General features: G+C 71.9%; 52 protein-coding genes, 2 pseudogenes and 1 riboswitch (2 of these 55 cut by a window edge). Of the genes and pseudogenes, 33 read left to right on the forward strand and 21 right to left on the reverse strand.

Annotated features, from left to right (window positions below; all coding sequences use genetic code 11):
* Window positions 1–641, forward strand: partial view of a succinic semialdehyde dehydrogenase gene (locus tag ACFY0F_RS10655; RefSeq protein WP_388791658.1) — the final stretch only. The gene continues 988 nt to the left of window position 1, outside the view; the window shows 641 of its 1,629 coding nt (coding positions 989–1,629); the start codon falls outside the window, past its left edge; its stop codon occupies window positions 639–641.
* Between the two features lie 51 nt (window positions 642–692).
* The gene (locus ACFY0F_RS10660) at window positions 693–2,495 is read left to right on the forward strand and encodes a GMC family oxidoreductase N-terminal domain-containing protein (protein WP_388791660.1); all 1,803 of its coding nucleotides are present in this window, start codon (window positions 693–695) and stop codon (window positions 2,493–2,495) included.
* Window positions 2,496–2,600: 105 nt separating this feature from the next.
* Here the strand turns inward: ACFY0F_RS10660 and ACFY0F_RS10665 are convergent, their stop codons facing one another.
* Together ACFY0F_RS10665 and ACFY0F_RS10670 are read right to left on the reverse strand one after the other, a co-directional pair.
* Window positions 2,601–3,644 (reverse strand): LPXTG cell wall anchor domain-containing protein, encoded by a 1,044-nt coding sequence (locus ACFY0F_RS10665; RefSeq protein WP_388791662.1) that lies wholly within the window; start codon window positions 3,642–3,644, stop codon window positions 2,601–2,603.
* A gap of 324 nt (window positions 3,645–3,968) precedes the next feature.
* Window positions 3,969–4,238 (reverse strand): chorismate mutase, encoded by a 270-nt coding sequence (locus ACFY0F_RS10670; protein WP_388791664.1) that lies wholly within the window; start codon window positions 4,236–4,238, stop codon window positions 3,969–3,971.
* A gap of 316 nt (window positions 4,239–4,554) precedes the next feature.
* Between ACFY0F_RS10670 and guaA the strand changes: the two genes are divergently transcribed.
* Complete coding sequence (gene guaA / locus ACFY0F_RS10675) at window positions 4,555–6,132, forward strand: glutamine-hydrolyzing GMP synthase (protein WP_388791666.1); 1,578 nt, start codon at window positions 4,555–4,557, stop codon at window positions 6,130–6,132.
* A gap of 13 nt (window positions 6,133–6,145) precedes the next feature.
* On the opposite strand, the gene ACFY0F_RS10680 is transcribed toward guaA, so the two are convergent.
* Window positions 6,146–6,619: a pyridoxamine 5'-phosphate oxidase family protein gene (locus ACFY0F_RS10680; protein ID WP_388791668.1), complete on the reverse strand. Its 474-nt coding sequence runs from the start codon at window positions 6,617–6,619 to the stop codon at window positions 6,146–6,148.
* A gap of 77 nt (window positions 6,620–6,696) precedes the next feature.
* On the reverse strand, window positions 6,697–7,323 hold the full coding sequence (locus ACFY0F_RS10685) for a hypothetical protein (RefSeq protein WP_388791670.1): 627 nt from the start codon (window positions 7,321–7,323) through the stop codon (window positions 6,697–6,699).
* Window positions 7,324–7,501: 178 nt separating this feature from the next.
* On the opposite strand from ACFY0F_RS10685, the gene ACFY0F_RS10690 reads away from it, so the two are divergent.
* The 3 genes from ACFY0F_RS10690 (at window position 7,502) to ACFY0F_RS10700 (ending at window position 10,426) form a co-directional block, all read left to right on the forward strand.
* Window positions 7,502–8,296: a class II aldolase/adducin family protein gene (locus ACFY0F_RS10690; protein ID WP_388791672.1), complete on the forward strand. Its 795-nt coding sequence runs from the start codon at window positions 7,502–7,504 to the stop codon at window positions 8,294–8,296.
* 192 nt (window positions 8,297–8,488) lie between these two features.
* Window positions 8,489–9,766 carry an IPT/TIG domain-containing protein gene (locus ACFY0F_RS10695; RefSeq protein WP_388791674.1) on the forward strand — a complete coding sequence of 426 codons (1,278 nt, stop codon included), beginning with the start codon at window positions 8,489–8,491 and terminating at the stop codon, window positions 9,764–9,766.
* A 126-nt stretch (window positions 9,767–9,892) separates the two neighbouring features.
* Entirely contained in the window at window positions 9,893–10,426 is a 534-nt protein-coding gene (locus ACFY0F_RS10700; protein ID WP_388791676.1) for a DoxX family protein, read from the forward strand.
* Here ACFY0F_RS10700 and ACFY0F_RS10705 read toward each other — a convergent pair.
* Both ACFY0F_RS10705 and ACFY0F_RS10710 read right to left on the reverse strand, forming a co-directional pair.
* Window positions 10,423–10,659 (reverse strand): hypothetical protein, encoded by a 237-nt coding sequence (locus ACFY0F_RS10705; RefSeq protein WP_388791678.1) that lies wholly within the window; start codon window positions 10,657–10,659, stop codon window positions 10,423–10,425. The genes ACFY0F_RS10700 and ACFY0F_RS10705 overlap by 4 nt on opposite strands.
* The gene (locus ACFY0F_RS10710; protein WP_388791680.1) at window positions 10,646–12,019 is read right to left on the reverse strand and encodes a PspC domain-containing protein; all 1,374 of its coding nucleotides are present in this window, start codon (window positions 12,017–12,019) and stop codon (window positions 10,646–10,648) included. Before ACFY0F_RS10710 ends, ACFY0F_RS10705 begins: the two co-directional genes overlap by 14 nt.
* A gap of 178 nt (window positions 12,020–12,197) precedes the next feature.
* Here ACFY0F_RS10710 and ACFY0F_RS10715 point away from each other — a divergent pair, with 178 nt between their 5' ends.
* From ACFY0F_RS10715 to ACFY0F_RS10725, 3 genes are all read left to right on the forward strand, one after another.
* A complete protein-coding gene (locus ACFY0F_RS10715; RefSeq protein WP_388791682.1) occupies window positions 12,198–13,490 on the forward strand; it encodes a PspC domain-containing protein in 1,293 nt (430 codons plus the stop codon).
* Entirely contained in the window at window positions 13,487–14,197 is a 711-nt protein-coding gene (locus ACFY0F_RS10720; protein ID WP_388791684.1) for a LuxR C-terminal-related transcriptional regulator, read from the forward strand. Before ACFY0F_RS10715 ends, ACFY0F_RS10720 begins: the two co-directional genes overlap by 4 nt.
* 63 nt (window positions 14,198–14,260) lie before the next feature.
* Entirely contained in the window at window positions 14,261–14,386 is a 126-nt protein-coding gene (locus tag ACFY0F_RS10725) for a hypothetical protein (protein ID WP_388791686.1), read from the forward strand.
* A 61-nt stretch (window positions 14,387–14,447) separates the two neighbouring features.
* On the opposite strand, the gene ACFY0F_RS10730 is transcribed toward ACFY0F_RS10725, so the two are convergent.
* On the reverse strand, window positions 14,448–14,843 hold the full coding sequence (locus ACFY0F_RS10730) for a winged helix-turn-helix transcriptional regulator (RefSeq protein ID WP_388791688.1): 396 nt from the start codon (window positions 14,841–14,843) through the stop codon (window positions 14,448–14,450).
* 144 nt (window positions 14,844–14,987) lie between these two features.
* Between ACFY0F_RS10730 and ACFY0F_RS10735 the strand changes: the two genes are divergently transcribed.
* Window positions 14,988–15,860: an SDR family oxidoreductase gene (locus tag ACFY0F_RS10735; protein WP_388791690.1), complete on the forward strand. Its 873-nt coding sequence runs from the start codon at window positions 14,988–14,990 to the stop codon at window positions 15,858–15,860.
* 28 nt (window positions 15,861–15,888) lie between these two features.
* On the opposite strand, the pseudogene ACFY0F_RS10740 reads toward ACFY0F_RS10735, so the two are convergent.
* Together ACFY0F_RS10740 and ACFY0F_RS10745 are read right to left on the reverse strand one after the other, a co-directional pair.
* Window positions 15,889–15,999, reverse strand: a pseudogene (locus ACFY0F_RS10740) (transposase); the annotation flags it as partial.
* Between the two features lie 18 nt (window positions 16,000–16,017).
* Window positions 16,018–16,593, reverse strand: coding sequence for a CGNR zinc finger domain-containing protein (locus tag ACFY0F_RS10745; protein ID WP_388791692.1), 576 nt, complete (start codon window positions 16,591–16,593; stop codon window positions 16,018–16,020).
* 142 nt (window positions 16,594–16,735) lie between these two features.
* Between ACFY0F_RS10745 and ACFY0F_RS10750 the strand changes: the two genes are divergently transcribed.
* On the forward strand, window positions 16,736–17,902 hold the full coding sequence (locus ACFY0F_RS10750) for an epoxide hydrolase family protein (protein ID WP_388791694.1): 1,167 nt from the start codon (window positions 16,736–16,738) through the stop codon (window positions 17,900–17,902).
* Between the two features lie 16 nt (window positions 17,903–17,918).
* Here the strand turns inward: ACFY0F_RS10750 and ACFY0F_RS10755 are convergent, their stop codons facing one another.
* On the reverse strand, window positions 17,919–18,827 hold the full coding sequence (locus ACFY0F_RS10755) for a hypothetical protein (RefSeq protein ID WP_388791696.1): 909 nt from the start codon (window positions 18,825–18,827) through the stop codon (window positions 17,919–17,921).
* A 331-nt stretch (window positions 18,828–19,158) separates the two neighbouring features.
* Here ACFY0F_RS10755 and ACFY0F_RS10760 point away from each other — a divergent pair.
* A pseudogene (locus ACFY0F_RS10760) lies at window positions 19,159–19,383 on the forward strand (sensor domain-containing protein); the annotation flags it as partial.
* 11 nt (window positions 19,384–19,394) lie between these two features.
* On the forward strand, window positions 19,395–20,012 hold the full coding sequence (locus tag ACFY0F_RS10765) for a LuxR C-terminal-related transcriptional regulator (protein ID WP_388791698.1): 618 nt from the start codon (window positions 19,395–19,397) through the stop codon (window positions 20,010–20,012).
* Between the two features lie 4 nt (window positions 20,013–20,016).
* Here ACFY0F_RS10765 and ACFY0F_RS10770 read toward each other — a convergent pair whose 3' ends face one another.
* Window positions 20,017–20,190: a hypothetical protein gene (locus ACFY0F_RS10770; protein ID WP_388791700.1), complete on the reverse strand. Its 174-nt coding sequence runs from the start codon at window positions 20,188–20,190 to the stop codon at window positions 20,017–20,019.
* 82 nt (window positions 20,191–20,272) lie between these two features.
* On the opposite strand from ACFY0F_RS10770, the gene ACFY0F_RS10775 reads away from it, so the two are divergent.
* Window positions 20,273–20,461, forward strand: coding sequence for a DUF397 domain-containing protein (locus ACFY0F_RS10775; protein ID WP_388791702.1), 189 nt, complete (start codon window positions 20,273–20,275; stop codon window positions 20,459–20,461).
* Here ACFY0F_RS10775 and ACFY0F_RS10780 read toward each other — a convergent pair.
* Window positions 20,445–21,464, reverse strand: coding sequence for an NlpC/P60 family protein (locus ACFY0F_RS10780; protein ID WP_388791704.1), 1,020 nt, complete (start codon window positions 21,462–21,464; stop codon window positions 20,445–20,447). The genes ACFY0F_RS10775 and ACFY0F_RS10780 overlap by 17 nt on opposite strands.
* A 368-nt stretch (window positions 21,465–21,832) precedes the next feature.
* On the opposite strand from ACFY0F_RS10780, the gene ACFY0F_RS10785 reads away from it, so the two are divergent.
* Entirely contained in the window at window positions 21,833–22,186 is a 354-nt protein-coding gene (locus tag ACFY0F_RS10785; RefSeq protein ID WP_388791706.1) for a hypothetical protein, read from the forward strand.
* On the opposite strand, the gene ACFY0F_RS10790 is transcribed toward ACFY0F_RS10785, so the two are convergent.
* Together ACFY0F_RS10790 and ACFY0F_RS10795 are read right to left on the reverse strand one after the other, a co-directional pair.
* Window positions 22,164–23,126 carry a tellurite resistance/C4-dicarboxylate transporter family protein gene (locus ACFY0F_RS10790; RefSeq protein WP_388791708.1) on the reverse strand — a complete coding sequence of 321 codons (963 nt, stop codon included), beginning with the start codon at window positions 23,124–23,126 and terminating at the stop codon, window positions 22,164–22,166. The two genes, ACFY0F_RS10785 and ACFY0F_RS10790, sit on opposite strands and share 23 nt — an antisense overlap.
* 26 nt (window positions 23,127–23,152) lie before the next feature.
* Window positions 23,153–24,334 carry an NlpC/P60 family protein gene (locus tag ACFY0F_RS10795; protein WP_388791710.1) on the reverse strand — a complete coding sequence of 394 codons (1,182 nt, stop codon included), beginning with the start codon at window positions 24,332–24,334 and terminating at the stop codon, window positions 23,153–23,155.
* Between the two features lie 7 nt (window positions 24,335–24,341).
* Window positions 24,342–24,503, reverse strand: a riboswitch (cyclic di-AMP (ydaO/yuaA leader).
* Between the two features lie 244 nt (window positions 24,504–24,747).
* On the opposite strand from ACFY0F_RS10795, the gene pcrA reads away from it, so the two are divergent.
* Complete coding sequence (gene pcrA, locus ACFY0F_RS10800; protein WP_388791712.1) at window positions 24,748–27,228, forward strand: DNA helicase PcrA; 2,481 nt, start codon at window positions 24,748–24,750, stop codon at window positions 27,226–27,228.
* 36 nt (window positions 27,229–27,264) lie between these two features.
* Here the strand turns inward: pcrA and ACFY0F_RS10805 are convergent, their stop codons facing one another.
* Window positions 27,265–28,785 carry a peptidoglycan DD-metalloendopeptidase family protein gene (locus tag ACFY0F_RS10805; protein WP_388791714.1) on the reverse strand — a complete coding sequence of 507 codons (1,521 nt, stop codon included), beginning with the start codon at window positions 28,783–28,785 and terminating at the stop codon, window positions 27,265–27,267.
* 287 nt (window positions 28,786–29,072) lie between these two features.
* Complete coding sequence (locus ACFY0F_RS10810; protein ID WP_388791716.1) at window positions 29,073–29,936, reverse strand: esterase/lipase family protein; 864 nt, start codon at window positions 29,934–29,936, stop codon at window positions 29,073–29,075.
* 296 nt (window positions 29,937–30,232) lie between these two features.
* On the opposite strand from ACFY0F_RS10810, the gene ACFY0F_RS10815 reads away from it, so the two are divergent.
* A complete protein-coding gene (locus tag ACFY0F_RS10815) occupies window positions 30,233–30,649 on the forward strand; it encodes a cobalamin B12-binding domain-containing protein (RefSeq protein WP_388791718.1) in 417 nt (138 codons plus the stop codon).
* Here ACFY0F_RS10815 and ACFY0F_RS10820 read toward each other — a convergent pair.
* Window positions 30,631–32,262, reverse strand: coding sequence for a DUF5691 domain-containing protein (locus ACFY0F_RS10820; RefSeq protein WP_388791720.1), 1,632 nt, complete (start codon window positions 32,260–32,262; stop codon window positions 30,631–30,633). The genes ACFY0F_RS10815 and ACFY0F_RS10820 overlap by 19 nt on opposite strands.
* A 139-nt stretch (window positions 32,263–32,401) precedes the next feature.
* A complete protein-coding gene (locus ACFY0F_RS10825) occupies window positions 32,402–33,769 on the reverse strand; it encodes an SWIM zinc finger family protein (RefSeq protein ID WP_388791722.1) in 1,368 nt (455 codons plus the stop codon).
* Between the two features lie 132 nt (window positions 33,770–33,901).
* Between ACFY0F_RS10825 and ACFY0F_RS10830 the strand changes: the two genes are divergently transcribed.
* The 7 genes from ACFY0F_RS10830 (at window position 33,902) to sucD (ending at window position 43,546) form a co-directional block, all read left to right on the forward strand.
* Entirely contained in the window at window positions 33,902–35,032 is a 1,131-nt protein-coding gene (locus ACFY0F_RS10830; protein ID WP_388791724.1) for an AAA family ATPase, read from the forward strand.
* Window positions 35,029–37,377: a DUF5682 family protein gene (locus tag ACFY0F_RS10835; protein WP_388791726.1), complete on the forward strand. Its 2,349-nt coding sequence runs from the start codon at window positions 35,029–35,031 to the stop codon at window positions 37,375–37,377. The genes ACFY0F_RS10830 and ACFY0F_RS10835 overlap by 4 nt, the downstream gene beginning before the upstream one ends.
* On the forward strand, window positions 37,374–38,579 hold the full coding sequence (locus ACFY0F_RS10840) for a VWA domain-containing protein (RefSeq protein ID WP_388791728.1): 1,206 nt from the start codon (window positions 37,374–37,376) through the stop codon (window positions 38,577–38,579). The genes ACFY0F_RS10835 and ACFY0F_RS10840 overlap by 4 nt, the downstream gene beginning before the upstream one ends.
* A 96-nt stretch (window positions 38,580–38,675) precedes the next feature.
* Window positions 38,676–39,554 (forward strand): hypothetical protein, encoded by an 879-nt coding sequence (locus ACFY0F_RS10845; RefSeq protein WP_388791730.1) that lies wholly within the window; start codon window positions 38,676–38,678, stop codon window positions 39,552–39,554.
* A gap of 156 nt (window positions 39,555–39,710) precedes the next feature.
* Entirely contained in the window at window positions 39,711–41,033 is a 1,323-nt protein-coding gene (locus ACFY0F_RS10850; RefSeq protein WP_388791732.1) for a hypothetical protein, read from the forward strand.
* A 418-nt stretch (window positions 41,034–41,451) separates the two neighbouring features.
* On the forward strand, window positions 41,452–42,633 hold the full coding sequence (gene sucC, locus ACFY0F_RS10855) for an ADP-forming succinate--CoA ligase subunit beta (RefSeq protein ID WP_388791734.1): 1,182 nt from the start codon (window positions 41,452–41,454) through the stop codon (window positions 42,631–42,633).
* Window positions 42,634–42,661: 28 nt separating this feature from the next.
* Entirely contained in the window at window positions 42,662–43,546 is an 885-nt protein-coding gene (gene sucD / locus ACFY0F_RS10860; protein ID WP_388791736.1) for a succinate--CoA ligase subunit alpha, read from the forward strand.
* A gap of 66 nt (window positions 43,547–43,612) precedes the next feature.
* Here sucD and ACFY0F_RS10865 read toward each other — a convergent pair whose 3' ends face one another.
* A complete protein-coding gene (locus ACFY0F_RS10865; protein WP_388791738.1) occupies window positions 43,613–44,431 on the reverse strand; it encodes an RNA polymerase sigma factor in 819 nt (272 codons plus the stop codon).
* Window positions 44,432–44,544: 113 nt separating this feature from the next.
* Here ACFY0F_RS10865 and ACFY0F_RS10870 point away from each other — a divergent pair, with 113 nt between their 5' ends.
* Entirely contained in the window at window positions 44,545–46,101 is a 1,557-nt protein-coding gene (locus ACFY0F_RS10870) for a DUF6350 family protein (protein WP_388792397.1), read from the forward strand.
* An 18-nt stretch (window positions 46,102–46,119) separates the two neighbouring features.
* Here the strand turns inward: ACFY0F_RS10870 and ACFY0F_RS10875 are convergent, their stop codons facing one another.
* The gene (locus ACFY0F_RS10875) at window positions 46,120–46,932 is read right to left on the reverse strand and encodes a hypothetical protein (protein ID WP_388791740.1); all 813 of its coding nucleotides are present in this window, start codon (window positions 46,930–46,932) and stop codon (window positions 46,120–46,122) included.
* 280 nt (window positions 46,933–47,212) lie between these two features.
* On the opposite strand from ACFY0F_RS10875, the gene purN reads away from it, so the two are divergent.
* A complete protein-coding gene (gene purN / locus ACFY0F_RS10880; protein ID WP_388791742.1) occupies window positions 47,213–47,842 on the forward strand; it encodes a phosphoribosylglycinamide formyltransferase in 630 nt (209 codons plus the stop codon).
* Complete coding sequence (gene purH / locus ACFY0F_RS10885; RefSeq protein ID WP_388791744.1) at window positions 47,839–49,404, forward strand: bifunctional phosphoribosylaminoimidazolecarboxamide formyltransferase/IMP cyclohydrolase; 1,566 nt, start codon at window positions 47,839–47,841, stop codon at window positions 49,402–49,404. Before purN ends, purH begins: the two co-directional genes overlap by 4 nt.
* A gap of 85 nt (window positions 49,405–49,489) precedes the next feature.
* On the opposite strand, the gene ACFY0F_RS10890 is transcribed toward purH, so the two are convergent.
* Window positions 49,490–50,101: a hypothetical protein gene (locus ACFY0F_RS10890; protein WP_388791746.1), complete on the reverse strand. Its 612-nt coding sequence runs from the start codon at window positions 50,099–50,101 to the stop codon at window positions 49,490–49,492.
* Between the two features lie 271 nt (window positions 50,102–50,372).
* On the opposite strand from ACFY0F_RS10890, the gene ACFY0F_RS10895 reads away from it, so the two are divergent.
* From ACFY0F_RS10895 to ACFY0F_RS10920, 6 genes are all read left to right on the forward strand, one after another.
* Entirely contained in the window at window positions 50,373–51,227 is an 855-nt protein-coding gene (locus tag ACFY0F_RS10895; RefSeq protein WP_388791748.1) for a bifunctional methylenetetrahydrofolate dehydrogenase/methenyltetrahydrofolate cyclohydrolase, read from the forward strand.
* 121 nt (window positions 51,228–51,348) lie between these two features.
* Window positions 51,349–51,771, forward strand: a complete 423-nt coding sequence (locus tag ACFY0F_RS10900; protein ID WP_388792399.1) for a DUF3017 domain-containing protein — start codon at window positions 51,349–51,351, stop codon at window positions 51,769–51,771.
* A gap of 185 nt (window positions 51,772–51,956) precedes the next feature.
* The gene (locus ACFY0F_RS10905; protein WP_388791750.1) at window positions 51,957–53,093 is read left to right on the forward strand and encodes a DUF2690 domain-containing protein; all 1,137 of its coding nucleotides are present in this window, start codon (window positions 51,957–51,959) and stop codon (window positions 53,091–53,093) included.
* 335 nt (window positions 53,094–53,428) lie between these two features.
* Window positions 53,429–54,418 carry a malate dehydrogenase gene (locus ACFY0F_RS10910; RefSeq protein WP_388791752.1) on the forward strand — a complete coding sequence of 330 codons (990 nt, stop codon included), beginning with the start codon at window positions 53,429–53,431 and terminating at the stop codon, window positions 54,416–54,418.
* 185 nt (window positions 54,419–54,603) lie between these two features.
* Window positions 54,604–55,023 carry a YciI family protein gene (locus ACFY0F_RS10915; protein WP_388791754.1) on the forward strand — a complete coding sequence of 140 codons (420 nt, stop codon included), beginning with the start codon at window positions 54,604–54,606 and terminating at the stop codon, window positions 55,021–55,023.
* On the forward strand, window positions 55,020–55,556 hold the start of the coding sequence (locus tag ACFY0F_RS10920) for an RNA polymerase sigma factor (protein WP_388791756.1). The gene runs 609 nt beyond the window's last position; only the first 537 of its 1,146 coding nucleotides appear in the window; it begins with the start codon at window positions 55,020–55,022; the stop codon falls past the right edge of the window. The genes ACFY0F_RS10915 and ACFY0F_RS10920 overlap by 4 nt, the downstream gene beginning before the upstream one ends.

Consider the following 55,556-nt stretch of genomic DNA (forward strand, 5'->3'; position numbering starts at 1 on the left):
TGGAGCGCTTCGCCGCCCGCACCAGGGCCATGCGGCTGGGCAAGTCCCTCGCCTACGGCGCCGACATGGGCTCACTGGTCGGCGACCGGCAACTGGAAGCCGTCACCCGGCACGTCGAGGACGCCGTCGCCAAGGGCGCCAAGGTGGTCGCCGGCGGGGTCGCCCGCCCGGACATCGGCCCGTACTTCTACGAGCCGACGATCCTCGACGGTGTGACCGAGCCGATGGCGGTGTGCACGGAGGAGACCTTCGGCCCGGTCGTCTCCATATACCGCTTCAGGACGGAGGACGAGGCGGTGGAACTCGCCAACTCCACGCCGTACGGCCTCAACTCGTCGGTGTGGACGAAGGACGGCCGCCGTGGCCGCGAGGTCGCCGCCCGGCTGCGCACCGGCACCGTCAACGTCAACGAGGGCTACGCCCCCGCCTACGGCAGCGTCCAGTCCCCGATGGGCGGCATGAAGGACTCCGGCCTCGGCCGCCGCCACGGCTCCGAGGGCATCCTCAAGTACACCGAGGCCCAGACGATCGCCCAGCAGCGGCTGCTGCCCATGGCGCCTTCGCTGGGCATGGACGACGAGAAGTACGCGGCGTTCATGAGCACCAGCCTGAAGCTGATGAAGGCGTTCCGCTTCCGCTAGACGGCGGCCGTCAGCCGGCCGCCGGCACCCCGTTCTCAACGAGGAGAGCACGTGTCGCAGGAGAAGTCTGTCCAGACCCGGGACGAGGACGGGTACGACTACGACGTCATCGTCGTCGGATCGGGGTTCGGCGGGTCCGTGACCGCCCTCCGCCTCACCGAGAAGGGCTACCGCGTCGGTGTCCTGGAGGCCGGCCGCCGCTTCACCCGGGAGTCCCTGCCCAGGAACTCCTGGGACCTGAAGAACTACCTCTGGGCGCCCCGGCTCGGCATGTACGGCATCCAGCGCATCCATCTGCTGGGCAACGTCATGGTGCTGGCGGGCGCGGGCGTCGGCGGCGGCTCCCTCAACTACGCCAACACCCTCTACGTACCGCCGAAGGCCTTCTTCGACGATCCCCAGTGGCGGGACATCACCGACTGGCAGGAGGAGCTGAAGCCGTACTACGACCAGGCGCGGCGCATGCTCGGCGTGCGGCTCAACCCGACGATGACCCCCTCCGACGTGCATCTGAAGGCGGCGGCGCAGCGGATGGGCGTCGGCGACACCTTCCATCCGGCGCCGGTCGGGGTGTTCTTCGGGGACGGCGAGGACGCCGACGGGACGGCGAAGGCCAAGCCGGGGGAGCGGGTCGCCGACCCCTACTTCGGCGGTGCCGGACCGGACCGCCGGGCCTGCACCGAGTGCGGCGAGTGCATGACGGGCTGCCGGCACGGTGCGAAGAACACCCTGAACGAGAACTACCTCCACCTCGCCGAGAAGGCGGGCGCGGTCGTGCACCCCATGACCACGGTCATGTCCGTCACCGAAGACTCACGCGGCGGATACGCGGTCGCGACCCTGCCCACGGACCGGAAGAAGAAGGGCAGGGGACGCACCTTCACGGCCCGGCGGGTCGTCATCGCGGCCGGGACCTACGGCACCCAGACGCTGCTGCACCGTATGAAGGCCCACGGCCAACTGCCGTACCTCTCCGACCGGCTGGGCGAACTGACCCGCACCAACTCCGAGGCGCTGGTCGGCGCGCAGACCGACGACCGGCGCTACCGCAGGGCGCACGGCAAGCCCAAGGCCGACTTCACCCAGGGCGTGGCGATCACGTCCTCCGTCCACCCGGACGAGAACACGCACATCGAGCCGGTCCGCTACGGCAAGGGATCCAACGCGATGGGCGGCCTGTCCATCCTCCAGGTGCCCTACGCGGAGGGCACCTCCCGCGCCCTGGCCTGGCTGTCGAACGCGGCCCGGCACCCGCTGCTGGTCGTCCGTTCCCTCTCCAACCGGCGCTGGTCGGAGCGGACCATCATCGGCCTGGTGATGCAGTCGCTGGACAACTCCCTGACGACGTACCTGAAGCCGGACGGCGTCGGCAAGGGCCTGCTGACCGCCCGCCAGGGCCACGGCGCACCCAACCCCAAGCAGATCAAGGCCGCGTCGCAGGCCGCCTCGGCCCTCGCCGCCGAGATCAACGGCTTCGCGGGCAGCAACGTCGGCGAGCTGATGGGCACCCCGCTCACCGCGCACTTCCTCGGCGGCTGCCCGATCGGCGACTCCCGCGAGACGGGCGTGATCGACCCGTACCACCGGCTGTACGGCCACCCCGGTATCTCGGTCGTCGACGGCGCGGCGGTCTCCGCCAACCTGGGCGTGAACCCCTCGCTCACGATCACCGCGCAGGCCGAGCGGGCGATGTCGTACTGGCCCAACAAGGGCGAGGCGGACCCGCGTCCCGCGCAGGGCGAGCCGTACGAGCGCCTGAAGCCGGTCGAGCCGGTCACTCCCGCGGTCCCGGCCGACGCCTTCGGGGCCCTGCGGCTGCCGTTCCTGGGTGTCCCGGCGGTGCCGAAGAAGTAGCCCGCGACCGACGACCGAAGAGGGGCCCGCGACCGAAGAGAGGGACCCGCACCCCCCTCCGAGTGCGGGTCCCTCTCTCCTTACCGGGCTCGCCGGTCGTCCTTGCTACGCGCCGGCCGAGGCCTTGCGCCGCCGCACCGCGAACACGACCCCCGCACCGGCGACCACGGCGACACCGCCGACGACACCGATGACCGGGAGCGCGGAGCTGGAGCCGGTGGAAGCGAGGCTGCCGGTGGGCGGCAGTTCCTTGGCGCCGCCCTGCGGCTCCTTGCCGCCGGTGGGCTTGTCGTCCTTGCCCGGCTTGGGCTTGGCCTTGCCGGGGTCGTTGTTGTCGCTGCCGGGAGCGAGGACGGTGAACTCGTAGTAGGCGAAGGAGCTGTGGACGCACTCCTTCTCCGCGTCCACGTAGCCGCCGAGGCCGAGCGCGTAGCCGTCACCGGCAGGTGCCTTCGAGCTGATGTTGACGCGCAGCTTGATGGCCACCGTCTCCTTGGCACCGAGGTCGGTCTGGCCGAAGAAGAAGCCGTTGCCGACCTCGTCGGCCAGCGACTCCCACGCCTTGGTCGCGGGGTCGAAGTACTCGAGCTGCGCGTAGGTGCTCAGCCAGTCCTTCTCGTTGTCGCTTTCGGAGTCGTTGTCGACCGCGGCGAGCCACTGGACCTCGCCGAGCGCCACGTCGCTGTGGTTGGCGGCGGTGAGGGTGAAGTCGTGCCAGCCGCTGCCCGCGACGATCTTGCCCGGAAGTCCGGAGACGTCCAGCGACAGCTGCGAGTCGGCGTCCACACCGTCGTCGCCGACGGGGCACTCGCTGGGCCACTCCGAGGGAGAGCCGGTCGCGTCGGTCGGTGTCGCCGCCACGGTGGGCTTGGTGGTGTCGGTCGGGGTCACCGTGTCCGTCGGACTGGTCGTGTCGGTCGGCGTCACCGTGTCCGTCGGGGTGACGGTGTCGGACGGGGTGTCGGTCGGAGTCGCGGTGTCAGAGGGTGTGTCGGTCGGCGTGTCGGTCGGCGTGTCGGTCGTCGTCACGCTTTCGGTGGGGGCCGACGACGTCGACTCCTCCGCGAACGCGGTCGGCGCGGACAGCAGGGCGATCGGCGCTATGGCGGCCGTCGCGGCCGCTGCGGCCATGGCACGGCGAAGCTTCATGAAGACCTCAAGAGGTGCTGCGCACTGCGGCACCGCAGTACGACGTCGGGGTGAGGCCTCCGCGTGTGGGGCACGGATGTGGCCGTTGTTTCCGCAGGTGTGACCTGTGAAAGCTGTGAATGGTTGTGGCCACTCACCGGAGTTTTATGTGGCCTGCGTCACACATCGTGGTCATGGGGCGCGTCGGCCGGCCCCGGGTGCCCCCGGGGCCGGCCGATCTCCTGGGTGACCGGGCTGCTGTCCCCTGCCGTCCGGTCGCTCGCCCGGACCAACGAAGCCGCGGGCCGGCCCGTCACGCGCCGGACGGGTGAGGAGCGACGGGACTCAGACGCGGCCCCGGCACAGTTCGAGCAGCGTCATGGCCAGGGACGTACCGGGCTTGCCCAGGGCGTCCCGGTAGCGGCCGAGGATCTCCATCTCCCGGGACAGGTGCACGCGCCGTCCACCGGAGGCGATGCGGGTCTCCTGCACGACGGCGGACACGGCCATCCGCTCCTGGATGAGGCCGATGATCCGGTCGTCGAGCGCGTCGATGCGCTCCCGGGCGTCGGTGATGGTCTGCTCTGCGGCGGTCGCGGCTGTCGTCGCGGTCATGGCGGGGCTCCTGACGGGATGCGGTGCCCCGAGGCGACAGGACCGGGAAAACACAGGCGCCCCGGGCCTGTCGGCCCGGGGCGCCTGGGAAGTCGCTTGGCGGTTCGCTCAAGCAGCACGACCATGGCAGCCGGCGGGCCGGTTGCCATAGGTAAAGAGGAAGGTCGTCTGCGTGAGCATGGGGCCAGTATGCCACGGGGCCCGGCACCGTCCAGCCCGCCGGGCGCGGCAGTCCGAGAGAGACGGCGAGGCCGCCCACGGCCACCCCGGTAGAATCGGCAAGTACAGCCCCCGCCCAACCGCCGGAAGGCACCTCGTGTCATCAGCGAACCCCGCAGCCGCTCCCGACACCGTCCTGGTCGTCGACTTCGGCGCGCAGTACGCCCAGCTCATCGCCCGTCGCGTCCGCGAGGCGCGGGTCTACAGCGAGATCGTGCCGAGCACCATGCCGGTCCAGGAGATCCTCGCCAAGAACCCCGCGGCGATCATCCTCTCCGGCGGCCCCTCGTCGGTGTACGAGGAGGGCGCTCCCCGTCTCGACCGTGAGCTGTTCGAGGCGGGCGTCCCCGTCTTCGGCATGTGTTACGGCTTCCAGCTGATGGCGCAGACCCTCGGCGGCACGGTCGACAACACCGGCGCCCGCGAGTACGGCCGTACGGACCTGCACGTCTCCAAGGCGGCCTCCACCCTCTTCGAGGGCACCCCGGCCGAGCAGGCCGTGTGGATGTCGCACGGCGACGCCTGCTCCGCCGCCCCCGAGGGCTTCACCGTCACGGCTTCCACGGACGTCGTCCCGGTCGCCGCCTTCGAGAACGACGAGAAGAAGCTGTACGGCGTCCAGTACCACCCCGAGGTCATGCACTCCACGCACGGCCAGCAGGTGCTGGAGCACTTCCTCTACCGGGGCGCGGGCCTGAAGCCGGACTGGACCACCGGCAACGTCATCGAGGAGCAGGTCGCCGCGATCCGCGAGCAGGTCGGCGACCGGCGCGCGATCTGCGGCCTGTCCGGCGGCGTCGACTCCGCGGTGGCCGCCGCCCTCGTGCAGAAGGCCATCGGCTCCCAGCTGACCTGCGTCTACGTCGATCACGGCCTGATGCGCAAGGGCGAGACCGAGCAGGTCGAGAAGGACTTCGTCGCGGCCACCGGCGTCCAGCTCAAGGTCGTCGACGCCGAGGAACGCTTCCTCACCGCGCTCAAGGGCGTCTCCGACCCCGAGGAGAAGCGGAAGATCATCGGCCGCGAGTTCATCCGGGTCTTCGAGCAGGCCCAGGCCGAGATCATCGCGGACCAGGGCCCGGCGGTCGAGTTCCTCGTGCAGGGCACCCTCTACCCCGACGTCGTCGAGTCCGGCGGCGGCACCGGCACCGCCAACATCAAGTCCCACCACAACGTCGGCGGCCTCCCCGAGGACCTCGAGTTCAAGCTCATCGAGCCGCTGCGCAAGCTCTTCAAGGACGAGGTCCGGATGGTCGGCCAGGAGCTCGGCCTGCCGGAGGAGATCGTCCAGCGGCAGCCGTTCCCCGGCCCGGGCCTCGGCATCCGCATCGTCGGCGAGGTCACCAAGGAGCGCCTGGACCTGCTCCGCGACGCCGACGCCATCGCCCGTGAGGAACTGACCGCGGCCGGCCTCGACCGGGACATCTGGCAGTGCCCGGTCGTCCTGCTCGCGGACGTCCGCAGCGTCGGCGTCCAGGGTGACGGCCGTACCTACGGTCACCCGATCGTGCTGCGCCCGGTCTCCTCCGAGGACGCCATGACCGCCGACTGGTCGCGGCTGCCGTACGACGTACTGGCCCGGATCTCGACCCGGATCACCAACGAGGTCCGGGACGTCAACCGCGTCGTCCTCGACGTGACCTCGAAGCCGCCGGGCACCATCGAGTGGGAGTAGCCGGCGGGAGTGATCACTTGCGCTTGACGACGCGCAAGGGCTCACCGGGTTTCCAGACCTGCACGACCAGATACGTGTCGTCCTCGACGTAGGTCCGCACGACCTCCGTCGGCTCGGTGCGGAAGAGGTGGAACGGCTGCGGCGGTTCCACCTCTTTCACGTACGCACCCTTGACCCGCGGGTCGTCCACCTCGACCGCCCGCCCACTGATCCGTACGTCACCCGGGCCGGGGTCCGCGCCCGGCCCCGGGTTCGACTGCAGCGCGAAACGCGGATCGCGGCGCAGGTCGAGCGCCTTGAGCGAGTCCGGCATCATGCCGAGCCACAGCTCGCCGTGCAGAAGACGCACCTCCAGGCCGCTGGTGCGGGGCGAGCCGTCCCGGCGCAGGGTGACCAGAACGTGGTGGGTGAAGGCGCCGAAGCGCTCCTCGACGAGCCCGGCGAGCTCGGGTTCCGCGGTGGCGAAGGCCGCCCAGTTCACTGTCATACGGCGAGTGTGGCGCTGATACCCGACACCTGCTGTCGGGTATCAGGGGGGCAATGACAATGCTCTCTTGGTTGGTCTCACACCCCGTACGGCACCGGCCGCACGAACCGTTCACGCCCCGCCTCGTCCGGTTGCGGTGTGCACCCGGCCGCCGTGAGCCGCTCGGCCAGCTTCGCGCGTCGCATCGCGTTGAGGCGCAGGGCGCCCAGCAGGAACGCCGGTATCAGGACGGTGAGCGTGAGCAGGACGGCGTACTTGCCGGTGACCACCGCCACCAGCAGGAACAGCAGCGGGAACGCCCAGGCCATGGTCATCAGCTGCTTGCGGTTGGCGGCGGCGCCGAGGGCGTCGTACTTGATGAGCGTGGTGATCAGGTCGACGTCCGCCTGCGCCTGAGGCACCGGAGTCAGCGAGCCCAGGTACATGCCGGGAACGGGGCGGCCCGGACCCGGGTCGGGGAAGGCCGCCCGGTTCGCCGCCGCGCGCTGCTGCGCCCACGGGCTCGGGTCACGGACCAGGTACACGTGCACGATCTTGTGCTTGCCGACCAGACGGATGTCCGCGTAACGGAAGCCGTAGCACTCGGCGATGTACGCGAGTGCCCCGAACGTCTGCCACTCCGCGAAGGGATGGATCAACTCGACGGTGTCCTGGGACGCGATCTGCCGCATGAGGGCGCTGATGTGCCGGTCGGCGACGGCCATGGGAGCCTCCGGATGGCTCGAAGGTGATGCTGAACTTCAGATTCCGCACACCAGACCCGTGAACCACCGCGAGGGTTGCGTTCCTCTTGAGTGCGTCATCTTTACAGAACTCCCCTGCCCTTTTGACCTGACCGACGGTAACTTCCGCCCCGTAAGCAAACCCAGTGCTGGAGGACCAATGCACGGGCCCACCCCACCTCTGCCGCTGCCCACCGACCAGCTGCGGTTCGCGATGCCGCCCATGCACGACTCGGTCGAGGACGAACGCCGGCACCGCAAGGAACGGCTCGCGGGCGCGCTGCGCCTCTTCGGGCGGTCCGGATTCGAGGACGGGGTCTCCGGGCACATCACCGCACGCGACCCGGAGTTCACCGACTGCTTCTGGGTGAACCCGTTCGGTCTGCCGTTCAAGCACGTCACCGTCAGCGACCTCGTACTGGCCAACCAGGACGGGCAGGTCATAGAGGGCCGCTACCACGTCAACCAGGCCGCCTTCACCGTCCACGCCCAGGTGCACGCCGCCCGCCCGGACGTCGTCGCGGTCGCCCACTGCCACTCGGTGCACGGCCGGGCCCTGTCCGCCCTCGGCGACCTGCTCGACCCGATCACCCAGGAGAGCTGCGCCTTCTACGAGGACCACGCCCTGTACAACGCGTACACGGGCGTCGCGGTCGACGCCGAGGAGGGCCGGCGTATCGCGACCGCCCTGGGCAGCCGCAAGGCGCTCGTACTGCGCAACCACGGACTGCTGACCGTCGGCGACTCGGTGGACGCGGCGGCCTGGTGGTTCCTCTCCATGGAGCGGTCCTGCCAGGTGCAGCTGATGGCGAAGGCGGCGGGCCGTCCGCTTCTCATCGACCACAAGCTCGCGGTGGCCACCCGTGAGCAACTCGGCGGCGACCTCGTCGCCTGGATCAACTACCAGCCCCTGTGGCAGGACATCAGCCGCAGCGAACCCGACCTTCTCGACTAGGACCCGGCAGCCGGACGACCGGGTCAACACCGTAGGGCCGGCTTCACCCGGCATGACCACGCAAGCCGGTCGCGGACGGCGCCGACTAGGGCACAATTCGCTTTTGTCACCGGGGAGTTCCACGGCGACGGCCGGGCCCGCGAAGGGCGGTGCCGGCCGGGCCGGGGGTCGTGGGGAAGGCGGACGTCGGGCGTGGCGGTGCAGCAGGCTGGGCAGGGCACGGACACGGGCGTGCACGCGGGCGGCTGCGCCTGCGGGGACTGTCCGCACGGGGCGCGCGAAGGGCACCGGCGGGCCGTCGCCGCCTTCCTGCTGAAACGCGACGAGTTCGCGGCCGGGCAGGGACTGCCGCCGGCGGTGGCCCACTCCGCCTCGGCGTCCCGGCAGTGGGTCTCCGAGGAACTGACGCAGTCCGCCGAGGCGGTCGCCGAGCGCGGCCGGGCGGAGGGCGGGGTCTGGCTGGCCCGGCTCTGGGTGCGCACCGCCTGCGCGGTGTGGACGGCCGTCGTGCTGCTGTTGCTGACCCAGTCGCTGACCGCGATCGGCGTGGGCTGGACGAGCTCCCGCACCGCCGGACTGCTCGCCGCGCTGGTGACGGCCGGCGCGCTGACCGCCGCGTCCTGGTTCCACCGGGCCCGCGGCGGGGTGCTGGCCCCGGTCATCGGCGAGGACCACCGGATGTCCACCTCCCGTACCGTGGCGGCCGTCTGGGTGCTGTTCCTGGCCTACGCCGTACTGGTCCTGGCCGGCCGGCTGGCCGCCGCCTCCGGACACGCCGAACGCGACATGCTGATCTCCGGCCTCGGCCTCGCGCGGGGAGCGGGCGTGGTGACCGTGCTCGCCGTGGTGTGCGTGATCGCGATGCTGGTCCGGCGGGTGGTCGGCACACGGGTCGCGGCGCAGCGGCTGCAGAAGGTACGTGCCCACCGGCCGCGCGCGGCCGATCTGCTCACCGACGACGCCGGGCGAGGCAACTTCGCCGACATCCAGTACGTCGTCATCAACGCCGTCGCCCTGCTGTTCACCGCCGTACGGCTCGCCCGCCGCCCCGACCAGCTGCCCGACCTGCCGTGGGGGCTGGCGGTCGTGGTGCTGGTGTCGGCGGCGACCTACCTGGCCGGCAAATACGCGGAAGGCGGCCGTCCGGTCATCCACTCCGTGGTCCGCGCCCGTGAGGCCGGCGACCTGGACGGCCCGATCCGCACCGGCGACGACATCGAGATCCGCGGCACCGGCTTCGTCCCACCCGGCGCCCAGAGCGCCGACCGTCTCTCCCGGATGGTGGTCCGCATCGGCGCGGTCAATGTCCACGTCCCCCTCGTCCCGGTCTCCGGCGGCTTCAGCAACCCCACGGACACCGTGCTGACCGTCCCCGTTCCGGCCGAGGTCGAGCCCGGCTCGGTGGAGGTCCAGATCGTGACGGCCGCCGGGGTGGCGACCAACCGGTGCGTGGTCGAGGTGGCCGAATGACAGGGCCCGGCCGCTCCGACTCCTGAGAAATCGGCAAAACGTGGCAGGCGGGATGAACTGCGTCGACCTGTCGTACGTATCGTCCTAGTGAGGGCTCGGCACGGCGGGCGAGAGGCGGCTAGGGTGATGACTCACGGCATGCGAACGGACACGCGGAGCTCCTATCGTGAGGGCGGTGGCCGGGACTGGCGGGATGCCGCCACCTATTACGCACTCCTTCCGCTGCGGGTCTTCCTCGGCGTCACGTTCATCTACGCCGGCCTCGACAAACTCACCAACAGTGCCTTCATGAAGTCCGGCGGTGCCGGCTCCATCGGCGACACCATGCGCTCCGTCCGCGACTCCTCGGCCATCCCGGCCCTGGTCGACCTGGCCCTGAAGAATCCCGTCGGCTTCGGCTGCGGCATCGCCCTCGGTGAACTGGCCGTCGGCATCGGCACCCTGATCGGCCTGCTCACCCGTCTCGCCGCACTCGGCGGCGCGCTGATCTCGCTCAGCCTGTGGCTGACGATGAGCTGGGCCTCCGACCCGTACTACTACGGCAATGACCTCGCCTACCTGATGGCCTGGCTGCCCCTCGTCCTTGCCGGCGCCCCGTACCTCTCCCTGGACGCGCTCCTGCGCGCGAGGCGACGACAGCGCACCGAGGACTTCCGCTAGAGGATCTCGCTCCCGGGGATCTCCGCCGTGTCCGGAGTGCCGCCGCGGCCGCGTATCGCCCGCGTCAGGACGGACACCGCGCCCGCCAGGAACAGTCCGACCACGATGACGGGTATGCCCGCGAACCACGGGGTGTCCCAGGCTCCGCCAGCGTCACCGGCGTACATCACGCCCACGACGGTGAGGAAGAGTCCCGCGACCAGCTTCCCCGGCTCGACCTCATGACGCAGCACGGGTGACCTCCACCTGTCCCACGCCCACGTGGACGTCGATGTCGAGTGTGCCGGTGTTCTTGCCGCCTGCCTTCGGCGGCAGCGTCACTTCCTTGTGCCTGCCCGGCTTCACGTCCACGTCCTTCCTGTCGTCCCCCGGCAACCGGATGTCGCCCACACCCACATCGATGCTCATCCTCACGGTCGCGTCCGTGGGGGCGATCACCTTCAGTTGTCCTGCGCCGACGTCGGCCTCCGTCTTCACCGTCCGCTCCTTGCCCGGGCGCACCCGGCGCAGGTCCAGGGTGCCCCTGCCCGTGCCGAGGTCGTAGCCGGGCCGCACGTCGCTCGCGGTGGCCGGCGTCCATGACGTGCGTATCCAGTGCGTGGTGATGTTCCTGGGCAGCGCCGCCGCGCCGACCAGCAAGGCCGCAGTCACGATCGCCAGGAAAACCGAGCCGGCTCCCGTGCGCCCCAGGAACGCGCTGACCGCGATACCGAGACCGGTGACGGCCAGCGCGCAGGCCAGCCCGGTCTGCAGGCTGACGGCGAGCGGGTGGTCCTGCCATGTCGCGCCGGTACCCAGGCCCCCGGCCAGCAGCGCCAGCAGGAAGACCCAGCCGCCGATCCAGCGGGGGCCGCGCGGCCTGGCGGGCGCGGTGCGCCCGTCACGTATGCCTTCATAGGCGCTCCAGGTGTTGCCGCGGCCGATGTTGACCGCCGCCGCGACGTCCCGGTCGCGCGCGTCACCGGGCCCCCACAGATAGCCGGTGCCGCCGACGTGCGTGCCGTCCTTGACGATCGGGTCGCGCCACCACGACGGATAGGAGGCGGCGACGGGCGGGGCCTGGGCCTCCGGAGGGGCGTCGGCGACGGCCTGCGCGGCCAGCGGATCGGGGTCGATGGCGTCGCGCCGCTGCGACCAGTACCCGGCACCTGCGAGAAGGAGGGAGAGGACCGCCGCGAAGGTGAGCACCCCGCCGTTCTTCAGCATGGTCAGGAAGACCCCGCACCCGACCAGCGCGAACAGCACGGCGGCCAGGGCCTGCCCGTCCACGCGGCCGGTCAGGAGCTTGCGGACCTCGTTCTCCCCGTCGTCCTCGTAGGGCACGAAGAGCCAGGCGAAACCGTAGAAGATGAGCCCGATCCCGCCGGACGCGGCCAGCACCGCCAGCGTGATCCGGAAGATCACGGGGTCCATGCCGGTGTGCCGCCCGAGTCCCGCGCACACGCCCGCGATCATCTTGTGCCGCCGGTCCCGGCGGAACCGGCCGGGGGCCTCGGTCGCGGCGGGCGCGGCATCCGTCGGCCCGGTGCCCCGGCTGGGGCGCGGGCCGGGGCCGGGTCCCGGACCCGTCGCGGCGTGGTGGTGATCCGTCATGTGTCCATGGTGACGGCCGGGGCGCCGCGGCGGCAGTCGGTACGACCCTGGACGAACCCTGAGATCGGCCCTGAGACGCCGCCCGGGACCTGTTCGACGTCCGGTTTTCCGAAGATCAGGGCTGTCTCGGGGCTGGACCCTGATGCCCCGCTGCTTGGGCCGTGTGACCATCGTTGGCATGCCGGAAGCCGCAGCAGTGCCACTCGACGACCCGCGGCCCCTGCGCAAGCTCTACCGCAGCAGCGACGGCCGCTGGCTCGGTGGTGTGGCGCGGGGCCTCGCCGGGCACCTCGGGCTGCCCGTGATCTGGGTGCGGCTCGTCTTCGCGGGCCTGTTCCTGGCCGACGGCCTCGGCGCGCTGCTGTACGCGGCGTTCTGGTTCTTCGTCCCGCTCGGCGTCGGCGGTGTCGGCGGCCAGAAGCCGCCGTCCCTGGTCAGTTCGGAGACGGCGCCGGACGGCCGCCGCAGGCTCGTCACCCGCAGACCGGACCGGGGGCAGATCGTCGCCCTGCTGCTCATGGTCGTCGTGGCCGTGGTCTTCGTCGGCAGCGTCAACCTCGGCAGCGCCGCCCAGGCGTATCTCATCCCCGCGGTCCTCGTCGGCGCGGGCGTCGCCCTCGTCTGGCGGCAGGCCGACAACGCCCGCCGGGCCCGCTGGGTCGAGGTCGGCAGACGGCGCCGCACCCTCACCCTCCTGCGCGCGGTCGCGGGCGTCCTGCTCGTCACCGCCGGCGTCTCCGGCATGTTCGTGCTGCAGGGCTCCGCCGCCCACCTCGGCTCCGTACTGCAGGCCGCCCTCGCGGTCCTCGTCGGCATAACCCTGCTCGCCGGCCCCTACCTCGTCCGCATGACCCAGGACCTCTCCGAGGAGCGGCTGATGCGCATCCGCGCGCAGGAGCGCGCCGAGGTCGCCGCGCACGTCCACGACTCGGTGCTGCACACCCTGACCCTGATCCAGCGCAACGCGGAGAACGTGGGCGAGGTGCGCCGCCTGGCCCGCGCCCAGGAGCGCGACCTGCGCGCCTGGCTGTACAAGCCCGAGGGCAACGGCAAGGACGAGGCCGACGAACCGGCGACCCTCGCCGAGGCGGTGAAGCGCAACGCCGCCGAGGTGGAGGACAAGCACGGCGTCCCCATCGAGGTCGTCGTGGTCGGCGACTGCCCGCTCGACGAACGGATCGGCGCCCAGATGCAGGCCGGGCGTGAAGCGATGGTGAACGCCGCCAAGTACGGTGGCGAGGGCGGCGCCGTGCAGGTCTACGCGGAAGTCGAGGGCAGGACGGTGTTCGTGTCCGTCCGTGACCGCGGCCCGGGCTTCGACCTCGATTCGATACCCGCCGACCGCATGGGTGTCAGAGAATCGATCATCGGCCGCATGGAGCGCAACGGCGGCACGGCCCGGCTGCGGGCGGTGCCGGACGGCGGCACGGAGGTCGAGCTGGAGATGGAGAGGGCGGAGAACACGTCATGAGCGACGCGACCGAGGCGAACGACACAGCGGGGGCGGCGGCGGGGGAGCGCCGGGTGCGCGTGGTCCTCGTCGACGACCACCGTATGTTCCGTACGGGCGTCCAGGCCGAGATCGGCCGGACCGAGGAGACCGGCGTCGAGGTCGTCGGCGAGGCCGCCGACGTCGACCAGGCGGTCACCGTGATCACGGCGACCCGGCCCGAGGTGGTCCTCCTCGACGTCCACCTCCCCGGCGGCGGCGGGGTCGAAGTGCTGCGCCGCTGCGCCCCGTTGATGGCCGACGCCGAGCGGCCGGTCCGCTTCCTCGCCCTGTCCGTCTCGGACGCGGCGGAGGACGTGATCGGCGTGATCCGCGGCGGCGCCCGCGGGTACGTCACCAAGACGATCACCGGCACGGACCTCGTCGACTCCGTCTTCCGGGTCCAGGACGGCGACGCGGTCTTCTCCCCCCGGCTGGCCGGCTTCGTCCTCGACGCCTTCGCCTCCACCGACGCCCCGCCGGTCGACGAGGACCTCGACCGCCTCACCCAGCGCGAACGGGAGGTCCTGCGCCTCATCGCCCGCGGCTACGCCTACAAGGAGATCGCCAAGCAGCTGTTCATCTCCGTCAAGACGGTCGAGTCCCATGTGTCGGCCGTCCTGAGGAAGCTCCAGCTGTCCAACCGTCATGAGCTGACGCGTTGGGCTACGGCGCGTCGGCTGGTGTGAGCGTCCGGTAGGCATGCCGACGATCACACCGTTACGCTGCGGCCGACGGGAGGAGGGCTCGTCATGCTGCTGCGTTTTCGTACGGCGAACGTACGGTCACTGCGCGACGAGCAGGAGCTGTCCTTCGTCGTTCCACCCGGCGAGGGACCCGACGCTGCGCGAACGGTCCGGCTCTCTGACGGCAAGTAGCTGGGGATCTATCCGGTGATCGGGGTCTTCGGTGCCAACGCAGACCGTCGGTCGCCGCCGATTACCGGGTGCGGCCGTCGTACTCTTCGCGGGCGGTGATGACTTCTTCGATGTGCAGCACGGACCATTCCGTGAGCGCCTTCAGCGGTTCCCGCAGCGTCTGGCCGAGCGCGGTCAGCTCGTACTCCACGTGCGGCGGCACCTCTGGGTAGACGGTCCGGCTGATCAGCCCGTCGCGTTCGAGGGTGCGCAGCGTCTGGGTGAGCATCTTCTCGCTCACGCCCGCCAGAGCCTGCCGGAGCCGGCTGAACCGGGAGGGCCCGTTCCGGCCGAGTTCTCCGAGCACGAGGACCGCCCACTTGCTGCCGATCTGGTCGAGCAGGTCCCGCGACGGGCAGCCGCGGTCGTACGGATCGAACGAAGGTATGGGCCCGGTCACGTTCTCGACAGCAGCCATACGGTTCACCTCAATGCTTTCACTCTGGTAAGTACCGTACCAAGAAGTGGCTACTTCCTGGCAGAGAGTGTCCAGGTCATTCTGGGTTCCATCCCGCCGCGGATGGACCGCAGCAAGCGTGCGAGGCACGCGCGGAAGGAAGGAATGACCAACATGCCGATCGTCGTCACTGGAGCCACCGGCCAGCTGGGCAGGCTCACCATCGAGGCGCTGCTGCGGCGCGGCATCCCGGCCGCGGACATCATCGCGACCGGCCGTGACATCGCAAGGATCAAGGACCTGGCCGACCGAGGCATCACAGTACGCCGTGCCGACTTCTCGGACACTGACAGCCTGGCCGAGGCATTCACGGGGGCGGACAGGCTGCTGCTGATCTCGGCCTCGGTCCCCGTGGGCGAGCGGGTCGCCAACCACCGCCGCGTGATCGACGCCGCGGCGTCCGCAGGTGTGTCGCTGGTGGCGTACACGAGCACGACGCACGCGGACACGGCCACCACCGTCATCGGCGCCACGCACGGCGAGACCGAGAAGTATCTGCGGGACCGCAAAATCCCCAGCGTGCTGCTGCGCAACGGCTGGTACCTGGAGAACTACACCAGCCAACTGCCGCAGATCCTGCAGAACGGCGCCGTCGTCGGCGCCGCGGGCGAGGGGCGGATCAGTGCAGCGTCCCGCGCCGACTACGCCGAGGCCGCAGCGGTCGTCCTCACTGCTGAAGGCCACATCGGCGCCGTGTACGAGCTCGGCGGCGACGAATCCTTCACCCTGACCGAGCTCGCCGCCGCGATCTCCGCTGCGGCCGGAAAGCAGGTCACCTACGCTGACCTCCCGGTGACCGACTTCGCTCAGGTACTGGCCGCCGCGGGCCTGCCCGCCGAGCTGGCGGAGGTCCTCGCCGACGCTGACCGCGGCATGAACCGCGGCGAGATGTACACCGACTCCGGCGACTTGCGCCGCCTGATCGGCCGCCCGCCCGTGACCCTGGCCGAGGCACTCGCGGTCGCCCTGCAGCACTGAGGTCGAACTCGTGAGGTGGCCGGGTTGCTCAGGTGGCTCTGATTGTCAGGCCGGTCTCGGCGAGGCAGCCGTCCATGAGTTCGCTGCGGTACTGGATGTGCCGTAGGTCGCACCGGATGCGCTGGACTAGGTGTTCGGGGTGCTGAAGGCGACGCGATTACTTTGCTGATCTGGCGTTTTCGCGATGGTTGGCATGGAAGCGCGCCTTCTTCTGACGGTTCCCGCACGTGTTCATGTCGCACCATCTGCGGGTGCGGCTCTGACTGGTGTCGAAGAAGGCGGCTTGGCAGGTTGGCGATGCGCAGAGGGCCAGTTTTCCGTCTCGTTCGCCCGCGAGGATGCTGATCGCGTCGGCGGCGATGACGCCCAGGGCATCCTCCACGGCGGAAGCCGAGCTGAGCCGCCATTGCCGAGTGCCCTCGGGCGTCAGGATGGCCGCGGCCCGACCCTGAGCGCTGCAGTCATTGATGACCTGGACAGCGGGCTCAGGGAGGGGGTCTTGGCGCGCGGCCGCTGTCGCGGCGGCGTGGATCGATTCCCTCAGCTCCCAAGCGCGTTCGAGCTGGGCGGGGGTGCAGGACTCCACGGCGAGGCCGCTCACCGCCAGCCAGTCGACGAGTCGGTTCGGCGTGGGGATGCGCTCCACGGCGTCGCCATGACGCTCTGACCGGGTCCCCGTGAAGCTGGTCGCCAGCACCTTGCCGAGACGGAAGTCAGGGAACCGAGCACTCATGGAACCACCTTAGCCGGTTGTAAGCCGACAGTGGTGCGTGTTAGAACCGTCTTAGCCGGTTCCACCGACGACCAGGAGGTCTCATGTCCACGCACTGGTGCGTCACCGACGCTGCGGCCGCTCATCCCGGCGGGGGCATTTCATGAACCGTCAGCCCAACGACGTGCAGGCTTTTGAGGCGCACGCAACCGACACCGACCTCGACGACCTGCGCGCGCGACTGGCCGCAGCACGACTGCCGGAAGCCGAGACGGTCCACCGCGCCGCGCCTGACCCTCGCCGATGGGAACAGGGCGTTCCTCTTGCCGACCTCGAGGAGGTCGTGCACTACTGGCGCACCGGGTACGACTGGCGGTCGTTCGAAGCGCGCCTCAACCGGATCGGCCAGTACCGCACGACCGTTGACGGTCTGGGAATCCACTTCCTGCACCGCCGATCCGCGCGTGCGGATGCCACTCCTCTGATCTTGACGCACGGCTGGCCGGGCAGCATCGCCGAGTTCATCGATGTAGTGGACGACCTGGCGGATCCGAAGGATGCGGACGCGCCGGCGTTCCACGTCGTGGTCCCGTCGCTGCCGGGCTTCGGCTTCAGCGACAAGCCGGTCACCACCGGGTGGGGAATCGAAAAGATCGCGGCCGCCTGGGTGGAGCTGATGGGGAGGCTCGGCTACGGCAAGTTCCTGGCCCACGGCGGCGACTGGGGCGGTGTGATCACCACGGTCCTCGGCGGCAGGTTCCCTGAGCACGTGCTCGGCATCCACACAACGACCGCGCAGGCACCGCCCGGGCTGACAACCGACGGGCTGACGGCGGCCGAGCGCAAATGGACCGAGGAAACCCGCGACTTCTGGCGCCACCACGCGGCGTACGCGAAGCAGCAGGCGACCCGGCCGCAGACCATCGGATACTCGCTCGTCGACTCACCGGTCGGGCTGCTTGCCTGGATCCTCGACAAGTTCGCGGAGTGGACGGACACCGAGGACAGCCCGTTCGAGACGATTTCCACAGACCGCGTTCTCGACGACGTCACCCTGTACTGGCTGACGCGGACCGGCGCATCGTCAGCCCGCATCTACTACGAAAGCCACAACTCGCTCGACCCCGAACTCCGGGTCGACGTCCCGTCGGCGATCAGTGTGTACCCCCGCGACATCGAGAAGTGTCCCCGCGCCTGGGCACAGGAGCGGTTCCGGCGGATCGTCCGATGGAGGGCGCCTGAAGCCGGGGGACATTTCCCGTCGCTGGAGGTCCCCGAGTATTTCGTCAAGGACCTGCAAGAGGGCCTCGCGGCAGTGCTGGCCGGCTGACTGGTGGGCGACGCAGTCAGCGTGGGCGGAAGAGGTAGGCGAGGTTGAGGACCACCAGTCCGGCCCAGGAGATGAGCAGTGCGGTGGTCCCGCCGGGAGCGAAGGTTGTTGCGACGGTGCCGAGGATCAGCGAGAGCAACAGGACCCTGAGATCCGCCCTTCGGTCGCGGGCCACAGCTCGCTGAAGAGGGCCGGGCTCCGCCAGCCGTTCGGCGCACACCTCGTCGAACGACGCGGCGACGCGATCGTCGATCCGGTCCCCGAACCGTTCCACGAACAGGTCCACGATCGCGTTCTCGCTGTGGCCTTCAGGGCGCTCGGCGGGCTCGGGGTGCTCCGTCGGTTTCGGGGGGCGCTCGGTCATCGTGGTCTCCTCCAGAGGTGTGGGCGGGGGCGTGGTGGCAGCACCCGCAGTGACATCGGGTCGGCGATGGTGGGGCGGACGATCGCGGCCGGGGAAGCCGGGGCGGCACGAAGCGGTGGCCAGCACGACGCACACGGCCGCCATCGGTAGTTCGGCGACGGCGGCCATCGCGATCGCTGCGGCGAGTTCGGCTCCGGGGGCAGAGGTGACGATGTCGAACCAGGCGTCGACGATCAGCAATGCGGCGGTCGCCGCCGCGGCGAGCGCGCGCCGAGGGTTCCGGCGCAGCAGCAGTACCCCGGTGGCGGTGAGGCCCAGGGCCTCCAGCGCATCCAGCCCCACCCATGCGGCCGACCAGTGCGGGACGCGGGGAGTGGCGGGCAGCGCGGCCCCCAGCACCAGCAGCCAGGGCAGCATCGCGAGACCGCACCCGATCAACGCGATGCCGGGCCACCGCGTGCCCCTGTCAACGGCGAGCGGTGTATGAAAAGGACGCGTCCGCGACGGGGAGCCGTGGGCGCGTCCGTAGCGCCGCAGACCGCCGACTTCGACGAGGGCCATGGGGTCGCGTCTCCTCTCTGATGCGGGCTCATGTGCCTGACCTGGCCCAGCCTTCCGGTGGTGGGCGCGCGCGTCGGTAACGCGAAGGTCCGACTTGGGGGTGGTGCTGGCTTCACCATCGATCCGGATGGCCGGTGCATGGCATGTCCGTCACCTGGCGATCTACCGTCGAGCCATGAGGAACTCCCGGACGCTGCGACGCGCTCTTCTTCGAGCGCGACGGGACACCGGCTTCGTGGCAGCCGGGATTCCGCTGCACCTTGCCCTGGTGCCCTTATGGAGCTGGGGCGTGACCTCCGTCATGGAGGCGAACGACTGGGGCGTGGTCCCGATGCCGTTCGTGCTGTTCCTCGTCGGCGTCCCGACGCTCACCGTCGTGCAACGACACCGTTATCGAGCGTTCCTCGGTGTGGACGTCCCCCGGCTGACGCCGACACCGACGCCGCAACGACGGTGGCCGAAGCGTGCCCTGCGGTGGCTGTCCTCGGCCCAGACCTGGCGGCAGGTCGGATACCACCTCCTCCTCGGGCCGTTGCTGGCGGCTCTGGAAATGCTGGTGCTCGCGGCATGGGCCGTGGCGGTGGCGGGCGCCACCGTCTACGGGTGGGCCTGGGCGGTGCCGGTGGAGGAACTCCCGCCGGCGTTCGCCTATACGACGAGCAGCACCGGCCCGTACTCGCCCTGGTCGACGTCCGGATGCCACCGGGATTCACCGACGAGGGAGTGCGGGCCGCGCTGGTGATCCGCCGCCAGTGGCCCCGGACGGCGGTGGTTCTGCTCTCGCAGTACGTGGAGGAGCGGTACGCGGCCGATCTGCTGACCGCCCACACCAACGGGGTCGGCTACCTGCTCAAGCAACGCGTCGCCGACGTGGAGGAGTTCATCGCCGCGGTACGGCGGGTCGCGGACGGCGGCACGGCACTGGATCCCGAGGTCATCGCCCAGTTGCTGCTGCGCCGCCACAGCGACCCGTTGGAGGGGCTGACTCCGCGTGAACGGGAAGTGCTGGCACTGATGGCCGAGGGGCGCTCCAACGCCGGGATCGCCGAGGCCCTGGTGGTCAGCGACAGCGCAGTCGCCAAGCACATCAACAACATCTTCGCCAAGCTCGACCTGCCCGCCGCCGACGCCGACCACCGACGCGTCCTCGCCGTGCTGCGATTCCTCGGGGTGTCCCCGAACTGACCGACTACGGGCGAGGGGTGATCACGAGTTCGCACAACACCTCCTTGCCGACTCCCCGCTCCCTGATGGCCGCGCCCCAGTCGTCCTCCGGCGCCGCCACCAGGGCGAGGCCGCGGCCCGACTCGTCGTCCGGGGATGCCTTGCCCGGCGTCGGGAGCGTGTCGTTGGCGTCCGTCACCGGACGTGTCCGTCCAGGTTCTGCCGTTCGGGTGATGTAGCGGTCCAGCTACAGCGACAGCCAGGGAGGTGCATGTCTGGAGGTGGCCCTCGACTGGGACAAGTCCAGCTACAGCGACAGCCAGGGCGGCAAGTGCCTGGAAGTCGCCCCTTGCCCCCACACCATCCATGTCCGGGAATCGAAGCTCGGCCCCAACGGCCCCCGCTTCACCGTCAACGGTCCCGCCTGGACCGCGTTCATCGCCTCGGCGGACCTCACGCCACCCGAGTAGCCCCCGCGAACGGCATCTCGTCGACAGGTGCCAACCGCACCGGCGCGGACGGGTTCGGGGCGTGGATCATCTGGCCGTTGCCGACGTAGATGCCGACATGGCTGATACCGGAGTAGAAGAACACCAGGTCCCCCGGGGCGAGTTCCGACCGTGAGACACGGCGGCCCGCGTTGATCTGTGCGTACGTCGTGCGGGGCAGGGAGATGCCGGCGGAGCGGTAGGCGGCCTGGGCCAGGCCCGAGCAGTCGAAGGCGTTCGGGCCGGTCGCGCCCCATACGTAGGGGCTGCCGAGTTTCTGGTAGGCGTACGCGACGGCCGCCGCGGCCCGTGAGTTGGCGGCCCGGGTGTGCGGGGTCGGGCGCGAGGCGTGCTCGGCGGGGGTCGGCATACGGTCCCGCGGGGACAGACGGGACAGCAGCCGCCGGGCCTCCTCCAGTTTCGCCGTCACGGTCTTCTTCCGCCGCTTCAGCTCGGCCTGGCTGGACCTGAGGGAGGCCAACTCCACGTGGGCGGCGCCGCGCAGTTGCTCGATCTCCCGCAGGTGCTTGCGTACCCGTGTGACCGCCTGCGCCTGCCGGTCGCCGGCGCGTTCGGCGAACTCGGCGCCCTCCAGGTACTGGTCGGGGTCGTCGGACAATGCCAACTGCAGCGTGGGGTCGATTCCGCCGCCGCGGTACTGCGCCGTGGCGATCGAACCGAGCGCCTCGCGGGCCGTGTTCAGCTTCTGCTGCTTGCGGGCGGCCTCGTCCCGCAGTGTGTTCAGCCGCTGCTGGGCCGTGTCGGCCTTCTCCTTCACGCCGTTGTACTTCTCGGTGGCGGCCTCCGCCTGCTGGTACAGCTTGTCCACCCTGGCCCGGACCTGGGCCGGTGTGAGCTGCGGTGCCGCGTGTCCGGTTCCGTCGAAGCCCGCCGCGGTCGCCGCGCCCGCCAGGGCGATGGTGGCCGCCGTCCGGGCGGTGTTGCTGCTGAGCGGGCGCTGTCTGGGCTTGCGGTGCGCTGACACCTGGACCGTTCACGTCCTCTCGTACGACCGCCGACCCGCCCGTGGGGAGCGGTTCACGCGTCCGGCGACGACCCGCGCGGGGCCGCCGCCGGACCTTCTCGGCGGTGGTGTCCGACTGCCGCCCCTGGCCCGGGCGGCGGTGGGGAGCCGGTCACCTGGTGGAGGACGCTAAACCGGGCTGTGACGGCTTGGTAACGCATTGTGCGTAACTGACCCGACAGGACCGCCGGATGTACGCCGATGACCGCGCTCCCGGCGCACAGCTGCCGACTTGGACGGTGCGCTGACCGATGTGGCGGTTTACGGGGCAGGCGGGAGCCGTGGGGTGCTATGAGGCGCATTTATGCGGATGGTTAGGCTCCGGCCTCATGGACGTACTCATCCATCTTTTCGTCGGCCTGCACATCATCGGTATCGCCGCGCTCCTCGGCGGCTTCCTGACCCAGATGAAGGCGATGGGCCGGGGCGAGGCCCGCTTCGTCCCCGGCATGCTGCACGGCGCCCTCACCATGCTGGTCACCGGTGTGATCCTGGTCGGGCTCAACCAGGCCGACGACCACCACGTCAACACCATCAAGATCGGCGTCAAGCTGGCGCTGCTGATCGTGATCCTCGGGCTCGTCTACGTGAAGCGGGACGAGGAGCGGGTGGACAAGGGGCTCTTCGGGCTGGTGGGCCTGCTCACCATGGCGAACATCTTCATCGCCGTGCTGTGGACGTGATCGCGCCGACGACGGTCGCGAGCCACGCGGCGACCGAGATCCACACCAGCACCACGCCTGGGCCCCGCAGCCACGGGATGCCCACGGTGGCGCCGACGGACAGCGTGGCGGCCGCCGTCATCCCCATCGGGAACACCGTCGACCAGCGGCGCACGTCGTAGCCCGGCCGGGGGCGGACCGCCTCCGCGAACAGCAGGACGGCGTAACAGGCCAGGTCCAGTACGAGCAGTGCGACGGTCAGGGTGCGCAGGACGTCCCGGTCGTCGTCGCTCCACAGATACAGGTGCGGGCTGTCGGCGGCGATCAGCCGCGCCCCGGCCAGCGCCGAGATGGCGAGCGCGCCGCCCGCGATCCACTGGTCCCCGGCGCCCTCGACCACCTGCCGCGGATCGAACCGGGCCAGGGCCAGCGCGTAGACCAGCAGTCCCAGCCAGAAGAGCACCAGTGCCGTGTGCGCGAGCCACGCCGTCGACGTCGCGTCGGCCAGCACGGCCGCCGAAACGGCGAGCGCCTGTGTGGCCACGCAGCCCATGAACGCCGTCCCCGGCATGCGCCGCCCCCAGTGCCGTACGACGGGGGCGAGCAGTACGGGCCAGAGCGCGGCCGCCAGCGCGAGCAGCGCCTCGGCCAGGACCTGCCGGCCGAGCAGCGAGAACCGGGTTCCCAGAACCGCGGTGCCGGCGACGGCGGTGAGCGCACCCGGCGTCTCCGCCTCCGCCGCCCACCGCTCCCGTTCGAACACCAGCCGGGCGGCGAAGGCCGCCGCGAACCCCAGCCAGGCGGCACACGCCACCCCGAGGGCGACCCGTGACAGCACCGCGTGGCCCGCGAGCAGCAGCCCCACCGACACGATCCCCGTCGCCATCACGGCGGCACCGCCCGCCGGTGACCGCCGGGCCCACCAAGCGCGCAGGGGCAGGGGTGAGGAGGTGCCGGGCATGGGGCCGATGCTAGGAGCCCGGTGGTTCAGGCCGGTCGCACCACGCTGTGGATGATCGATTCGCCGTCGTAGTAGATCGACTCCTCGCGGACGTAGGCGCCCGGCTTGGGGGCGTGGATCATCATGCCGTTGCCGATGTAGATGCCGACGTGGCTGATGTCGTCGTAGAAGAAGATCAGATCACCGGGCTGGGCGTCGGCGAGGGAGACCGTCGTGCCGGCGTCGACCTGGTCGTAGGTGGTGCGCGGCAGGCTGACGCCGGCGGCCCTCCAGGCGGCCTGGGTCAGGCCGGAGCAGTCGTAGGAGCCGGGGCCGGTGGCGCCCCAGACGTACGGCTTGCCTATCTGCGCGCGGGCGAACTCGATCGCCTTCGCCGCCTTGGTGGCGTACGAGGACGACGAACCCGTGGACGTCGAAGGGGACGTCGAAGGGGCTGGGGAGGGAGACGTCGAGGGGGACGCGGCGGCGCCGGTGTCCTGCTCGGCCGCCCGCTCGGCCGCCTGCTGCTTCGCGAGCTCCGCCGCCTTGCGCGCGGCCTCCTCCTGCTTCTGCTTCTCGATCGCCGCGAGCCGGGCCTTCTCCCGGGCCGTCAGCGTGGACAGCAGCTCGCGCGCGGTGGCGAGCTTCTTCTGGACGGTGGCCTTGGCGGTGTGCAGCTCGTTCTGCGACTCGGTCAGCGTCTCGAGGCTCGCCGTGGCCTCCTGCCGCTTCCTCATCGTCGCGGACTGCTCGGTGACGTAGTCGTCGACCGCGCCCTTCTGCCGGGAGGTCAGCCGGTTCATCAGCTGGGTCTGGTCGAAGTAGTCCTGCGGGGTGTCCGCGAGCAGGAAGGTGGCGGTGTCGGGGGCGGCGGACCCGGTCCGGTACTGGGCCGCGGCGAACGAGCCCAGCTTCTCGCGTGCCTTGTTGAGCTTCTCCGTGCGCTTGGCGACCTCGTCGAGGAGGGTGTCGACCCGTCTGCGCTGCTTGCCGGTGTTCTCCTTGGCGGCGTTGTACTTGTCGGTCGCCGACTCCGCCTGGCGGTAGAGGGAGTCGACCTTCTTCTCGACCTCCTCCAGGCTCGGCCTGCCGTCGGCGGCGGGGGCGGAGGGGGCGGCGTCGGCCGGCTGGGAGAGCAGGGCCACGGAGGTGAGGGCGGCGGTGGCGAGGGCGGGCTTGCGGATGCCCGCGACTCCCGTACCCGGGGAACGCTTGCGGTGCGACGCCAACGGAGGCGACTCCTTCCAGTGTTCCGCCTACCGGGTTAGCTGTCGGGTTCGGGCGGGTGGTTCGGAAGGGTTGCCCTACGGTCCTCGTCCTTGCGGGAGTACGGACCGATTCACCCCAGGTCTCGGTGTGGGTCCCCGGCTCCGGCTGGCGTGGGGGCGCGTGCCGGACTCGACGGAGGCCGCGCGGCCCGGCGACGTTCGCCGGTGGGGGTCGTGCGGCCTGCCAGGCACGGTAGCCAACTCGTGTGGCTCATGTGAAGGTTGGTGCACGTTATGCCCGATACATCTTGTGATTTACGTAAGTATTTTCGTCCGGGTGACGGTGTCGCTCCGGACCGTGAGTGACGGGAGGACCGGTCGTCTTCCCGGGGCGGCGGCCGGTTGTCGGTGGGGCGCCCTAGACTCGGAGAGCGATGAGCAGCCTCTTTGACGACAGCTTCCTGGCGGACCTCCAGGCCCCTCGCGGGCATGGGGAGGAGCCCCCGCCGCCGCCCGAGGACGATCACGCTCCGGAACCGGTTCCGGACGATCTGTTCGGCGGGAAGTTCGACGTGCCGCCGGAGCGGGACGAGTACTACCGGGACGGCGCCCCCCGCCCGGCCGTCGACGCGGCCGCGCTCCTGGAGGGGCTGAACGAGAACCAGCGCGCCGCCGTCGTCCACTCCGGCTCCCCGCTGCTCATCGTGGCCGGCGCCGGCTCCGGCAAGACCCGTGTGCTCACCCACCGCATCGCCCACCTGCTCGGCGAGCGGGGCGTCCACCCCGGTCAGATCCTGGCGATCACCTTCACCAACAAGGCCGCCGGCGAGATGAAGGAGCGCGTCGAGCAGCTCGTCGGCCCGCGCGCGAACGCGATGTGGGTGATGACCTTCCACAGCGCGTGCGTACGCATCCTGCGCCGGGAGAGCAAGAAGCTCGGCTTCACGTCGTCGTTCTCGATCTACGACGCCGCCGATTCCAAGCGCCTGATGGCCCTGGTCTGCCGTGACCTGGACCTCGACCCGAAGCGCTTCCCGCCCAAGTCCTTCAGCGCCAAGATCTCCAACCTGAAGAACGAGCTGATCGACGAGGAGGACTTCGCCGCCCAGGCGACCGACGGCTTCGAGAAGACCCTCGCCCAGGCCTACGCCCTCTACCAGTCGCGGCTGCGCGAGGCCAACGCCCTCGACTTCGACGACCTGATCATGACGACGGTCAACCTGCTCCGCGCCTTCCCGGACGTCGCCGAGCACTACCGCCGCCGCTTCCGCCACGTCCTCGTCGACGAGTACCAGGACACCAACCACGCCCAGTACGCCCTCGTGCGCGAGCTCGTCGGCACCGCCGAGCACCCGGTGGACGTGCCGCCCGGCCCGGACGACCTCCAGCCCGCCGAACTGTGCGTGGTGGGTGACGCCGACCAGTCGATCTACGCCTTCCGCGGCGCGACCATCCGCAACATCCTCCAGTTCGAGGAGGACTACCCGGACGCGACGACGATCCTGCTGGAGCAGAACTACCGCTCCACGCAGACGATCCTCTCCGCGGCCAACGCGGTCATCGAGCGCAACGAGTCCCGCCGCCCCAAGAACCTGTGGACCAACGCCGGCACGGGCGCCCGCATCACGGGGTACGTGGCCGACACCGAGCACGACGAGGCGCAGTTCGTCGCCGACGAGATAGACCGCCTCACGGACGCCGGCGAGGCCAAGGCGGGGGACGTCGCGGTCTTCTACCGCACCAACGCCCAGTCCCGAGTCTTCGAAGAGGTCTTCATCCGCGTCGGCCTGCCCTACAAGGTCGTCGGCGGTGTCCGCTTCTACGAGCGCAAGGAGGTCCGGGACGTCCTGGCCTACCTGCGGGTGCTGGCCAACCCGGAGGACTCGGTGCCGCTGCGCCGCATCCTCAACGTGCCCAAGCGAGGCATCGGCGAGCGCGCGGAGGCGATGATCGACGCCCTCTCCCAGCGGGAGAAGATCAGCTTCCCGCAGGCGCTGAAGCGGGTCGACGAGGCGTACGGCATGGCGGCGCGGTCGACGAACGCGGTGAAGCGGTTCAACGTGCTGATGGAGGAACTCCGTACGATCGTCGAGTCCGGCGCGGGCCCGGCGACCGTCCTGGAAGCCGTCCTCGAACGCACCGGGTACCTGGCCGAGTTGCAGGCCTCCACCGACCCGCAGGACGAGACCCGCATCGAGAACCTCCAGGAACTCGCGGCCGTGGCGCTCGAATTCGAGCAGGAACGCGGCGAGGGCGAGTCGGTGGGGTTGTCCGACTTCCTGGAGCAGGTCGCCCTGGTCGCCGACTCCGACCAGATCCCCGACGAGGAGGACGGCGACGGCGTCATCACGCTGATGACCCTGCACACCGCCAAGGGCCTGGAGTTCCCGGTGGTGTTCCTGACCGGCATGGAGGACGGCGTCTTCCCGCACATGCGCGCCCTCGGCCAGACCAAGGAACTGGAGGAGGAGCGGCGCCTGGCGTACGTCGGCATCACGCGCGCGCGGGAGCGGCTGTATCTGACCCGTTCGGCGATGCGCAGCGCGTGGGGCCAGCCGTCGTACAACCCGCCCTCCCGCTTCCTGGAGGAGATCCCGCCCACCCATGTGGACTGGAAGCGCAAGGGAGCGGCGGCCCCGATGTCCTCCGGGCCGGCGTCCGGCGTGGCGGCCTCGCTGTCGTCGTCCCGCTCGCGCTCCTCGGCGGCCGGCGCTTCCGGCTTCGCCACGCGCCGCACCTCGGAGAAGCCGGTGGTCGCCCTGTCCGTCGGGGACCGGGTGACGCACGACCAGTTCGGGCTCGGCACCGTGGTGGCGGTGAAGGGCACGGGTGCCAACGCCGAGGCGACGATCGACTTCGGAGACACCAAGCCGAAGCGGCTGCTGCTGCGCTACGCGCCGGTGGAGAAGCTGTAGGAGCGTCAGGGTTCCGGGGGCCGGGCCCCCGGGAGCCTACGTCGGGTCCAGTCCGTGGCTGCGCAGCCACGGCAGCGGGTCTATGGGCGCTCCGCCGGCCGGCCGGACCTCGAAGTGCAGGTGCGGGCCGGTGGAGTTGCCGGAGTTTCCGGAGTACGCGATCTGCTGACCGGCTTTGACGGTCGTCCCGGAGGGAACCTGGTACCTGGAGAGGTGGCAGTACCAGGTCTGCGTGCCGTCCTTCGCCGTCAGGATCAGCATGTTGCCGTAGGCACTGTTCCACTTCGTCGTCACGGTGCCGTCGGTCGCCGCCATCACCGGCGTGCCGTACGAGACGGGGAAGTCGATGCCGGTGTGCACCGACATCCAGTTCACGCCCGCCTGGCCGAAATAGGCGCTGAGCCCTTTCTGTGTGACCGGCAGGACGTACTTGGGGCGCAGCCGCTCCTTGCGGGCGGCCTCCGCGATCGCCTGCTTCTTCTGGGCTTCCTGCTGGGCCTTGAGGTCGATGCGTTCCTGGGTCCGGCTGGCCCGGTCCGCGAAGTCGTCGGCGCCCGCGGAGAGGGTTCTGAGCTGGCTGTCCAGCTTGCTGTTGGCGACGGACGGTTTCACCGCGTGGGCGTCCGAAGCGGTGGCCGTGGTGTCCTTGCCCCCGTCGTCGGTCAGGCTGCCGACGGAGGCGGCGGCGATTCCCGCCACTCCCATCACGCACACCGAGGGCACGGCGACGGTCAGCAGCGCGGAACGCTTGGGGGGACTCTTGCGGCGGGAACGGGCCGCGCTGCGGGAACCCGGCCGGGGCGGGGTCGGGGCGATCTCTTCCTGGCCGTCGAGCAGCGGGGCGACGGTGGGCAGTTCGCCGGTGGCGGCCGGATCGCCGTCCTCGGCGAGGGGCTCCTCGGCGGCCTCCTGGTACGGAAGCTGCTCGAAGGTGGCGGTCGCCTGCTGGTCGAAGGGCTGCTCGAAGGATTCGGGCTGCTGCTCCGGCTCGTTGGCCGCGGCGGTGCCGTCGGAGTTCCACTGCGTGGCGTCGTACGCGCCGGTGTCGAAGGCCTGGGTGCCCCACTCCCACTGCTGGGTGAGACCGGCGCCGGCCGTGGCGGACTGCTCGGGCTGGAGCCAGGCGCCCGCGTCCCACTGGCCGCTGACGTCGGGGGAGGTGGCCTGGTGCGGGATGCCGACCAGATGCTGGTGACCGGTGGTCCAGGCGGTGGCGTCGTAGGAGCCGGAGTCGTAGGCACCGGAGTCGTAAGTGGCCTGGTTCTGGCCGGTGTACGGGTCGTAGGGCCCGCTCTGGTGGCCGCCGGCCGCCCATTGCGTGGTGTCGTACGCGCCGGTGGTGTGGTCCTGGCCCGGGAGGCTGCCGAAGAGCGGGTCCGACTCGAAGGCCGCGGTGGTGTGGGTGCCGGTCTGCAAACCGGTGGCGCCGTACCCGTCGTACGTGGTGAAGTCGCCGTACTGGGTTTCCTGGCCGCCGTGGGTCGCGTAGTGCCCCGAGGCGGCGTCGGAAGCCGGAGCCGGGGTGGTCATTGCCCCCGACGGGTCACGGTCGTTCACCAACTTCTCTTTCGCCTCGACAACAGGGGCTGGCAGAGCAGTGCGGCGACTGTACCCGGCGGTACGCGGGCGCGACAATCTTCGGCCGGTTTCAGGCTCGCAGGAAACGGGCATTCGGCCGTGTTTCACCGGACGATGGACGCGGGTTTGGCTTTGTGTTCGAAGAATGTTCGACGTTGAACGGCTCTCCTCAGGGCGAACGAGCCGTCCGGAAGGGTGAACGGGCCGTGCCGGGCGGCTGTCGCACCACCCGGCACCCTCGCCCGGCGTCCTGGGGCAGGACCGGATCAAGAAGCGACCGTGAGGCCGTTCCGGCTCCTCTCGGCCCCCGCCACCGGCTGCTCGCTGTCGAGGGCCTCCCGTATCCCGGTCGCGACGGCCGGGTGCACCGGCAGGGCGAGATGCCCGATCCCGGTCACCGGCACGTTCATCACCATCAGGTCGGGGTGATCGATGCGGGCGGTCTCCAACGGGTCCATCAAGGAGTCGAGGTCGCTCCAGAAGCTCACGAAATACGTGCGGCAGCCGGGTGCCGGGCGCGTGAGCTCCTCGATCAGCTCCGAGTCCGGACGCATCTGGCGCACGATCGGGTGCGCGTTCGCCAGCGGTGCGACCCGGGTGCCGCCGTGCGGACTGCCCAGCGTCACAAGCGTACGGACCCGGTGGTCACCGCCGAGCCGCTGCACGTAGTAGCGCGCGATCAGTCCGCCGAGGCTGTGGCCCACCACATCGACCCGGGGGCTGCCGGTCCGCTCGCAGACCTCCTCTATGTGCCGGCCCAGCAACTCCGCCGCGACCCGGATGTCCCGGGTCAGCGGCGAGTAGTTGAGCGACAGGACCCGCTGCCTGCCGTGCCGCAGGAGACTGCGGCGCAGCAGTACGAAGACCGAACGGTTGTCGACGAAGCCGTGCAGCAGGACGACCGGGGGCCGCTCCTGGACGGGCAGCTTGGCGCCGCCGCCCTGTGCCGGCACGACCGGGGAGCGGCGCTCCTGGACCACGCCGGTCGGGTACAGCAGGAGGTGCCCCGCGAGGATCGCGGCCTCCAGGGCGGTCGCCTTCAGGAGGGCCAGGGACAGTCCCGCCACCCTGTCCGGCACGAGACGGCGGCAGAGCGGGAGTACGGGGTCCAGTGCCCTGGTGACCTTCATGGCCGGCCTCCTGTCGGCACGCCGGAGGACGGCGTCGCCCCCCGTGTGCCCTCATGGGATGCCGTGGGGAACGTGGCCGACGGCGTGGCGGAGGCCGACGTGGGACGCGTGAGGCGTGCGGCGCCCGCGGCGTCCTGCCCTACGTGCCCGACGCGTCCTTCCTGACGCCGTGGACCACGCCGCGGCTCCCGAACGTGTCCCACCGTGTGATTTCCCCCTCGGTCGGTGCCGTGAAACTGGCGGTTGCGGGATGCTGTGGATAACGTTCGTTCACTTCTCGCTTCATGGAGGCAGCGATGGGTGTGGCAGCCGGTCCGATCCGCGTGGTGGTGGCCAAGCCGGGGCTCGACGGCCACGACCGCGGCGCCAAGGTGATCGCGCGGGCCCTGCGCGACGCCGGCATGGAGGTCATCTACACGGGCCTCCACCAGACGCCGGAACAGATCGTCGACACGGCGATCCAGGAGGACGCCGACGCGATCGGTCTGTCCATCCTGTCCGGGGCCCACAACACCCTCTTCGCGGCGGTCATCGACCTCCTCAAGGAGCGCGAGGCCGAGGACATCCTGGTCTTCGGCGGCGGCATCATCCCCGAGGCGGACATCGCGCCCCTGAAGGAGAAGGGCGTAGCGGAGATCTTCACGCCCGGGGCGACCACCGCTTCGATCGTCGAGTGGGTGCGGGAGAACGCGCGTCAGCCCGCGGAGGCGTAGCGCAGCTCGTCGGCCATCGCCGCGCGCAGCCGCAACGTGGTGACGAGCCGCTGGAACGCCTCCGCCCAGTACCCTCCGGCCCCCGGCGACGCGTCCTCCGGCTCGTCCGGCACCGCCAGCAGCCCGTCCAGCCGCGAGGCCTCCGCCGGGTCCAGGCACCGCTCGGCCAGGCCCATCACGCCACTGAAGCTCCATGGATAACTCCCCGCGTCCCGCGCGATCTCCAGGGCGTCCACCACGGACCGCCCCAGCGGCGCGGCCCAGGGCACCGCGCACACCCCGAGCAGCTGGAACGCCTCGGACAGTCCGTGCGTCGCGATGAACCCGGCCACCCAGGCAGCCCGTTCCGCCGCGTCCAGCGTGCCCAGCAGCTTGGCCCGCTCTGCCAGGGAGACCGCTCCGGGGCCGCCCGCCTCGGGCGCCGACGGCGGGCCGAGCAGCGCGCGGGACCACTCCGCGTCCCGCTGTCGCACCGCCGCGCGGCACCAGGCCGCGTGCAGTTCGCCCTGCCAGTCGTCCGCGACCGGCAGCGCCACGATCTCCTGGGGCGTGCGCCCGCCGAGCCGTGCCGACCAGACGCCGAGCGGTGCCGCCTCCACCAACTGACCCAGCCACCATGATCGCTCTCCTCTACCCGTAGGAGGTCTGGACACGACACCGTCTCGTTCCATACTCGTGTCGCACTCAAGTGGCGCTTCCACCACGAGCGTTGCCGTGTCCCGGGTGCGATCGACGGCCACGCACGCCCCGGCCCGCACCGCCATCCGCGCGGCGAGCGCCGAACCGGGCAGTGCCGACAGCAACTCGGCGGCCGTCGCCCGCACGTTGCGGCTGCGGTCGGCCAGGGCCTGCTCCAGGAAGGGCTCGTCCTCGGCGGTGAGCCCCGTGCGCAGCGAGTCGAGGAACATCAGCCGGTCCTCCGCCCGCTCCGTCGCCCAGGTCCCCGCCAGCAGCTCGCGCGCGACCGCCGGCCTGCGCGCCCGTATCGCCGCGAGCAGCGCGACCCGCTCGGCGAACAGCCCCTCCTCCCAGAGCCGTCCCACCTCGCCGGCGTCGTCGAGGTCCGGCAGGGCCGCGCCGCCGCCGGGTGCCGCGCGCAGGGCGAACCGCCAGTCCGGGTTGAGCCGGGCCAGCCACAGCGCCCGCGGTCCGGCGAACGCCAGCACCGCGGGGCGCAGGTCCGTACGTCCCCGGGCCGCGTCCAGCAGCGCGGGCAGCATCTGCGGGGGCGGCGCGTACCCGTGAGCGTTCGCCGCCGCGAGCCACTGGGGCAGCAGCTCCATGAGGTCGGGCGAGGTGCCCCGGCGGCCGCCCCCGCCGGTGCCGGGGCGGTCCGCCAGCAGCATCGCCAGCCTGCGGACCGCCGGGGCGGCCGGCGCCGGGCGAGGGTCCTCGGGAGCCGGTTCCGGCCGCCGGGCCGCTGTGGCCGGACGCAGTCCGGCCCGTCGCCGTACGGTCTCCACGGCCGCCGCGTCCAGCAGCGCCACCGGAGCCTCCCGTCCCGGCCCGCCACCGGTCGGCGGGCGCCGGTCGGTACCGAGCAGGGCCGTGGTGACGAGCTCCTCCCAGGCGCCCACGGCGGACGCGTCCGCCGCAGCGGGGGTGCCGTTCATGACGTGCCTCTCGATCGGTGGGCGGTGCGGTGAAGTGACCGGCGTTCCCGGGGGCCGGGGCGGTTTGTTCGCGGACTGGTTGAACGGTGGCCCATATCGGATGTCCCCCGAGTCACGCTGTATGCGCGCTTTCGTACGCTCAGCACAGCGCCACCGCCTCCCCGGCCCCCGCCGGCCAGGCCGCCAACGGAGTGAAACCCCGGTGCCCGCACTCGCCGAAGACCCTGACGGGGGCGCCGCCGGACAGGGCGACCAGGCGCCACAGCCCCGGGCGGGAGCGGGCGGCGGGAGTGAGGGGGAGAGCCGAGTCGGTGTCGGCGTCCGCCAGTTGCCAGGAGTCACCGGCCGGGGTCGGGACGACCCGCTCCAGCGTGACGGGGACCGCGTCCAGCCAGGGATCGTCCCGCAGCGCCTCGCCGTACCGGGCGACCGCCTCGGCCGTGGTGAGACCCGGCGGCCGGATCGCCGCGGGCGCGGGCGGGGCGAACCGCTCGCCCAGGACGGCCCGAAGCTGTCCCGCGCCGGGATACGCGGACACCTCGGCGTCCAGGGTCAGCCCGACCGGCAGCGCCAACTCGGGGGCCCGGCCGGCCGCGCCGTACGACAGCAGCAGAGCCGTGCGGCCGGACTCGGCGCCGTACAGCCATATCCGGCGCGTGGTCAGCTTCGCGTCCGACGTGTCGTACTGGGCGAGGACGAGCCAGCGGTCGCGCACCGGCGGACCGTCCGCCGAGGCCGGCAGGCCGACCCGGGAACGCACCGTCGCCGCGAGGGCGTCCGGGAGCCGCTCGCGGCCCAGCCAGCCCTGGTCGAGGAGGTGCAGCAGCGCGCACTCCTCCAGCAGCCGCACCGGCCACCCCGGCCCGGACGCCGGTATCGCCCCCAACTCCCGCACCCGGGCGGCCAGGCCGGGCGCCTGGGCGTCGACCATGCGGGCCGCCGTCTCCTCCCACAGCCCGTACCCCGCCTGCTCCGCCGAGGCGAGACCGCCGCGCAGCAGGTCGGCCAGCCGCTGCTCCAGCTCCGTCGCGCCCGCGGTGACCCGCTCGGCCCGGCGCTCCGCCCGGCGCCGGGCGGCCTCCGGATCAGCGGCCCCGGAACCGGAACTCCCACCGCCGCCCGTCTGTCCGTCCGCCGAGCGTCTGCGCCGGCCCGCGATCCACTGCTCCGCCCAGTCCGGCGCCCGGTCGGCGACCGGCACCGCACCGTCCCCGCCGGCCCACAGCAGCAGCAGGCCGAGCGCGTGCTTGCACGGGAACTTGCGGCTCGGGCAACTGCACTTGTACGCCGGACCCGCTGTCTCCGCGATGTTCGCGATGTCGACGATCGTCTGATACGGCCTGCTGCCACTCCCTTTGCACAGCCCCCAAACCGTCCCCTCGTCGGAACTGCCCGTCCCGGACCACGGCCCCGCCGCGCCGAGTTTGCTCCCCGCTTTGCGTGACGCGGCGTCAGGCGCCAGAGCCAGCACCTGCTCCGCGGTCCAGCGCACCCCCTGCTCAGTCATGCCACCGACGGTAGGTCCCGCCACTGACAATCGGCCCGGAGAGCACATCTGTGCAGGTCAGAGCGATTGTCAGTGGCGTGGTGCAGGGTTGGTCACAGATCCGAACCGGCCGAGCTGGAGGGGGCCTCAGCCATGTCTGTGTCCGTGGAACCGACGTCCGTGCAGACGGACGGGAAGCAGCCGTCCGCCGCGTTGCGACCGCACGCCGAGGACGCCTTCGCCGCCGAACTCGCCGCGCTGGCCGCGCAGGACGACCGCCCGCGCCCGGCCCGCTGGAAGCTGTCGCCGTGGGCGGTCGCCACGTACCTGCTCGGCGGCACACTGCCGGACGGCACCGTGATCACACCGAAGTACGTGGGCCCGCGCCGTATCGTCGAGGTCGCCGTCACCACGCTCGCCACCGACCGCGCGCTGCTGCTGCTCGGCGTGCCCGGGACCGCGAAGACCTGGGTGTCCGAGCACCTGGCCGCCGCCGTCAGCGGCGACTCCACGCTCCTGGTGCAGGGCACGGCGGGCACCCCGGAGGAGGCCATCCGCTACGGGTGGAACTACGCCCGACTGCTCGCCCACGGCCCCAGCCGGGACGCCCTGGTGCCCAGCCCGGTCATGCGGGCCATGGCCGAGGGCATGACGGCCCGGGTCGAGGAACTGACCCGTATCCCGGCCGACGTGCAGGACACGCTGATCACGATCCTGTCGGAGAAGACGCTGCCGATACCGGAGCTGGGGCAGGAGGTGCAGGCGGTCCGCGGGTTCAACCTCATCGCCACCGCCAACGACCGCGACCGCGGGGTCAACGACCTGTCCAGCGCCCTGCGCCGCCGGTTCAACACCGTGGTGCTGCCGCTGCCGGAGAGCGCCGAAGCCGAGGTCGACATCGTCTCGCGCCGTGTCGACCAGATCGGCCGCTCCCTGGACCTGCCGGCCGTGCCCGACGGCATCGACGAGATCCACCGTGTCGTGACCGTCTTCCGTGAACTGCGCGACGGCATCACCGCCGACGGCCGTACGAAGCTGAAGTCGCCCAGCGGCACGCTGTCCACGGCCGAGGCCATCTCGGTCGTCACGAACGGTCTCGCACTGGCCGCGCACTTCGGGGACGGCGTGCTGCGGCCGGCCGACGTGGCCGCGGGCATCCTCGGCGCCGTCGTCCGCGACCCGGCGGCCGACCGTGTCATCTGGCAGGAGTACCTGGAGACGGTCGTCCGTGAGCGGGACGGCTGGAAGGACTTCTACCGGGCCTGCCGGGAGGTGAGCGCGTGAACGACACCCGATGGCCGAAGGCGTCGGCCGCCGCACCGCTGCTGCTCGGCGTGCGGCACCACGGACCGGGCTCGGCGCGGGCGGTGCGGGCCGCGCTGGCGGCCGCCCGGCCGGGGGTCGTGCTGATCGAGGGGCCGCCCGAGGCCGACGCGTTGATCCCGCTGGCCGCCGACGACCGTATGCGGCCACCGGTCGCGCTCCTCGCCCACGCCGTGGACGAGCCCGGCCGTTCGGCCTTCTGGCCGCTGGCCGAGTTCTCCCCGGAGTGGGTGGCGATCCGCTGGGCGCTCGAACACGGGATCCCGGCCCGCTTCGTCGACCTGCCCGCCGCGCACACCCTGGCGTGGGGGAGAGAAGAAGGAGAGGCCAAGGCGCCCGGGCAGGACGGCGAGGCCGGCGACGTCCGCCTCGACCCCCTCGCCGTGCTCGCCGGGGCCGGTGGTTACGACGACCCCGAGCGCTGGTGGGAGGACGTCGTCGAACACCGGGGCGTGGGCGGCCGCGACCCGTTCGCGCCGTTCACCGCCCTGGAGGAGGCCATGGGCGCGCTGCGGGAGCGGTACGGCACCGGCGGGCACACCCGGGACCCCGTGCGGGAGGCGTACATGAGGCTCCAGCTCCGGGCGGCCCAGCGGGAGTTCGCGGACGGGGTGGCCGTGGTGTGCGGGGCGTGGCATGTGCCCGCGCTGCGGGAGAGGACCGCCGTCGCCGCGGACCGGGCGCTGCTGAAGGGGCTGCCCAAGGCCAAGGTGGACATGACCTGGGTGCCGTGGACGAACCGCAGACTGGCCCGGGCCGGCGGGTACGGCGCGGGCATCGACTCGCCGGGTTGGTACGGGCACCTGTTCACCGCGCCGGACCGGCCCGTGGAGCGGTGGCTGACCAAGGTCGCCGGGCTGCTCCGCGAGGAGGACCGGATCGTCTCCTCCGCCCATGTCATCGAGGCGGTACGGCTGGCCGAGACGCTCGCCGCGATGCGCGGCCGACCGCTGGCCGGCCTGCGCGAGACCACCGACGCGGTGCGCGCGGTGATGTGCGAGGGCTCGGACGTGCCCCTGGCGCTGGTGCACGACCGGCTGGTGGTCGGGGACGTCCTGGGCGAAGTCCCCGAGGGTGCGCCCGCGGTGCCGTTGCAGCGCGACCTGGACCGGCAGCAGCGCCGGCTGCGGCTCAGACCAGAGGCGCTGGAGCGGGAGCTGGAGCTGGACCTGCGCAAGGACACCGACGCCGGGCGCAGCCGGCTGCTGCACCGGCTGCGGCTGCTCGGCGTCGACTGGGGCGAGCCGGTGGCCTCCCGGGGCAGTACGGGCACGTTCCGGGAGACGTGGCGGCTGCGCTGGGAGCCGGAGCTGTCCGTGCGGGTCGCCGAAGCCGGGGTGTGGGGCACGACCGTCGTCGCCGCCGCGACCGGCAAGGCCGAGGCGGACGCCCTGGCCGCCCGGTCCCTCGCCGAGGTCACCGCCCTCGCGGAACACTGCCTGCTCGCCGAACTGCCGGACGCGCTGCCGTTGGTGATGCGCGCGCTCACCGACCGCGCCGCGCTGGACACCGACGTGGGCCACCTGGCGCAGGCCTTGCCCGCCCTGGTCCGCTCCCTGCGCTACGGAGACGTGCGCGGCACCGGCACCCAGGCCCTCGCCGAGGTCGCCGCGGGCATCGCCGAGCGGGTCTTCGTCGGCCTGCCCCCGGCCTGCGCCGCGCTGGACGCGGACGCGGCCGACGCGATGCGCGGCCATGTGGACGCCGTGCAGGGGGCGGTGGGACTGCTCGCGGAGGCGGCGGGGCCCGGACACGGCGATCTGCGTCCGCGGTGGCGCGCGGTGCTGCGGACCCTGTCCGCGCGGGACACCGTGCCCGGGGTCATACGGGGGCGTGCCGTGCGGCTCCTGCTGGACGACGGGGAGCTGGGGCAGGACGCGGCGGCCCGGCTGATGGGGCTGGTGCTGTCGCCGGGGACGCCGCCCGCCGACGCCGCGGCGTGGATCGAGGGCTTCGTCGGCGGCGGGGGAGGGATGCTGCTGGTGCACGACGAGCGGCTGCTCGGCCTGGTCGACGCCTGGCTGACCGGGGTGCCGGCGGAGGCCTTCACGGATGTACTGCCGCTGCTGCGGCGCACGTTCTCGGCGTACGAGGCGGGGGTGCGCAGAACCCTCGGGGAACTGGTGCGGCGCGGGCCGGGGGAGCGGGGGAGCGCGGCGAGCACCGGTTCCGGTGCGCCCGGCTTCGGGGCCGGCCTCGACCCGGCGCGCGCGGACGCCGTGCTTCCGGTGCTGCGGCTGCTGCTGGGCCTGGACGCAGACGGTGCGTTCGCCGACGACGACGACCTGGTGGGGGTGGGCACATGACGACCGAGGCGGTGTACCCGCGTACGGACGACGACGCGGGCCGGGAGCGGCTGCGGCGCTGGCGGCTGGTCCTCGGGGGAGACGCGGCCGACGGCACCGGATGCGCCCTGTCCGGGCGGGACGCGGCGATGGACGGTGCGCTGACCGCCCTCTACGGCAAGGGAGACCGGCCGCGGACGGGCCGGGACCGGGCGGCCGGGCTCGGGGTTTCCGCCCCGTCCGTGGCGCGCTGGCTCGGGGACATCCGCACGTACTTCCCCTCGTCCGTCGTCCAGGTCATGCAACGGGACGCCATCGACCGGCTCGGACTGGCCACCCTGCTGCTGGAGCCGGAGATGCTGGAGGCGGTCGAGGCCGACGTGCATCTCGTCGGCACACTGCTGTCGCTGAACAAGGCGATGCCGGAGACGACGAAGGAGACGGCGCGGGCGGTCGTGCGCAAGGTCGTCGAGGACCTGGAGAAACGGCTGGCCACCCGCACCCGGGCCACCCTCACCGGCGCCCTCGACCGCAGCGCGCGCGTCACCCGGCCGCGCCACCACGACATCGACTGGAACCGCACGATCGTGGCCAACCTCAAGCACTACCTGCCGGAGTACCGGACGGTCGTGCCGGAGCGGCTCATCGGCTACGGGCGGGCGTCGCAGTCGGTGAAGAAGGAGGTCGTCCTCTGCATCGACCAGTCCGGTTCGATGGCCGCGTCCGTCGTCTACGCGTCCGTGTTCGGGGCGGTGCTCGCCTCCATGCGGTCGATCAGCACGCGGCTCGTCGTCTTCGACACGGCCGTCGTCGACCTCACCGACCAACTGGACGACCCGGTCGACGTCCTCTTCGGCACCCAGCTGGGCGGCGGTACGGACATCAACCGCGCGCTCGCCTACTGCCAGTCGCAGATCACCCGGCCCGCGGAGACGGTGGTCGTGCTGATCAGCGACCTCTACGAGGGCGGGATACGCGACGAGATGCTCAAGCGGGTCGCGGCGATGAAGGCGTCGGGAGTGCAGTTCGTGACGCTGCTCGCGCTGTCGGACGAAGGGGCGCCCGCCTACGACCGGGAGCACGCGGCCGCGCTCGCCGCGCTCGGCGCACCGGCGTTCGCCTGCACACCCGACCTGTTCCCGGAGGTGATGGCGGCGGCGATCGAGAAGCGTCCACTTCCCGTACCGGACACCTCCCGACCGGACATGAGTACCCATCGGTAAGGGGGGCTTGCGCACCCTCGGGCGGGGCGTGCGAGGATCGACCGCACATCCCGTCGGCCCGTCAGCCGTTCCCTCGCACGACAGGACCCTCCGCCCTTGACCTGGCCAGCCGCCCTGCTGCCCGGTGCCGCTGTACGCGTGTTGCGTACGGCGGCCGGACGGCGTGCGCTGCAACTGGCTCTACTGGTGGGCGGCTTGGTCGTGCTCGGCTTGTTCTGCGGCGAACAGGCGCAGGCGGCCGAGGGGGCAGCTCCGGTGGTTTCAGCGCCATCGGCGACCTCTGTGACGTCGATGGGCTCGGTGGGCCCGGTGACGTCGGTGACTTCGGTGACCGCCGGGCAGGTCGTACGAGTCGTACGGTCCGTCAGCGCCGAGGTGCCGCGCCCGGTCGGTGACCTGGCCGGCACGGTGACCCGGGACCTGGACGAGGTACGGGCGAAAGCCCCGTCGTTGCCGACGGTGCCCACCGTGGCCGCCCCGCCGAAGCTGCCGGCGCAGCCCTCGTTGCCCTCGCTGCCTTCGCCGCCCTCGCCGGTCGTCGACCCGCCCGTGCCGCAGCAGTCGGGCGGCCCCGGGGTGTCGTCTGCGGACACCGCGTCCGGCAGCCACGGGGGCGCGAAGGCCCGCGCGGGTTCCCGTGCCGGAGGCCCTACCGGACACCGTGCGACGGTGACCGCGTCCTTCGGCCCGCAGGTCCCGACCGGCGTCGGCGTGCCGTTCACACGGGTGTCCGTCGACGGCCACCGCGCCGTGGACCGGGCCGGAACTCCCTCGCGTCCCGTACCCGGAGGCGACCCGGGCGGGGTGCTCGCCAACCGGGCGGCGGTCGACAGCGGCACGTCACGCCATGCCGACGCGCACGCCGTCACCCCAAACCACCTGGCACCGCTGCGTCTGACGCCCGGCGCCACGGCGCGCGTCGACGCGTCCGGGACCCGGGACAGGTACCGGGACGTTCCCGTCTTCCCCGGCTAGGGCTCTCCTCCCCGAGGCAGAAACGGCGATTTCTCCCGCCGTGGACCTGCCGCGCGGGGGCGGAACAGGTCTGCCCGCCCGTCCGGACATCCCTCCGTTTCTCCGGACGGCAAGCCGCTCAAGACGTCCCGGAACCCTGAAGGAACTGACGCACGCATGAACAAGAACATCCGCCGCTCCATCGTCATAGCCGCCGGTGTCACCGGCGCGTGGGCACTCGGCTCGGCCGTCGCCAGCGCCGACGAACTGCCCGCCTCGCCTCTCTCGGCACCTGACACGGCGTCCGACACGGCGTCCGACACGGCCGCCGATGTCCCGGCCGCACCGGCCACGGCCGCCGAGGCCGTCCACGGCGCCCGCACGGCGAAGGCGGCCACCGACCGCAGCACGGACCGGGCCACCGAGAAGGCCGCCGCGGACACCTCCCCGCAGGGGGAGATCGACTACCTCTTCGGCCCCCTCTCCACCTTCGCCCCCGAGCTGGAGGACGCACTGGCCGCCTCCCGGACCACGCTCACCCCGGTCGTCGACGAGACGGCCGCCGCCGTCGCGCCGCCGGTGGCCGGTGCGGCCGTGGACGGGGCGCGGCCGGTCGCCGGTCACGCCGTGGCGGGGGCGGTTCCCGTCGCCGGGCACGCGGTCGCCGGGGCCGTGCCGACCGTGACGGGCACGGTGGACGGCGTCAGGCCGGTGGCCGGCGGTGCGGTGGCCGGGGTGACGCCCGTCGCCGACCACACCGTGGCCGCCGTGACAGGGGTGGCGTACGGCATCGTGGCGGACGTCCAGCCGGTCGCGGGCCGGGTCGCCGGGGGTGTCCGGCCCGTCGCCGCGGACGCCGTCACCGGGGTGCGGGGGGTCGCCTCCGACGCCGCCGTGGACGTGCCGCCGTACGCCACCGGGGTCGTCGCCGACGTGCCGCCGTACGCGACCGGGCTCGTCGGGCAGATCGCCCGCGGGACCACGGACGCGGTGCTGCCGCCCGTCGCGAACACCGCCGTGCGCGGGGTCGTACCGGTCGCCGGGCAGGCCGTCGCGGACGCGGGGACGCTCGCGTACGGGGTCACGGGTGACGTCCGGCCCTTCGCGGGCGGGGTCGCCGGGGCCGTGCCGCCGCTCGCGCAGGGCGTCGTGGGCCAGGTGCCGCCGTTCGCCGACGGGGTGACCGGGGCGGTCCGGCCGGTGGTCGACACCGTCGCGCGGACCGTCCGGCCGGTCACCGGCAGCACCACGACGCTGGCGTACGGGGTGACGGGCGAGGCCGGCTCCTTCGGCCGGCAGGTCGCCGGGCAGGTGGCGCCGTTCGCGCAGGACCTCACCGGCACCGCCCGCACCGCCGCCGGTCCGCTCGCCGGGCACGCGGTCCACGGCGTGACGGGTGTGGCCGAGTCGGCCACGCCTGCGTATGTCCATGACACGGGGTACACGCACGACGTGCAGAACCCGCACACCGTTCACGACGGGCACACGTACGGCGTCTGAGCCGGCCCGTCCCGACCGACTCCGTGAGGCTGAACGGCCTGGACGGCCGAACGCCGTCGGCCCGTCCGACCGACACCTCACGGACCGGGGCGGTTGGTCCCCATTGGGGTGGGGATCAGCTGCCCGCGGCCCTGAAGGGCCATTTCAGAGGCCTCACCGGGTCAACCCCAGCCCGGTGAGGCCCCGCCCCGCGGCACACCGTGCCGCGCATCCCGGCATCATGTGACAGGTATCACCGCTCAGGTGTGACCGCCGATTTAGAGGCCCCCCGCAAGCAGAGATAACCTGCGAGACGGACATGCCGCGCGCTCGGACACCGTGTGCGCTTCCCTTGTGACTCAGGCGGACGTCACGTTGCCCTTCGCGGCACGCCCACGCATCCAACGAACCGCGAGATCACTGATAGGGACGGAAGCGCGTGGACCTGTTCGAGTACCAGGCGAGGGACCTCTTCGCCAAGCACGATGTACCGGTGCTGGCCGGTGAAGTCATCGACACGCCTGAGGCGGCGCGCGCGATCACCGAGCGTCTGGGCGGCAAGTCCGTCGTCAAGGCGCAGGTGAAGGTCGGTGGCCGCGGCAAGGCCGGTGGCGTCAAGCTGGCCGCCTCCGCGGACGAGGCCGTCGCCCGTGCGACGGACATCCTCGGCATGGACATCAAGGGCCACACGGTCCACAAGGTCATGATCGCCGAGACCGCCCCGGAGATCGTCGAGGAGTACTACGTCTCCTTCCTCCTCGACCGTGCCAACCGCACCTTCCTCTCCATCGCCTCCGTCGAGGGCGGCATGGAGATCGAGGAGGTGGCGGCCACCCGTCCGGAGGCCGTCGCGAAGATCGCGATCGACGCGATCGACGGTGTGGACGAGGCGAAGGCCCGCGAGATCGTCGAGGCCGCCAAGTTCCCGGCCGAGGTCGCGGACAAGGTCGCGGGCGTCCTGATCAAGCTGTGGGACACCTTCATCAAGTCGGACGCCCTCCTCGTCGAGGTCAACCCGCTCGCGAAGGTCGCCTCCGGCGAGGTCATCGCCCTCGACGGCAAGGTGTCGCTGGACGAGAACGCCGAGTTCCGCCACCCCGAGTACGAGGAACTCCACGACAAGGACGCGGCCAACCCGCTCGAGGCCGCCGCCAAGGAGAAGAACCTCAACTACGTCAAGCTCGACGGCGAGGTCGGCATCATCGGCAACGGCGCGGGTCTCGTGATGAGCACCCTGGACGTCGTCGCGTACGCGGGTGAGAAGCACGGCAACGTCAAGCCGGCCAACTTCCTGGACATCGGCGGTGGCGCCTCCGCCCAGGTCATGGCCAACGGCCTGGAGATCATCCTGGGCGACCCGGACGTCAAGTCCGTCTTCGTCAACGTCTTCGGCGGCATCACCGCCTGCGACGAGGTCGCCAACGGCATCGTCCAGGCCCTGAAGCTCCTCGAGGACCGCGGCGAGAACGTCTCCAAGCCGCTCGTCGTCCGTCTCGACGGCAACAACGCCGAGCTGGGCCGGCAGATCCTCACGGACGCCAACCACCCGCTGGTGCAGCGCGTCGACACCATGGACGGCGCGGCCGACAAGGCCGCCGAACTGGCCCACGCCGCCAAGTAAGCACTCAGGACGAGGACACCAACACACCATGGCTATCTGGCTCAACAAGGACAGCAAGGTCATCGTCCAGGGCATGACCGGCGCCACGGGCATGAAGCACACCAAGCTCATGCTCGGTGACGGCACCCAGGTCGTGGGCGGCGTGAACCCGCGCAAGGCGGGGCAGACCGTGGACTTCGACGGCACCGAGGTACCCGTCTTCGGCACCGTCAAGGAGGCCATCGACAAGACCGGCGCCAACGTCTCCGTCATCTTCGTGCCGGAGAAGTTCACCAAGGACGCGGTCGTCGAGGCCATCGACGCCGAGATCCCGCTGGCCGTCGTGATCACCGAGGGCATCGCCGTGCACGACACGGCGTCCTTCTGGGCGTACGCCGGCAAGAAGGGCAACAAGACCCGGATCATCGGCCCGAACTGCCCCGGCATCATCACCCCGGGCCAGTCGAACGTCGGCATCATCCCGGGCGACATCACCAAGCCGGGCCGCATCGGCCTGGTCTCGAAGTCCGGCACGCTGACGTACCAGATGATGTACGAGCTGCGTGACATCGGCTTCTCGACCGCCGTCGGCATCGGTGGTGACCCGATCATCGGCACCACGCACATCGACGCCCTCGCCGCGTTCCAGGCCGACCCCGACACCGACCTGATCGTGATGATCGGTGAGATCGGTGGCGACGCCGAGGAGCGCGCGGCCGCGTTCATCAAGGAGAACGTGACCAAGCCGGTCGTCGGCTACGTCGCGGGCTTCACCGCGCCCGAGGGCAAGACCATGGGCCACGCCGGTGCCATCGTCTCCGGTTCGTCCGGCACCGCCCAGGCGAAGAAGGAGGCCCTGGAGGCCGCGGGCGTCAAGGTCGGCAAGACCCCGACCGAGACTGCGAAGCTGGCCCGGGAGATCCTGGCCGGCTGACCCGGTCACCGGACCCGCCAGGGAAGGGCCCGCACCCTCAAGGGGGTGCGGGCCCTTCCGCATGCCTCACCGCGGCACCGGCACCACCCGTTCCGGGCCCTTCGCCGTCTCCTGGCCGAGTTTGTTCCGCAGGGTCAGTTCCTGGGCGGACAGCGGGCCGAGGGCCGCTCTTGGGGGTACGCCCCGTACCGCCTGGGCGGGGCCGGGGGGTTTCTCGTAGTGGGTCGGGGCCGTCCGCAGGGTGAGTGCGGTGGCGCCGACGACCGAGGCCGTGAGGGCGATCGCGGCCCGGGTCCAGCGGCGGGCCCGGAGCTCGCCGACCGACCGCACCGCCTTCGGCCCGGCCGCCTCCAGCCGGTCGGTCGAGGCCAGTTCGGCCAGCCGCCGGTGCAGCAGGTCGCAGTCCGCCAGCTCGGGGATCCGCGCGGCCACCGCGGCCCGTGCGTGCGTCACCCGACGGGCCGCCGCCGGTGTGCTGGCCTCCGTCTCCGCCGCGGTCTCCGGCAGGTCGAGGCCGACACCGTCGTACAGCAGGAGCGTGCGACGGTAGGCCGGAGGGAGCGTCAGCAGGGCGTGCAGAAGGGCCCGGTCGGCGGAGTCGGCCGGGGGCGGGTCGGGTCGGCGGAGCAGCCGGAAGCGGTGCCAGGGGGAGAGGGCGCACTCGTAGGCGACGGCCCGCACCCAGCCCGCCGGGTCCCGGTCCCGGGCCACCTCCGGCCAGCGCTGCCAGGCGAGCTCGAAGGCACGCTCCACAGCGGCACGGGCCGACTCGCGCCGCCCCGTGAGCAGGTACGTCTGCCGTACGAGGGCCGGGGCGCAGAACTCGTACAGCGCGTCGAAAGCCTGAGCGGGCGTCAGGGAGGCCTCGGCCTGACGGGGCGTCACCGGGCAGCCCTCCGGTAGAAAAAACACATAAACATATATTGAGCGACACTTCGGTGGTTCGCCTGTTACGCCGAGAAAGCGCGTGTCGTTGGGAGCATGGCGACGTGACGCAGATGACCGCTCGCCGACCGTCGTTGTCGCTTTTCTTCACCCGCTTGCTCAGCCGCTTGTTCACCGGCGTGCTCACCCGGCTGCGTGACCGCTCGCCAGGACTGGCCGGGAGCCTTCTGGGCGGCGCGGTCGCGGCCGGGCTCGGTCTCGGCTGCTTCGCCGTGCTCGTGATGGTGCTGTGGGTCAGCTCCCCGTACCCCGACAGCGGACCGGGCGGCGCGCTGCACGTCGCCGCCGCGCTGTGGCTGCTGGCGCACGGCGTCCGGCTCGTCCGCACCGAGACGCTCACCGGGGTTCCCGCGCCCGTCGGCGTCACCCCGCTGCTGCTCCTGGCGCTGCCGCTCTGGCTGCTGTACCGGGCGGCACGGGACGCCACCGACGCGCCGGCCGACCCCGACGGCCCGCCGCCGGTCGACGCGTGCACGGCGTGGACGGGCGTCGTCCTCGGCTACCTCGGTGTCGGCGCCGGCGCGGCGCTGTACGCCTCCGGTGGTGCGCTGCGGCCCGAGTGGGGGCGGGTGGCGGTGTGTCTGCCGCTCGTCGCGCTGGTCGGGGCCGGGGTGGGGGTGTGGGCGGCGTACTGCCGTCCGCGCGAGCCGGTGCTGGGCGTGCTGAAGCTGCTGCCGGGGTTTCTGCGCCGCCGGGCCCTGACGCCGGGCGGACGGGCCGGGCTCGGGGCGGCCGTGCGGGCTGCGCTGGCGGGTACGGCCGCGCTCCTCGGCGGCGGGGCACTGCTGCTCGGGGTGTCACTGGTGGGGCACGGGGCGGCGGCCCGCGCCTCGTTCCTGCAGCTCACGGAGGGCTGGACGGGACGGTTCGCCGTGCTGCTGCTGTGCGTCGCGCTGATCCCGAACGCGGCGGTGTGGACGGTGGCGTACGCCCTCGGCGCCGGGTTCGCGCTCGGCGCCGGGCACCAGGTCGATCCGTTCGCCGCCGATCCGGCACCGTTGCTGCCGCCCTTCCCGCTGCTGGCGGCGGTGCCGCACGCGGCCCTCGCGACGCCGTGGCGGTGGGCCGCCCTGGTGGTGCCGGTCGCGGCCGGGGTGACGGTCGCCTGCTGCGCGGCGCGGCCCGGACGGCCGCGGGTGCGCTGGTCGACCTGGCGGGCCGCCGGGACGGCGCTGCTGGCGGCCGTACTGTGCGGGGCGGCGTTCGCCCTGCTGGCGGAGCTGGCGGGCGGCCCGCTCGGGGTGGCGGCGCTGGCCCGGTTCGGGCCGGTGTGGTGGCAGGTCGGCGGCGTGGTGCCCGCCTGGGTCGGGGCGGTGGCGGTGCCGGTCTCGGTGGTGGTGCGGTGGTGGGGCGGACGGTCCTCACGGGTTGGGAGGGAACGAGTCGCCGGGCCCCGGGAGCAGGCACCGCGGAAGCGGGACGAGGCACCGAGGGGCAGGGAGCAGGCCTCGGCGACGACGTCCGGGCCGTCCGTGTACGACAGCGCCCTGGACGCCTATGACGTACTGCCGGCCGAGGCGCCGGCCGCGACCGCCCTGCGGGGCCCCTCCGTCCCGCCGACGGAGCCGGCGGCTCCAGCGGACGGACCCGTGCCCCCGGACGAGGAGTGACCCGACGAGATCCGGCCCTCAGCCGGTCTCCCCCAGCAGCCCCCGCAGCTCATGCGGCAGCAACTGCTTGCACGACTGCTGGGCCTCGCTGGTGAGGGAGTCGTTCACGCAGGTGTAGTAGTCGCTGTAGACGAGCTGGGCGGTGAAGGTGGCCGCCACGAGCGCCAGGGCCAGCGAGCCGGTGACCAGGCCGCTGACCGCGGCGGTGGTCTGAGGGCGGCCGGTGGGCTCCGGCGCCGGGGTGTTCGGGTCGGGCCTGCGGGGCTTGGCCCGCAGCGCGCTGATGCCCCAGTGGAGGGCGAGGGCGCCGAGCAGCAGGGCCACGTACGGCCAGCTGAACAGGGCGAAGAAGAAGGCCCACATGCCGCACAGCAGCGCGTAGCGCGCATGGCGCTGGGCCGGGTCGGCGGGGTCCCAGCGGAGATTGGGGGGCGGGCCGCCGGCCGGGCCCTCGGGGCCGCCGCCCGGCCGCTCGCCGAAACCGCCGGAGGAGCGGCCGGGCTGGCGGTCGCTCCACTGACTGCCCCACGGGGAGTGGCCCTCACCGCCGGAGCCCTGACCGCCCTGACCCCCCTGTCCGCCCTGGCCGTCCTGAGAGCCGTCGGAACCCGAGGGGCGGCGGGGCTGCCACGGCCGGTCCGGTGTGCCCTCCGGCGGTGGGGCGAAGGGGTTGTCGTCGGCCGGCGCGGCCTCCTGGCCGTCGCCGTCCCGCCGGCCCGAGGACGCGTCGGGCGGCGAGGCGGGCCGCTCCCGCAGCAGCACGGCACCCCGCTCCCTGCCCTGCTCCGGCTGCGGGGGGAACGTGAGGAGTCGCAGACTGCGGTCCGGCATCAAATGAGCGTCTTCCCCTAGGTGAATTACGGCTGTCCGAATGGGCTGACATGGGCTGTCTCTGAAGGCAACGCGTCGCGCGACGGCCGCGTTCCCGACCGGTTCCCCCCAGACGCTACCTTCCGGCCAAGCCCCCGTCCCGTGGGGGCCGTCCCCTGTGCCGGTATCGTTGCTGGCGGTCGGCTGCTTCGTAGACTTCCCCGTATCGGGGGGCGTGAAGCATTCGTAGGAATGCACAGGCCGCCCGCACGAACCCGCTTCCCCGAGAAAGGGCCCCACCGTGGCCGCCAAGCCCGTGGCCAAGCGCCTCGTCGTGCTGGTCTCCGGATCCGGCACCAATCTGCAGGCGCTCCTGGACGAGATCGACCGCGTCGGCCCCGAGGCCTACGGCGCCGAGGTCGTGGCCGTCGGTGCGGACCGGGAGGGCATCGAAGGGCTCGCCCGCGCCGAACGCGCCGGGCTCCCCACCTTCGTGTGCAAGGTCAAGGACCACGCGACCCGGGCGGGGTGGGACCTGGCGCTCACCGAGGCCGTCGCCGCGCACCGGCCCGACCTCGTCGTCTCCGCCGGGTTCATGAAGATCGTGGGGAAGGAGTTCCTCGCGCGGTACGGCGGACGGTTCGTGAACACCCATCCCGCCCTGCTGCCCAGCTTTCCGGGAGCCCACGGCGTGCGGGACGCGCTCGCGTACGGCGCCAAGGTCACCGGCTGCACCGTCCACTTCGTCGACGACGGCGTCGACACCGGACCGATCATCGCGCAGGGCGTGGTGGAGGTCCGCGACGAGGACGACGAGAGCGCTCTGCACGAGCGCATCAAAGAAGTCGAGCGAAGGCTGCTCGTCGAGGTCGTGGGGCGGATCGCCCGCAACGGCCATCGCATCGAGGGACGAAAGGTAGTTATCCAGTGACCGCCGAGAGCAACAAGCGGCCCCTGCGCAGGGCGCTCGTCAGCGTCTACGACAAGACCGGTCTGGAGGAGCTCGCCCGCGGGCTGCACGAGGCCGGTGTCGAGCTGGTCTCGACCGGTTCCACCGCCGCCCGCATCGCCGGCGCCGGCGTCCCCGTCACCAAGGTCGAGGAGCTCACCGGCTTCCCCGAGTGCCTGGACGGCCGGGTCAAGACGCTGCACCCCAGGGTGCACGCGGGCATCCTCGCCGACCTGCGCCTCGACAGCCACCGCGAGCAGCTCGCCGAGCTGGGAGTGGAGCCGTTCGACCTCGTCGTCGTCAACCTCTACCCGTTCCGCGAGACCGTCGCCTCGGGCGCCGCGCCCGACGAGTGCGTGGAGCAGATCGACATCGGCGGCCCCTCCATGGTCCGTGCCGCCGCGAAGAACCACCCGTCGGTCGCCGTGGTCACCAGCCCCGCCCGGTACGCGGACGTCCTCGCCGCGGCCGCGGACGGCGGCTTCGACCTCGCCACCCGCAAGCGGCTGGCCGCCGAGGCCTTCCAGCACACGGCCGCCTACGACGTCGCCGTGGCCTCCTGGTTCGCCTCCTCCTACGCCCCGGTGGACGAGTCCCGCTTCCCCGACTTCCTCGGCGCCACCTGGGAGCGCGCGCACACCCTGCGCTACGGCGAGAACCCGCACCAGCCCGCCGCCCTGTACGTCGACGCCGACGGCACCGGCCTCGCGGTCGCCGAGCAGCTGCACGGCAAGGAGATGTCGTACAACAACTACACGGACACGGACGCCGCCCGCCGTGCCGCGTACGACCACGACGAGCCCTGCGTGGCCATCATCAAGCACGCCAACCCCTGCGGCATCGCGATCGGCGCCGACGTCGCCGAGGCGCACCGCAAGGCGCACGCCTGCGACCCGCTGTCCGCGTTCGGCGGTGTCATCGCCGTCAACCGGCCGGTCAGCAGGGAGATGGCCGAGCAGGTCGCGGAGATCTTCACCGAGGTCATCGTCGCCCCCGACTACGAGGAGGGCGCCCTGGAGGCGCTCACCAAGAAGAAGAACATCCGGGTGCTCAAGGCCCCCGGCGCACCGGCCAACCCGGTCGAGGTCAAGCCCATCGACGGTGGTGTGCTGCTCCAGGAGACGGACCGGCTCCAGGCCGACGGCGACGACCCGGCCAACTGGACGCTCGCGGCCGGTGAGGCGCTCGGCGCCGAGGAGCTGAAGGAGCTCGCCTTCGCCTGGAAGGCCTGCCGGGCCGTGAAGTCCAACGCCATCCTGCTCGCCAAGGACGGCGCCTCGGTCGGCGTCGGCATGGGACAGGTCAACCGGGTCGACTCCTGCAAGCTGGCCGTCGAGCGGGCCGGCGAGGAGCGGGCGCGCGGCTCCTACGCGGCCTCCGACGCCTTCTTCCCCTTCCCCGACGGGCCGGAGATCCTCATCGCCGCGGGCGTGAAGGCCATCGTCCAGCCCGGCGGCTCGGTCCGGGACGAGCTGGCCGTGGAGGCCGCGCGGAAGGCGGGCGTGACGATGTACTTCACGGGTACGCGCCACTTCTTCCACTGACACCGGCCTGCCGCCGACGCACCAGGGCCGTGCCCCCCACTCGGGTGGGACACGGCCCTTGGTGCGTGCCGACGGTCCGCCGCGCTCAGAACTTCGGGCGGTTGAACCACGCCGAGGCCGCGCTGTTCACCATCGAGGCGAGGATGATGCCGGCGAAGGCGAGGGAGATGACCCCGCCGAAGGTGCCGGAACCGCCCGCGCCCTTCACGATGTTGACCAGGCTGCCGAGCAGCATCAGGGACGCGTACACGATCGTCGTGATGCGGATTCCGCTGCCGCCGTTCTTGAACTTCACGCCCAGGAAGATCGACAGGGTGCCCAACGCCAGCATCAGCAGGGCGAAGGCGATGAGCACACCGGTCGTCGTGCTGGTGTCGTCACCCGTGCCGATGCCGTTGGAGCCGTCCTGGACGGCACCGGCCCCGATGCCGAGGAAGAGGCCGACCAGGAACTGCAGGCCGGCCAGGATGAACAGCAGCACCCGGGCGGTCTTGATCAGGCCCGGCATCTCCATCGGCGCGCCGTAGCCGTAGCCCTGGGGGACCGGCGGGGCGGTGGGGTAGCCGTAGCCGGGCTGGACGGGGGGAGCGGTCGGGTAGCCGTATCCGGGCTGGCCCTGGGGCTGCTGCGGCGGGTAACCGGGCTGCTGGCCCTGCGGCGGCGGGCCGTAGGGGTTGTTCGGGTCGCCGAAACTCATGGCGCTGTTTCCTCCGTTGCTCACGTGCGGGGACGACGCGCGGCACGGTTCGGAGGAGAGTTTCTACAGATGCGGTCCGTCCCCCCGGTACTGCCCGCGGCACTGTGTACTCATCGTTCTTTAGCGGACTCTTACTTGTCCAGCCGCATTCGCGATGTGTTGTGCAAGTGCAACATCGTCGATCAAGGTCGGACATGGGCGGAGGTGACCGGAGCCGTACCCGGGGCCCCCGGATTGGAACAGGGTGGCGGTCATCCGCGAGGATGGGGCCATGACCGCCCAGATTCTCGATGGCAAGGCCACCGCAGCCGAGATCAAGTCCGAGCTGACCGCCCGCGTGGCGGCGCTGAAGGAGAAGGGCGTCACGCCCGGCCTCGGCACGATCCTGGTCGGGGACGACCCCGGCAGCCAGAAGTACGTCGCCGGCAAGCACCGGGACTGCGCCCAGGTCGGCATCGCCTCGATCCAGCGCGAACTGCCGGGCACGGCGACGCAGTCGGAGATCGAGGCGGTCGTCCGGGAGCTGAACGAGGACCCGGCGTGCACCGGCTACATCGTCCAGCTGCCGCTGCCCAAGGGCATCGACGAGAACCGCATCCTGGAACTGATGGACCCGGGCAAGGACGCGGACGGACTGCACCCGATGAACCTCGGGCGTCTCGTCCTCAACGAGCCGGCCCCGCTGCCCTGCACCCCCAACGGCATCCTCACCCTGCTGCGCCGCCACGGCGTGGAGATCAAGGGCGCCGAGGTCGTGGTCGTCGGACGCGGCGTGACCATCGGCCGCCCGATGCCGCTGCTGCTCACCCGGCGCAGCGAGAACGCCACCGTGACCCAGTGCCACACGGGCACCCGTGACCTGTCGGCGCACCTGAGGCGGGCGGACATCGTCATCGCGGCCGCCGGAGTGGGCCATCTGATCCGTCCCGAGGACGTCAAGCCGGGCGCGGCCGTCCTCGACGTCGGCGTCTCCCGCAACGCCGAAGGGAAGATCGTCGGGGATGTGCACCCCGGGGTCGCCGAGGTGGCCGCCTGGATCTCCCCCAACCCGGGCGGCGTCGGCCCGATGACCCGTGCCCAGCTGCTCGTCAACGTGGTCGAGGCGGCGGAGCGCAGTGCCGGCTGAGGACACCCACGACACGCAGGACACTCACGACACGCAGGACTCCCACACCGCACGCGAGCCCCACGGCGCACCCGACGGCGTCGACGACGTCGACGGCGCGGAGCCGACCGTCCGGGACGCGATCAGCGCGCCCGACGCCGAGGGGCACCCCAAACGGGTCACGCGCCGCTTCCCCCTGTTCACCCGGGACACCGCGCGCCCCGAGGGCGGCGGCCGGGCCGCCCCCGGGGACGCCCCGGCGCCGGCCCGGCAGTGGCCGATACTCCTCGTGCTCTCCGTGGTCGCCGTCGGACTGCTGGTGACCGCGTTCGACGCGTTCCGGCTGGGCATGCTGCTGGCCGGATCGGCCCTGCTCGTGGGTGCCGTACTGCGCTGGGTCCTGCCCGGCGTCGGCATGCTGGCGGTCCGCTCCCGCTTCACCGACATAGTCACCTACGGCGCGCTCGGCCTGGCGATCGTCCTCCTGGCGCTGATGGCCCAGCCCAAGCCGTTGCTGGAGATCCCCTTCCTGAAGGACACGCTGCACTTCACCCTCACCAACTAGGACGCCGTCCCGGCGTACGACGGTGCGCCGTGACGGACCGATGCATCGATGCGCCCCCGGCCCGGGGACCCGGGTTCCGGGGGCTGCGCATTCCCGTGGGTAGCCAGAACGGGGAACTGGAGGGGGCCCGCGTCCGCGGGACGACGCGGGACGTACGGCACCGACCGGGGAAGAGGGGGGAACCGATGCCTCGTTGGAAAGCCCTGCCCGACGAGCTCGATCCGCAGGTCAAGGAGTTCGCCGGGCAGGTGCGGCGGCTCGTGGACCGCAGTGGACTGAGCATCGCGGCGCTGGCCGACCGCACGGGCTACAGCAAGACGTCCTGGGAGCGTTACCTGGGCGGCCGGCTCCTCGCACCGAAGGGCGCGATCGTCGCCCTCGCCGAGGTCACCGGCACCGATCCCGACCATCTGACCACCATGTGGGAGCTGGCCGAGCGCGCCTGGAGCCGTTCGGAGATGCGCCACGACATGACCATGGAGACGGCTCTGATCTCCCGGGCGCGAGCCGCGCTCGGCGACCAGGCCCCGCCCGTGGCGGGTACGAGCGCGGGCGGCAACGGCACCGCGGCCCGTGTCCGCGGCGTGACCGTGTTTTCGGGCATCGCGGGTCCCGCGGGCGTGTCGCCCACGATCCCGCCGCAGCCGACGGCGCCGGACGCGGACGCAAGGGAAGCGGCCGGGGGCGGTCGCCCCTCCACCGGCAGGGCGGCACCGGGCCCGTACGGGGTGAACCGGGTGAACGGGGTGTACGGGGTGAACGACGGAGACCGTCCACGGCGACCCGGCGCCCCCTCGGAGGGCAAGCGGCGGCTCTCGGAGGGCAGGCGGCGGCTGACGACGTTCCTCGCGGGCGCCGGCACCGTACTCGTCGTCATCGCCGCCGTCGTCCTTCTCGCCGGCAGCGGCGGCCACGTGAAGGCCGGGGACGCGGCGACCCCGTCCGCCCGGCGCGCCCCGTCACTCACCGACCGACGCCACCTGCCGGCGGATGTGCGGTGCGCCGGCGCCGACTGCGCCGGCAAGGACGCGCAGAGCACGGGCTGCAGCGGCGAACACGTCACCACCGCCAGGACCGCCACCGTCGGCAGCACCGTCGTCGAGGTCCGTTACAGCGAGACCTGCCGGACCGCGTGGGGGCGGATCACCGGGGCCGCGCGGGGGGACACGGTGCGGGTGAGCGCCGGGGCGCGGAAGGAGACCGGGGCCGTCACGCGGGACGGGGACACGATCGCCTACACACCGATGCTGGCCGTGCGGGACGCGGCCGGGGTGAAGGCCTGCGTGACGCTCGTCTCGGGCCGGCAAGGGTGCACGGGGTAGTGGCGCCGGAAGCGGCGCGAAAACATTCTGGGCCGGCACGCATGGCCGCCGGAATCCTGGGCAGGCGGACGGTAACCCCCACGGGAGTCCGGACAGGTCCCCCGATCGGCGGCCGTCTCTGTTCCTCCTCTCCCGGACAGGCGGCCGCCTTTTCGGTTGCGCCCGACGGCGGCACGGTGACCTGTGGGGTGGGCCACACGAGCCCCGGACGTTCGCCATCCCGGATGCGCGATAGCCTGACCGCTGGATCTCTCTTGATACCAAGAGATCGATCATTTGCACGTCCCACCTCGGGGCAGGGACGCCCCGCCGCCAGCTGTCATACGGAGAACGCCATGACCCGCACTCCCGTGAACGTCACCGTCACCGGCGCGGCCGGCCAGATCGGTTACGCCCTGCTCTTCCGCATCGCCTCCGGCCAGCTCCTCGGCGCGGACGTGCCGGTCCGCCTGCGTCTGCTGGAGATCACCCCGGCGCTGAAGGCCGCCGAGGGCACGGCGATGGAGCTGGACGACTGCGCGTTCCCGCTCCTGCAGGGCATCGACATCACGGACGACCCGAACGTGGCCTTCGACGGCACCAACGTGGCTCTGCTCGTCGGCGCCCGGCCCCGCACCAAGGGCATGGAGCGCGGTGACCTCCTCGAGGCCAACGGCGGCATCTTCAAGCCGCAGGGCAAGGCCATCAACGACCACGCCGCCGACGACATCAAGGTCCTGGTCGTCGGCAACCCCGCCAACACCAACGCGCTGATCGCGCAGGCCGCCGCCCCGGACGTACCGGCGGATCGCTTCACCGCGATGACCCGCCTCGACCACAACCGCGCGCTGACCCAGCTCGCGAAGAAGACGGGCTCGACGGTCGCCGACATCAAGCGCCTGACCATCTGGGGCAACCACTCCGCCACCCAGTACCCGGACATCTTCCACGCCACGGTCGCCGGCAAGAACGCCGCCGAGGTCGTGAACGACGAGAAGTGGCTGGCCGAGGACTTCATCCCGACCGTCGCCAAGCGCGGTGCCGCGATCATCGAGGCCCGTGGCGCCTCGTCGGCCGCCTCCGCCGCCAACGCCGCGATCGACCACGTCCACACCTGGGTCAACGGCACCGCCGACGGCGACTGGACCTCCATGGGCATCCCGTCGGACGGCTCCTACGGCGTCCCCGAGGGCCTGATCTCCTCCTTCCCCGTCACCACGAAGGACGGCAAGTACGAGATCGTCCAGGGCCTGGACATCAACGAGTTCTCCCGCGCCCGTATCGACGCCTCCGTCAAGGAGCTCGAGGAGGAGCGCGAGGCGGTCCGCGGCCTCGGCCTCATCTGAGCCACGCGCCTTCCCGCACGGGCCCCCTTCCGGTTTCTTCCGGAAGGGGGCCCGCGCCCGTTTCAGCCCGCATCCGGGAGAGCCGGAAAAAAATCCTGGACGGGGATGTCGAGAACCCGCGACCGGCTCCGTCCCCGAGGTGAACGCGACCACAATGGGTCGCAGCACCACCGAGGAGAACCACGATGGCCAAGTACCTCCTGCTCAAGCACTACCGCGGCGCTCCGGCAGCGGTCAACGACGTGCCCATGGACCAGTGGACGCCGGCGGAGATCTCGGCGCACGTGGAGTACATGCACGACTTCGCGGCCCGGCTCGAGAAGAGCGGCGAGTTCGTCGACGGCCAGGCGCTCGCCCCCGAGGGGGCGTGGGTCCGGTACGACGGTGAGGGGCGCCCGCCGGTCACCGACGGCCCGTTCGCCGAGACCAAGGACCTCATCGCCGGCTGGATGGTGATCGACGTCGACAGCTACGAGCGCGCCGTCGAGCTGGCCGGGGAACTGTCGGCCGCCCCCGGGGCGGGCGGGAAGCCGATCCACGAGTGGCTGGAGGTGCGCCCGTTCCTGACCGCGACGCCCGCCTTCACGGAGTGCCCGCATCGATGAACGAGGCCCTGCTGCGCAGCCTCACCCCGAGCGTGCTCGCCGTCCTCGTCCGCCGCGGAGCCGACTTCGCGGCGGCCGAGGACGCCGTGCAGGACGCGCTGGCCGAGGCGGTCCGCGTCTGGCCCGCCGACCCGCCGCGGGACGCGAAGGGCTGGCTGGTCACCGTGGCCTGGCGCAGGTTCCTCGACCAGGCCCGGGCGGACGCCGCCCGCCGCCGGCGTGAGGACCTCGTCGACCGGGAACCGGCGCCCGGGCCCGGGCCCGCGGTGGACGACACGCTCCAGCTCTACTTCCTGTGCGCCCACCCGTCGCTGACGCCGTCGTCCGCGGTCGCGCTCACCCTGCGCGCCGTCGGCGGGCTCACCACCCGCCAGATCGCCCAGGCCTACCTGGTGCCCGAGGCGACGATGGCGCAGCGGATCAGCCGGGCCAAGCGCACCGTGTCCGGCGTGCGGTTCGACCGGCCCGGCGACGTCGCCACCGTCCTTCGCGTCCTCTACCTGGTCTTCAACGAGGGCTACTCCGGCGACGTC

Origin of the sequence: Streptomyces sp. NPDC001544 (genome assembly GCF_042894285.1) — a bacterium.
Lineage (GTDB): Bacteria > Actinomycetota > Actinomycetes > Streptomycetales > Streptomycetaceae > Streptomyces.

Excerpts from the sequence above, each read along its gene's own strand:
- ACFY0F_RS10850 (WP_388791732.1), top strand. The coding sequence starts at position 39,711 with ATGAACAAGAACATCCGCCGCTCCATCGTCATAGCCGCCGGTGTCACC.
- ACFY0F_RS10790 (WP_388791708.1), bottom strand. The coding sequence starts at position 23,126 with ATGCCCGGCACCTCCTCACCCCTGCCCCTGCGCGCTTGGTGGGCCCGG.
- ACFY0F_RS10750 (WP_388791694.1), top strand. The coding sequence starts at position 16,736 with ATGAACCGTCAGCCCAACGACGTGCAGGCTTTTGAGGCGCACGCAACC.
- ACFY0F_RS10875 (WP_388791740.1), bottom strand. The coding sequence starts at position 46,932 with ATGCCGGACCGCAGTCTGCGACTCCTCACGTTCCCCCCGCAGCCGGAG.
- ACFY0F_RS10815 (WP_388791718.1), top strand. The coding sequence starts at position 30,233 with ATGGGTGTGGCAGCCGGTCCGATCCGCGTGGTGGTGGCCAAGCCGGGG.
- ACFY0F_RS10830 (WP_388791724.1), top strand. The coding sequence starts at position 33,902 with ATGTCTGTGTCCGTGGAACCGACGTCCGTGCAGACGGACGGGAAGCAG.
- ACFY0F_RS10665 (WP_388791662.1), bottom strand. The coding sequence starts at position 3,644 with ATGAAGCTTCGCCGTGCCATGGCCGCAGCGGCCGCGACGGCCGCCATA.
- ACFY0F_RS10725 (WP_388791686.1), top strand. The coding sequence starts at position 14,261 with ATGCTGCTGCGTTTTCGTACGGCGAACGTACGGTCACTGCGCGACGAG.
- ACFY0F_RS10840 (WP_388791728.1), top strand. The coding sequence starts at position 37,374 with ATGACGACCGAGGCGGTGTACCCGCGTACGGACGACGACGCGGGCCGG.
- ACFY0F_RS10905 (WP_388791750.1), top strand. The coding sequence starts at position 51,957 with ATGCCTCGTTGGAAAGCCCTGCCCGACGAGCTCGATCCGCAGGTCAAG.
- ACFY0F_RS10700 (WP_388791676.1), top strand. The coding sequence starts at position 9,893 with ATGACTCACGGCATGCGAACGGACACGCGGAGCTCCTATCGTGAGGGC.
- ACFY0F_RS10915 (WP_388791754.1), top strand. The coding sequence starts at position 54,604 with ATGGCCAAGTACCTCCTGCTCAAGCACTACCGCGGCGCTCCGGCAGCG.
- ACFY0F_RS10890 (WP_388791746.1), bottom strand. The coding sequence starts at position 50,101 with ATGAGTTTCGGCGACCCGAACAACCCCTACGGCCCGCCGCCGCAGGGC.
- ACFY0F_RS10870 (WP_388792397.1), top strand. The coding sequence starts at position 44,545 with ATGACCGCTCGCCGACCGTCGTTGTCGCTTTTCTTCACCCGCTTGCTC.
- ACFY0F_RS10745 (WP_388791692.1), bottom strand. The coding sequence starts at position 16,593 with ATGAGTGCTCGGTTCCCTGACTTCCGTCTCGGCAAGGTGCTGGCGACC.
- ACFY0F_RS10735 (WP_388791690.1), top strand. The coding sequence starts at position 14,988 with ATGACCAACATGCCGATCGTCGTCACTGGAGCCACCGGCCAGCTGGGC.
- ACFY0F_RS10825 (WP_388791722.1), bottom strand. The coding sequence starts at position 33,769 with ATGACTGAGCAGGGGGTGCGCTGGACCGCGGAGCAGGTGCTGGCTCTG.
- ACFY0F_RS10820 (WP_388791720.1), bottom strand. The coding sequence starts at position 32,262 with ATGAACGGCACCCCCGCTGCGGCGGACGCGTCCGCCGTGGGCGCCTGG.
- ACFY0F_RS10690 (WP_388791672.1), top strand. The coding sequence starts at position 7,502 with ATGCACGGGCCCACCCCACCTCTGCCGCTGCCCACCGACCAGCTGCGG.
- ACFY0F_RS10685 (WP_388791670.1), bottom strand. The coding sequence starts at position 7,323 with ATGGCCGTCGCCGACCGGCACATCAGCGCCCTCATGCGGCAGATCGCG.
- ACFY0F_RS10680 (WP_388791668.1), bottom strand. The coding sequence starts at position 6,619 with ATGACAGTGAACTGGGCGGCCTTCGCCACCGCGGAACCCGAGCTCGCC.
- ACFY0F_RS10765 (WP_388791698.1), top strand. The coding sequence starts at position 19,395 with ATGGGCCGTGGCGGTGGCGGGCGCCACCGTCTACGGGTGGGCCTGGGC.
- sucD (WP_388791736.1), top strand. The coding sequence starts at position 42,662 with ATGGCTATCTGGCTCAACAAGGACAGCAAGGTCATCGTCCAGGGCATG.
- pcrA (WP_388791712.1), top strand. The coding sequence starts at position 24,748 with ATGAGCAGCCTCTTTGACGACAGCTTCCTGGCGGACCTCCAGGCCCCT.
- ACFY0F_RS10895 (WP_388791748.1), top strand. The coding sequence starts at position 50,373 with ATGACCGCCCAGATTCTCGATGGCAAGGCCACCGCAGCCGAGATCAAG.
- ACFY0F_RS10810 (WP_388791716.1), bottom strand. The coding sequence starts at position 29,936 with ATGAAGGTCACCAGGGCACTGGACCCCGTACTCCCGCTCTGCCGCCGT.
- ACFY0F_RS10720 (WP_388791684.1), top strand. The coding sequence starts at position 13,487 with ATGAGCGACGCGACCGAGGCGAACGACACAGCGGGGGCGGCGGCGGGG.
- ACFY0F_RS10670 (WP_388791664.1), bottom strand. The coding sequence starts at position 4,238 with ATGACCGCGACGACAGCCGCGACCGCCGCAGAGCAGACCATCACCGAC.
- ACFY0F_RS10785 (WP_388791706.1), top strand. The coding sequence starts at position 21,833 with ATGGACGTACTCATCCATCTTTTCGTCGGCCTGCACATCATCGGTATC.
- ACFY0F_RS10755 (WP_388791696.1), bottom strand. The coding sequence starts at position 18,827 with ATGGCCCTCGTCGAAGTCGGCGGTCTGCGGCGCTACGGACGCGCCCAC.
- ACFY0F_RS10730 (WP_388791688.1), bottom strand. The coding sequence starts at position 14,843 with ATGGCTGCTGTCGAGAACGTGACCGGGCCCATACCTTCGTTCGATCCG.
- ACFY0F_RS10910 (WP_388791752.1), top strand. The coding sequence starts at position 53,429 with ATGACCCGCACTCCCGTGAACGTCACCGTCACCGGCGCGGCCGGCCAG.
- ACFY0F_RS10710 (WP_388791680.1), bottom strand. The coding sequence starts at position 12,019 with ATGACGGATCACCACCACGCCGCGACGGGTCCGGGACCCGGCCCCGGC.
- ACFY0F_RS10715 (WP_388791682.1), top strand. The coding sequence starts at position 12,198 with ATGCCGGAAGCCGCAGCAGTGCCACTCGACGACCCGCGGCCCCTGCGC.